The organism is Catenulispora sp. GP43, from assembly GCF_041260665.1.
Classification (GTDB): Bacteria; Actinomycetota; Actinomycetes; order Streptomycetales; family Catenulisporaceae; genus Catenulispora.
Window position 1 is genome coordinate 57672 of the sequence record NZ_JBGCCT010000020.1, and the last position, 57671, is coordinate 115342.

Genomic DNA, 57671 nt, shown 5'->3' on the forward strand with positions numbered 1-57671 from the left:
CGCACAAGTACGACCCCGGCGAGCTGAAGACCCACCCGGACGACATGTTCGACACCGGTGTGACGCACCGCTCGGAGTTCCCCGGCCCGGCCGGCAGCACCACCCAGGTCACCGTGCGGATCACCGCGGACCGGATCGACACCGACCACGTCCGTTCCCGGGACCGCGGCGCCGTCACCTTCGGCGGGCAGTCGCTGAAGCAGCACGGCTCGTCGAAGAACTCAGCGCACGACTTCTCGGTGACCGGCAAGGTCGAGGGGCAGTTCACCAAGGACGGCCACAGCGGCGGCCAGACCGACCTGGGGATCAAGTGGTCGACCGGCGTGGAGAAGTCGACCGGCACGCAGGCCGTGATCCGCGACATCCGCCGGACCGCCGCGGCGGTCCGGCCCAAGGGCGGCGACACCCCGGCGCGCGTGGACAACGAGACCGAGCAGCAGAAAAAGGACCGTGAGGACCGCACCCCGACCTCCGGCGAGGGCGAAGAATTCGCGCACAAGCTGAGCATGAAGATCGAGATCTACGTCGGCCATGAGATCCCCGAACCGCTGGCCCGCTTCCCCAACACCAGCGTCTCCCGGACCCCGCCGACGCCGGTGGTGACGTTGCGGACCGCGCCCGGCTCGCACATCACGATGCGCAACGTGGTCCCGCGCCACTTCGCCGAGACCGGCCCGCCGCCGGCCGCCGGTCCCGGCCCCGCTCCCGCGCCGCGCCGGCCCGCCGTCCGCGCCGCCGGCCCGGCGGATCGGACCAAGCCCAGCACGCTCGACCACGAACTCGCCGAGCATCTCCAGGGCCTGAGCTTCCCGGACCTGGGCCACGTCGCGGCCTGGGCGCCGGCGGTGACGCTGCCGCGCGCCAAGGCCACGCCGTACATGGACGGCTCCGGCGCCGGACTCGGCGGCACCCCGGCCCCGCCGCACCTGGGCCGCTACGCCCCGCACAACGACCTGGGAGTCCGGCTGAACACCTCGCTGGCCAACCGCAACGTCCGGGACAACTCCGGGGAGCTGTTCCGCGGCGACTTCGGGCTGCCCTCGCCACACGGCGAGCCGGCGAAGCTGGGAGTGCAGGCCGAAGGGGTGATCCGGCCGATCGGCGACCCGGCGAAGTACAACGGCATGACCTTCACCGAGCGCGCCGACGAGCCCACCTTCAGCGAGAGCAAGGGCAGCGGCTGGTCCACCGACCTGTCGATGGGCGGCAAGACCAACGACGGCGCGGGGGTCCCCGGCGGGGACGCCGACCGCCGCCGGGGGGTGGAGACCGCGGCCAACATCGGCGACTACGTCGAATACAACCGGATGTACGCGGGGAACTCGCACATCTACGGCGGCAAGGCCTCCTACGTGCTCACCGGCCCCCACGACTGGTCGATGAAGATCGACTCCACCAAGGACTTCGAAGGGCTGCTGCCCGAGGGCTGGGCCGTCGAGCTGGCCCAGAACCACCCGACCCAGGTCGTCCACCCGCACGCCAAGCCGCTGTCCGACAACCCGGCCACCCGGGCCGGGCAGATCAGGGATCTGGGCACCACCCCGCCGCCGGACGGCCAGCCGCACCGGGTCGTCGCCGACCTGAACGGCGCCGCCACGCCCGACGACCACCTGCGGGCCGCGCGCGACCTGGCCATCAGCTCCGGCCGGCCGGTGGACCTGACCCTGGTGCACTACCAGGGCGGCGACGCCCACCACCTGGAACACCACGTCTTCGACCCGGCCGACCCCGGCCACCAGGGCGCCGTCGACGCCGCCGCGCACCAGCGCACCCTGGACGCCCAGCAGCCCGCCCGGCAGCAAGCGCTGCGCGACCAGCAGCAAGCCCAGCAGGACACGCAGCTGCGCAACGCGCCGACCCTGCAGGAAGGCCGCGACGCCGACCAGGCGCTGCAAAACCACCGCACGCAGTACCCCGGTGACCTCGACCAGCACGTCACAGACCTCGACCAGGCCCATCAGCAGGCTGTGCAGGACCTGAACCGGGACACGGCGAACCGGGCGAACCAGGATCCACCCCAGCCGCCGGACCCGGCGCTGGTCCAGGCCGAACAGGACGCCCGGGGCCGGCTCGACCAGGCCCAGCGCATCGCCGACGAGCGCGCGGTACTGGAAGGCGACGTCGTCAGGATCGCCCCGGCCGTGGACGCCGCGAACCGGGAGAACCAGGCCGCCCAGGGCCGGGTCGACGCGGCCCAGACCAGCCTCGACGAGATCCCGGCGGCCGCCGCCCAGGCCGCGACCAGCCATGCCGGCTCGACCGGCGCCGCCCACACCACCGGCACCGACCAGACCGCCACCGCCGAACACCGCAACGACCTGTCCGGCAGCGCCACGCCGCAGGCCGCGGTGCAGGCGGCCTGGCAACCCACCCCCTCGGGCTTCGCGGTGCCGCACAACACCACCGACCTGGCCAACGCCATGCGACGGCCGCAGCAGCACGAGACCCTGACCGTCTCGATCGGCGCCCCGCCGAACGCGGCCGGCGACTACTCGATCCGAGGCGCCGCCGCCACGCGCGACGAGATGGCCGCGGCCGTCATCGAGCAACTGGCCGCCTCCCCGGACCCGATACCGCGCCGCATCTTCATCGAGGGCGACGACAGCGCGGCGCTGGCGCGGGCGATCAGCGCCGAGAACCAGCGCCGGACCGCCGCCAACCAGGCCCTGCCGGCCGGCGGCGCCCCGGCCGCGGTGCTGCCGCCGGTCGATGTGATCGGCGTGCGCGGCACGGTCGCGCAGCTGACCGACAGCGGCACCTGGACCGGCTGGATCACCGGCCTCGGCGACCGCTTCCTGCACCAGGGGGCGAACAACCCGGGACTGGTGGTCTACCGCGACGGGCGGCCCGTCCGGCTGGCGCCCTACCCGGACCTCGCCTCGCTGCTGGCCGCGCTCGACGCGCCGCCGAAGCTGCCGCGCCGCCCCTGGATCGGAGGACGACCGTGACCGACATCGAGGTCACCACCTTGACCGACGCCTGTCACAGCATGCTGCTGCGGTTGGCCGGACGCGTCCCGGACGGCCTGCTGAGCCAGAGCCGCGCCTGGCTCGCGGCGCTGGAACCGGAGCGGATGGCCGGCGCCGTCGCCTCGCACGCCGCCGCGTCCCGCCTGATGCTGGCCGCCGAGGACGCCGGGCTGCTCGGCTGGATCCTCACCGGCGCCGGGATGGACGCCGCCGTGGTGGCGCGGATTCCGGTCCAGACCGGGACCGACCCGGCCGAGGGGATCGTCGCCCACGTCTTCACACCCGCCGCGCCCGTGGTGATGGCGGCGCGCGGGGAGGACTTCGGGTCCTGCCTGGACCTGACCGAGGGCCCGCTGGAGAACGTGTCCGCCGACCTGGCCGACGAGCTGGACCGCGCCGCCGTCGCCGCGGCGGCCGGACTGCCTGGTGCTGCCGCCTTGTGGCGCACCTGGCGCGCGCCGTCCGACGGCTCCCCGTGGCCGCCGCCGCGCCGGGTCTTCCTGCTGGCCCTGAACCCGCAGGCAGAGCCCTTCGAAGCCGGGGCCGCACTGCACGTTGCCCTGGCTGCGCACGGAGAGGCCGACCCCCAGGTCGAGGCCTTCGCCCTGGACGAGGACCTCCCGGCCTACCAACGCTCGGCGCGCGCCCGCTCGGCTCTGCTGTGGACCCCGGGCCCGGGCCGCCCCGAGCCGGTCCGCCTCGCACCGGTCTACGACGGGGTCACCGGCGACGGCACGCCCCTGTTCGACCTGGACCGCCCGCGCCTGACCGCGCCCGACTGCGACCCGATCGCGGCGGCGCTGGACGGCGGCAGCGTGCTGATGTCCACCACGGCGCGCCTGGACGACGTCCTGGACCCGGCCGACGGCCGCGGCCGGGTGCCGGCGGGCTTCCGGACCGACGGATGGTGGGTCTGGAGCGAGGCCGTCGCGTACTACCTCCGTGCCCACGGCGTCGCGCCGGTGGCCGCACTGCTCGGCCATCTGGACCGCCGGCGGACGGAGCCGCCGGCCTCGCCGGACGCCGTCGCCTTGTTCCGCGCCACCGCCGCCTTGACCCGCCCGCCTGACAGGAGCCTGTGATGGAAGCCCAAGCCGGTACCGACACCGGGGCTGACCCCGAATCCATAGATTCTGTGTTGCGGCGCGTGGAGGAAGCCCGCGCCGCAGGACATCCGGCGCTGGTGCTGTCCGGGCTGGGCCTGCGCGACCTGCCGGACGAGCTGCGCACCCTCACCGGTCTGCGCGAGCTCGACCTGTCGGACAACGAGCTGACCGGGCTGCCGCCGTGGATCGCCACGTTCCCGGACCTGCGGGTGCTGGACCTGCGGCGCAACCACCTGGTGGAGGTGCCCTGGCAGCTCGGGACGCTGGAGCTGACCGACTTGGCTCTGGAAGGCAATCCGCACCTGCTGCTGCCCGCCCCCGAGACGGTCGCCCAGGGGACGGCGGCGGTGCTCGCGGATCTGCGGGCTTCCGCCCCGCTTCGGGAGGGCGAGAGCGCGGGTCCTGCGCCGGAGGCCGTCCTGGTGCTTCCGGGCGGTGAGGCCCCTGATGACGCCGAGCCCGCGGATCAGGGTTCGGATACCGCTCCGAGTGCCGCTCCGAGCCCCTTCTCGGGCAACGTCTCCCGCGTCGCCGCCGTCGGCGGCGCGGCAGTCCTGCTGCTGGCCGCGGTCGGTGTGGCGGCCGCGGTCGGCAGCGGGGGATCGGGCTCTCACGCCGCGGCCCAGGGGTCGCCGGCCGGGCCCGGGGGCGGTTCCACGTCGGGGGCGTCGGGGGCGGCGGCGGGTCTGGCGGCGGAGGGGCTCGCGGGCGCGTCGAGCGGGTCCACGTCCTCCGCGGTGGTCACCGTCACCACCACCAGTGGTGCGCCGGCCGCGGCCAAGCCGCCGGTGGTGGTGACCGTGACCGCCACCTCCACCGCCATGGCCGCCGCCCCGCCCGCGCCGGTGGTCGTGACGACGCGGCTGCCCGGCACTCCGAACCCCACGACCACGGCCGTGCGCGTGGTCGTCACCAAGACCGTCGCCCCGGCCGTCACCAAGAGCAAGGCCGCCCCGCCGCCGGCCACCAGCAGCGCGGTCGTCCAGGCACCGGTGAAGCCGCCGACCGGCCCGGTGGCCATCTCGCTCGCGAACGCCACCGGCCAGATGACCGGGATCGGCGGGATGTGCGTGGACGACTACGCGTCCAACACCGCGGACTACAGCGAGGTCGACCTGTGGGACTGCAACGGCACCGGCGCGCAGTCCTGGTCGTGGGTCGAGGCCGGGTCCACGTTGCACGTGCTGGGGCTGTGCCTGGACGTGCAGGGCTCCGGCAAGAGCGACGGGACGACGGTCGACCTCTACCACTGCAACGGCACCGGCGCGCAGGTGTTCATCCCGCGCTCGGACGGGAGCCTGTTCAACCCGAATTCCGGCAAGTGCCTGGACGACCCGCAGGGGTCGACGAACCGGGGGACCGCGCTGGAGATCTGGGACTGCAACGGCGGGACCAACCAGCGGTGGCAGCTGCCGTGACGCTGTGCGCCGGTCCGCAGGTCAGCCCGCGGACCGGCGGAAGCCGTTGCCGTGTCAGGTAGTCGCGGACCGGTCGCGCAGGGTCGGCCGAAGCGGCTCCTCCGGCAGGATGAGCTCCGTTGGCCGAAGCGGCTCCTCCGGCAGGGTGAACTGGGCCGGCATCAGCGGTTCCTCCGGCAGAAGCGGTTCCTCGGGCACGTCCTCCAGCTGCCGGCCGGGCAGGAATGCTTCCTCCCGGTCCAGGTGCGCGGGAAGCACTTGGGAGGAGATGAACCCTTGCGGCGTGCCTTCCACCGAGTCGCGCAGCGCCGGCAGCACCGATTCGTTCCGCAGCCGGACGACGTTCTCCTGAGCCGGCAGCACCTTGCCCTCCACCGCCATCCGCCTGGCCAGGACACCCTTCTCCGGCAGCAGCGGGGCCTCCGTGCTCCGCAACGCGACCATCGGCTCGGCCGGCAGCGACTCAAGGCCCTGCAAGCCCTGCTGGAAGGCCGTGACGACGTCCTGCGACGTCTCGTTGGCGTCACTGTAGATCCCGGTGTGGGTGGACAGGCTCTCGGTCATGACCACCAGTTCCTGCCGGATCTGGTACAGGTCGTCCAACCAGGCCTGCAGCGCCTGCCCGAACGCCGACGCCGCCATCCCGGACCAGCTCGCCGAGAGGTTGTCCGCCTCCTCGGTCATCGCACTGTAAACCGAGTTCATCTGGTCCAGCGCCTGCTGGAAGTCCTGCTGGGCCAGCTGCATGCCCTGGACGTCGACCGAGGTCGTCACACGACCCTCCGTTCCCCGGAAACTGTGTACGCCCGTCGCACCCTAGGCGCGCGCCGACGCCGGGGGCATCACGTCGGCCCGGGAAAGGGCCGCCGTGTCATCGAAGGCTGCCCGAACGACTGGTGTGCCGGGGCGCAGGCCGGTCGCCCGCGTATCTGCGGCGGCTGTCGGCGGCTGTCGGCGGACAAACGGTACGTGCGCGACGCCTACTGAGCGGGGCGCGCGGGACCAGTCGGCCACAACTCGGTTTCCCGAATGATGTGCAGCCCACCGGGCCCGATCCGCCGGCTGTGCCCAGGCCTCCACCGGGTTGGCCACAGCTCGACGCAATAGTGCGGCATAGCGGCGGCCTCGTCGAATCTCTCGACGAATTCGCGAACGAAGGCGCCCTCCCGCTCGAACGCCGGAGCGCTGCCGATCACGAACAGGGTCTCGGCGGCCGTGGTGTATCTGAGATGGTGCGGGAAGTCCGCGTGGGTCGTCGCGCTGAAGTCGGCTTCATCCAGGCCTGGGAGCTCCTGCCGGATCGTGCCCAACTCGATCCGGTGCGCGGCCCCCACGCGGGACCGCGCGCGCACCGATTTCCACTCCGACGCCCGGAACTGAGCTGACGCGTGCACGAACACGACGTCCAACGTCGGCGAGGCCGGCGCGATATCCAGCGGCGGCAGGTTCGCCCGAATCGGCAGGTGGATGAGCGAACGAGGCGAACGCTTCGCCAGGGACCAGGCGGCTGCGAGAGCGACGGCTCCACGACGGTCGGCGTGAATGTCGTAGTAGTTGTAAGAGGCCTGCGCGACGATGCGCTTCGGGGGCGACTCGACCCTGACCACGCGCAGCTCTTCGCCGTTGTACCGGACATGGCTCACGACTGTCCGCAACGCGAGCCGGTCCATGGCCGGAGATCATAGGAGCTCTGCGGGCAACACCTCAAAGCGTTAAGAGATGAGTACGCCTCAGATGAATACGCCTGAATACGCCTGAATACGCCTCAGCCGATGTCCAGCAGCTGCTCGTAGAAGCCGCCGAAGCCACCGGCCGGGTCGACCAGGTGGATCTCCAGGATCCAGTGGCAGATGTGGCCGGCGCGGTCCGTGCCCCGCATCGGGGTGGTGTTGCCCGGGGCGATGTAGGAGTGGATGCGCTCGGCGTCCATGATCTCGTGCGGGAACTCGCCGACCAGGTGCCCGGCGAACCCGGTGCCGCCCAGCTCCCAGCCGGCTTCGCGGGCCAGCCGGTCGATCTCGGCGTGCAGCTGCGCACCGGTGATCGCCGGGTGCTCGGCGAAGAAGCGGCGGCCGGCGTCGAAGATGACCGGCAGGTCGGCGGCCAGCCGCAGCTTGACCGGGTCGTCGCCCAGGACGTAGGTGCGGCCCAGGTCGGCTTCGAATTCGGCGAAGATCGGGCCGAAGTCGGCGAAGGCGATGTCGTCGCCTTGCAGGATCCGGTCCGGCGGGTTGTCGCTGTAGGGCAGCAGGGTGTTCGGGCCGGAGCGGATGATGCGCTTGTGCCAGTGGCGGGTGGTGCCGAACAGGTCGTCGGCCAGGTCCCTGATCCGGTCGCTGATCGCCCGCTCGGACTGCCCGGCGGCGATCAGGCCCCGCTCGACGACCGTGTCGAACAGCTTGACGGCGTTGGTTTGCGCCTCCAGCAGCCGCCGGACGCGGAACCCCTCGGCGGTCGCGGTGTCGACGTACACCCAGGCCTTCGCCCCCGAGCGCAGCTCGACCGGTACGCGCCGGTAGTCGACCTCGTAGGCGTCGGCGGCGGCGAGGTCCTCCGGGCTCAGGATGAACACCGTGCCCTCGACCGCGTCGCCCGGGTCGGTGCTCGGTACGGCCACCGGGTGCAGTTCGCTGCCGCTGTCGGCGATCACGGACGCGTCGGTGATCGCCACCGTCGCCAGCCGGAAGCCGACGAGCGCGTCGGGCTGCCCGGACAGTTCGTGTCCGAATCTGGCCGTCTGGACCCGCGGCAGCCTGAGGGTGCCGTAGGAGAACAGAAGTTGGTCAGCCATGGAGACTCCCGGGTGTGCTGTGCAGATACCAGCGGAATCTTCTCACCCGGGCCGCATCTACGCGTTGGGGCTCCATCGATTTGCGTATCAGTGTCTAGTGGCGGTTAACGTAAGAGCCGGCCGGGCAGATCCCGAGATATTCGGCGGGCACGCCGACCCACAGGACGATTCTCAGGGGGTAGGCGTTTGCAGCCCATGGTGCCGCGTCAGTCCACGGCTGAGGCCGACTTCTCCGCGCTGGAGGAGATCAAGGAGCTCGCCCTGTCGCGACCCGCCGCACGCGGCCAGCTGGGCCGGCTCCGCGACGAGCACGTGACCCTGATCGCCGAGCTCGACCAGGCCCACCCCGCAGCCGCCGACCTCGGCGACCGGTACGTCGACGCCGGAGCACGCGGGATCGCCATGCGCACCCCGGCATCCGGCCCGGCCCCCGACACGGTGGCCCAAATCAGTGCCCGTATCCACGCCCCACTGCTGTCCCTGGAACCGGCCGACACCAGCTACCGGCTCTGGCGCGCCCGCGCCTGCGGCGCCGACATGGTCGTGCTGCCCACCGCGACGCTGTCGGACCCGGCACTGTACTCGCTGCTGGAGCGCGCCGAGTCGATCGGGATGGCCGCGATCGTCGAGGTGTGCGGCACCGCTGACCTGGTGCGTGCCCTGCGGGCGCAGGCCAAGGCCGTCCTGCTGCGGCCGACTGCCGGCCCCGACCCGGCCTCGGCCGGGACCGACATGGACGAGCTGCTGTCGCTGGTCCCGGCCGGCGTGCTGAAGGTGGCCGAATGCGGTCCGGCCGGCCGCGCCAGCCTGATCGCCAGCGCTCGCGGCGGCGCCGACGTGGTGCTGGTCGGGGCGTCGCATCTGGCCGGGGCCGAATCGGTGTCGATCGTCGCGGGTCTGGCTGCCATGGGTGCTCATCCGGCTCTGACTGCGCGGGCGAGTCGGACTGGCTGAACTGCCGGGTCGACCAGCGCCGGCCGGGGCCGGTCTCCCTGCCCGCGCGCGAGCGGATCGCCGCCAGGGGGACCACCTTCGAGCGCTACTACACGGCCTCGGCGCAGTGCAGCTCGGCGCGGTCGGTCATCTACACCGGACAGCACCTGCCGATCACCGAGATCTACGACAACGACAACGACAACATGCCGTACAGCCGCGAACTGCTACGTCACCGCGGAGAACCCCGGACCCACCACCGACGCGCTGGAGCCCTACGGGTTCAGCGAGTTCAACGACTGGGGCGACATCGACGGCGGCGCGTGGGCCGGCCTGAAGCTCGATCCGGTGATCGCCGGGCAGGCCGTGCGCTGGCTTCACCGTCTTCGGGCCGGTCGCCGACGGCCAGCACTGGTACGACGGCCTTCTACCTCAATGCGATCCGCGACGTGGATCGCAGCGTCGAGTTCGTCCTGGACGCCCTGGAAGCCTCCGGCCACGCCGACCGCACCGTCGTGGTCTTCACCTCCGACCACGGCGAGATGGCCGGCGCCCACGGCCTGCGGCAGAAGGGCAACCTGATCTACGACGAGAACTTCCACGTCCCGCACATCATCGCCCACCCCGACGTGGCCGCTGATGCCCGTGCTCCACGGCCGGCCGGTCCGCGAGGGGGTCCTGAACGCGGTGGAGTCGATCACGACGCTGGACGCCTCGTTCTGGTTCGAGTTCGCCGACACCGAGGCGCCGGCGCGCGTCGCCGTCGGCGATCTGCGTCCTGACTGGACCAAGCACGGCTTCCTGCGCGGCTACACCGACGAGCGCTACACCTTCGGCCGCTACTTCTCCCCGCTGCAGCAGGACCCCGGCGAAACGCACGACCTCGCCGCCGACCCGGCCCACCGCGCCCTGCTCGAGCAGTACCGGGCCAAGATGGAGAGCCTCATCGACGCCGACATCGGCCCGGACACCCGGGCCTGGGTCACCGAACGCCCGCGCCTGCTCGGCTGGCCCACCTGGCACGGCGACGACACGCGGCCGGAGACGCTGGCCCGCCAGGGACGCTGACAGCCAAGGGACGCTGACAGCCAACGGGCGCCGACAGCCACGTCGCGCCGCATCCGCGTGCAGCGAGGCCGACATCGCCCTGCTCACCGAGCCCTACGCCGACGCCGACCGCCTGCGTGCCTCCTTCGCAGACTACGAAGTGGTGAAGGGCACCCGCCCGGTGTCCGGCCTTCCCGCTGGCGGTCGGGCCGTTCTGGGTGCCGGGTGCCGGGTGCCGGGTGCCGGGTGCTTCATGCCGTGGGAGAAGCCTGAGGTGGTCAACCGGGCGATCAGGTCGTTCTGCGGAGATTTTCTCGAGCGGCGCCGAGCTGCTGCCGCGCGCGAGGAGTTGAGGCCCGGTGTTCTAGTCGTCGACCAGAATGATCTTTCCGGAATGCCCGCCGGCCTCCATCAGCCGGTGTCCCTCGGCGGCCTGGGACATGGGCAGCGTCCGGTCGACGACCAGCTTCACGGCGCCGCTCTCGATCATCGGCCAGACGTGCTGCTGCACGGCGGCGACGATCTCCGCCTTCTGAGCCTTGGACCGGGTGCGCAGGGTGGTGCCGATGACGGACAGCCGTTTGAAGACCAGCTCGGCGAGGTTCAGCGGCGCCTCCAGGCCGTCCTGCAGGCCGATGACGACCAGGCGCCCGTCCGGGGCCAGGGAGCGGATGTTGCGGTCGAGGTACTTGCCGCCGATGACGTCGAGGATGACGTCGTACGGGCCGTGGTCGGCGAAGTCCTGCGTGCGGTAGTCGATCGTCTCGTCGGCGCCCAGCCGCTTCGCCAGCGCCGCCTTCTCGGGGCCGCCGACCGTGGTGACGACGCGGGCGCCCAAAGCCTTGGCGATCTGGATGGCCATGGTGCCGATGCCTCCGCCGCCGCCGTGCACGAGCAGGGTCTCCCCGGCCTTGAGCCCGGCGGCCAGGACCAGGTTGGACCAGACCGTGGCCGTCGCCTCGGGCAGTGCCGCGGCATCGGTCAGGCTGACGCCCTCGGGCACGGTGAGCAGCTGTCCGGCCGGTACCGCGACCTGCTGCGCGTAACCGCCGCCGGTGAGCAGGGCGCACACCTCCTGGCCCACCTGCCAGCCGGTCACCCCCTCGCCGACGGCGCTGATGCGGCCGGAGACCTCCAGGCCCGGGTACGGCGAGGCCCCCGGCGGCAGCGGGTACAGACCCCAGCGCTGCATGATGTCCGCGCGGTTCAGGGCGGCGGCCGCCACGTCGACGACGACCTCGCCGGCGGCCGGCTGCGGCGCCTCGACCTCGGTCCAGGTCAGGTTCTCGGGGCCGCCGAACTCCTTGATGACTACTGCCTTCATGACTGCTCCATTCCGTTGATGTTGCGGTTGCGGTTGCGGTTGCCGGTTCCGTCGACGCTGCCGAGGTCGGCGACCAATCGCCGGGCAAGATGCGTTGCGGACGCTGGGTTCTGGCCGGTGTAGAGGTTGCGATCGACCACCGTGAACGGCCGCAACGGGATGCGCCCCTTCTCATAGCGGGCACCGTCCGCGCACAGCCGGTCCTCCAGCAGCCACTTGGCCCTGCGCCCGAAGCTGTTGAGCTTCTCCTCGAAGTTCGACAGCGCCGTCATCCGGTAGCCGGCGAACGGCCACGAGCCGTCCGCGTTCTCCGCCGCGAACGTCGCGGCGGGCCCGTGGCAAAGCAGGGCCAGCGGCGTGCCGGAATGCAGCGCCCTGGTGAGCAGCGCGCCGGACACCGGGTCGACCGCCAGGTCCTCCATCGGGCCGTGGCCGCCGGGGTAGAACACGAGGTCGAACTCGTCCGGATCCATGTGCGCCAGCACCTCGGGCCGGTCCAGCTGCGCCTTGATGCCCTCCAGATACTTGGCGACCTCGCGCAGCGTGCCCGGCCAGCCGGCAGTGAAGGCCATGGACAGCTTGTCCAGCGTCGGGACCGTCCCGCCGGGGGTGGCGATCGTGATGTCCCACCCGGCCTCGGTGAAGATCTTGTGCGGCATCGCCAGCTCCTCGCCCCAGTAGCCCGAGGGGTGGACCTCGTCGTCCCGGAGCGTCCAGCGATCGGCGGCGGTCACCACCATGAGGACTTTGGTCATGTCTTTCCTCCGTTTCCTGCCCCGGTGGGAGCACGACGGTCCAGACTGCCGTCTCCAGCTTCCGGCGCCTTCGCCGCGACCGCGCGGGCACCACGTCGGCAGCGTGGTCGGCCAGACGCCGGCAGCGCGGTCTGCCAGCGGACTCCGAGCTTCTGGGCCACGGCGTCCAGGTCTGTGGCCATGCGATGGGTGACCCGGTGTCGCTTCTTCGCGGTCGACTATGATGTGTGCACCGCTCACATTAGGCGGAGCAATGTGAGCACTGCAAACATAGAAGAGGTGTCCCGTGTCACACGACGGCGTCCCCTACCACCACGGCGACCTGCGCGCCGCCTGCGTGCGGGCCGCGCGGGAGCTGCTGGAGGAGGACGGCAGCGCCGCGCTGTCGCTGCGTGCGGTGGCCCGCCGCGCCGGGGTGTCCGCGACGGCGCCGTACCGGCACTTCGCGGTGCGCGAGCAGCTGGTCTCCGCGGTCGCCGCCGAGGGCTACCGCGAACTCGCCGAGCAGCTGGCCGCCGCGAACCCGGCCCCGGCGACGCCCCAGGACCTGATCGAGCTGGCCATCGCCTACGTCCGCTTCGCACTGGAGCGCCCGGCCATGTTCCGCGTCATGTTCGCCGAGCCGTGCGACCCCGATAACGAGGAGCGGACCGCCGCGACCGCGGCGCTGTCGGCGTTCCTGCACGAGATCGTCGGGACCGTCTTCCCCGACGCCGACCCCGACCCGCTCTCGACCGCGGTGTGGGCGCTGGTGCACGGGCTGGCGTTCCTGCACCTGGACGGCAAGCTCGACGCGTCCAGCCCCGAGGCCGTCGCCGAGCAGGTGCGCGCGGCGGTCAACGCGGCGCTGGCGGTGGCGCCGCCGGCGGTGCGGGAGGCGGGGGAGCAGGCAGAGCAGGCAGCGCGATCCTGATCACTTTCCCGGGTTCGCTGGTTTGATCATGAAGGATCACGGATAATCGGCGCGTTTGGCCGGCGACGACCTTGGGAGAGCGGAATGCATGACGGGAGTGTGAGTACGGGGAGCGGTACGGAGCGAGAACTGCTCCTGCCCGCCGCGCCCCACGCCGACGTGCCGGACCTGCGCACGCGGGCGAGCCGGAGCGTGCGGCAGGTGCTGCTGCGCCGGGGGGCCTTCGCCACCGCGATCGCCCTGGTGGCGCTGGTCGTCTCCTACCACTACGGCGGCCTGCTCGGCGCGGGCCAGCATCACGTCCTGCACCATGTGCTGGCGGCCGTGGGCGCCCTGGTGTTCCTGGCCAGCGCGGTGATCGCGGTGCGCTGTGCGACGAACGACATCCTGGGGCTCGTGCACGTCCCGGGCCGGCTCAGCGACGCCCGGGCGAGCACCTTCCGCATCCTGTGCCTGCTGTGCGGCTACGTCATGGTGGTCCTGGGCGGCCTGAGCCTGTTGCGGGTGCCGGTGGGGCACCTGCTGCTGGGCGGGGTCCTGACCGGGGTGATCCTGGGCATCGCGGCGCAGCAGGTGCTGGCGAACGTCTTCGCGGGGATCACGATCCTGTTCACCAAGCCGTTCTCGGTCGGTGACGAGCTGCGCATCCGCTCCGGAGCCCTCGGCGGCCCCATCGTGGGCCGCGTGTCCGGGATGACGCTGACCTACGTGACGGTGTCGACCGTCGCCGGGCCGGTGCTGCTGCCCAACAGCGCCGTGCTCGCCGCGGCGGTGGGGCCGGCGGCGGAGTGGCTTGAGCCCTGAGCCTGCCTCCGGCTGCCTGAGAAAGCCTGCCTCAGGCTGCCTGAGAACCTGCCACAGGCAGCCGCCTCCGCCTCCGCCTAGGCCGGCGACCGCCGCGCACTGGGCCGGTCCGCCTCCCCGACCGGTCCGCCCCCGGCCATGGACTGCGACTCCCGCCGACGCGGCTCGCGCCCCTGCGGCTGGTGCAGCGGGGCGACGGGGGGAATCCTGGCGATCGGCCGGGTGACCGGGGTGTCCTCGGCGAGGGTGATGGGGGAGTCGTGGTGCAGGATCTTCAGGGACGGGCCTTCCAGCAGCCGGTAGGTGACGGTGTCCGCGGTGATCTCCACGCGCAGTCTGCTGCCGTGCAGTGCGAGGTTGACGGCCAGCCGCGTGATGCCCGAGGGCAGGCGCGGCCGGAACGCGAGCGTGTCCTCGCGCTCGCGCATTCCGGCCAGGCCCGCGACCAGAGCGATCCAGGTTCCGGCCAGTGAGGCGACGTGCAGGCCGTCGCGGGTGTTGTGCTCCAGGTCGTCCAGGTCCATGAGGGCGGCCTCGGCCAGGTAGTCCCCGGCCAGTTGCACGTGCCCGACCTCGGCGGCCATCACCGCCTGGATGCAGGCCGACAGCGAGGAGTCCCGGACGGTGAGCGCTTCGTAGTACGCGAAGTTGCGGGCCTTCTGCTCGTCGGTGAAGGCCTCGGAGCGCAGGTACATGGCCAGCACCAGGTCGGCCTGCTTGATGACCTGCTTGCGGTAGAGGTCGAAGTAGGGGAAGTGCAGCAGCAGCGGGTACTGGTCCGGTGCGGTGTCGGCGAAGTCCCAGATCTCGTGCGAGGTGAAGCCTTCGGCCTGGGGGTGGACGCCGAGCAGGTCGTCGTAGGGGATGAAGGTCGCTGCGGCCGCGTCCCGCCAGGAGGCCGCCTCCTCGGCGTCGACGCCGGCTTCCTGCGCCAGGTCGGAGTGGCGCTCGGCCAGCTCGGCGGCCGAGAGCAGATTGTGCTGCGCCATCAGGTTCGTATAGACGTTGTTGTCCGCGATCGCGCTGTACTCGTCGGGCCCGGTGACCCCGTCGATGCGGAACCGGCCTTGGGCGTCATGGTGGCCCAGCGAGCGCCACAGCCGGGCCGTCTCGATGAGCAGGTCCAGCCCGATGGTCTTCTCGAACTCCTCGTCGCCGGTGGCCGCGATGTAGCGGGTCACCGCGTCGGCGATGTCGGCGTTGACATGGAAGGCCGCGGTGCTGGCCGGCCAGTATCCCGAGCACTCGGCGCCGGCGATGGTGCGCCATGGGAAGGCGGCGCCTTTCAGGCCGAGTTGGCTGGCTCGCTCCTTGGCCATCGGCAACGTGTCGCGGCGCCAGCGCAAGGCGTCGGCGGCGGCTCCGGGAACGGTGTATGTCAGCACCGGGAGGACGAAGGTCTCGGTGTCCCAGAAGGTGTGGCCGTCGTATCCGGTGCCGGTCAGCCCCTTGGCCGGGATGGACCTGCCCTGGGCCCGGGCGCCGGCCTGCAGCAGGTGGAACAGCCCGAACCGCACCGCCTGCTGGATCTCGGCGTCGCCCTCGACCTCGACGTCGGCGCGGGCCCAGAAGTCGTCCAGGTAGGACCGCTGCTCCTCGACCAGGCCGTCCCAGCCGGTCCGTGCCGCGGCGGCCAGCGCACCCTCCACCTGGGCCCGTACCGCGGGCTCGGACCGTGCCTGGGACCAGCCGTAGGCCACGTACTTGACCAGCCGTAGACGCTCTCCCGGCTTCAGCACGGCCGTCACGGTGTATCGAGCCAGGTCTTCGAAGCACTCCACGGTCTCGTTCAGCGACGGCGGCGCCTGCACCTCATGGCCCATGGCGGCGGCGAGCCGCAGCCCGCTCACCGCGGTCCGGTGCACCAGCACCGCCCCGGCCGGACGGCTGCTGTGCTCCTCCGGCACCAGCGGCGCCTCCAGGACGGCCGCGGTCCGGGGATCGCCGGTGAAGTGCGGAAGCGTCTCGTTGGCGACGAGTTCGGACTGGACCACCACCCACATCTCGTGTTCGACGGCTTCGATCTCGTAGCTGATCGCCGCGATCGCGCGTTGGGTCAGCGACACCAGCCGCTTCGAGCGCACCTTCACCTTCTTGCCGCCCGGGGACTCCCAGGCGACCCGGCGCTCCAGCAGGCCGGCGCGGAAGTCCAGCACGCGCTCGTGCTCCAGGACACGTCCGTACCGCAGGTCGAACGGCGCGTCGTCGACCAGCAGGCGGATCACCTTGCCGTTGGTGACGTTGATGACGGTCTGGCCGGCCTCCGGGTCGCCGTATCCGGCCTCGGCGTAGGGCAGCGGGTGCGACTCGTAGACCCCGTTGAGGTACGAGCCGGGCAGGCCGTGCGGCTCGCCCTCGTCGAGGTTGCCGCGCCAGCCGATGTGGCCGTTGCCCAGGGCGAAGACCGATTCGCTCTGGCCCAGGACGTCGGGGTCGAACTCGGTCTCGCGCAGGCTCCACGGCTCGACCGCGTAGAACGAGTGGCTGATCATGCCTGGTCGCCTTTGCCGCCCTGGTCGGACCGGTCGCCCTGGTCGGACCGGTCGCCCTGGTCGGCCCGGTCGCCCTGGTCGGCCCGGCCCAGGAGATCGGCCAGGTCGGTCACGACCGTGTCGGCGCCGTGCTTGCGCAGCTCCTCGGCCTGCCCGATCCGGTCCACGCCCACCACGAACCCGAAGTGGCCGTCCCGGCCGGCCTGCACGCCGGCCAGCGCGTCCTCGAACACCGCGGCCTGATCGGGCTCCACACCCAGCTTCTTGGCCGCGGCCAGGTAGGTGTCCGGGGCGGGCTTGCCCGGCAGGTGTTCCTCGGCGACCGTCACGCCGTCGATGCGGACCTCGAACATGTCGGCGATGCCGGCGGCCTCCAGGACGTTTTTGCAGTTGGCGCTGGAGGAGACCACCGCCCGGTGCAGCCCGGCGTCGCGCACGGCCTTCAGGTAGCGGACCGAGCCCGGGTAGACGTGGACGCCGTCGGTCTTGAGCAGGCGCAGGACGATCTCGTTCTTGGCGTTGCCCAGGCCGTTGACCGTCTCGGCGCCCGGCTTGTCGTCGGGGGAGCCCTCCGGCAGCTCGATGTGCCGCGACTCCAGGAAGGAGCGGGTCCCGTCGGCCCTGGTCTTGCCGTCGACGTAGGTGTCGTAGTCCGCCACCGGATCGAAGGGGACGAACGGCCCGGGACGGGAGCGCAGGTAGGCGTCGAACATCTCTTTCCACGCCGCGGCATGGACCTTCGCGGTCTCGGTGAGGACGCCGTCGAGGTCGAACAGGCACGCCCGGATCCGCTCCGGCAGACCGGTCTTCGGGGATACCGCTCCATCGTCCGTGTGCTCTATTCGTCTGTCCATGTTCTCCATTCGTCCACAGCCGACCCGGGTGTGTCGACTCGGCGGGGCCCGGATGTACCGCGTCCGGACCAATCCCGGCCCGATCGGCCCGATCGGCCGGATCGGACCGATCGCCTCACCGCACCGGGATCGACTGCTCGTGATGGAAGACGTCCGTCGGATCCCAGCGCTGCTTCACGGCGACGAGGTTGCGCCGGTTGCGCCGGAAGTTGTCGAGGAAGTAGAGCCACAGCGCGTGGTCGGCGTCGCCCTTGGAGTGGGCGCCGAGGACGTTGTCCGGATAGTTGTAGTACGCGCCGTCGACCGTCCCGGTCGGGTCGTTGGCCGGGTCGGGGGTGCCGCCGTACTCGGCGTAGACCTCTCGGTAGAAGTCGTTGATCCAGCCCAGATGCGCGTCGGCCTGGACGTCGTAGGGCGGCTGGTTCCCCTCGCCGGGGCGCGAGGAGTTGAGCCAGTAGGTCTGATACTGAAGCTTCATGATCGCGCTGCGTTGGGGGACCGCGGTCGCGTCGGGGGCCACGCGGTTGACGGCCCCTCCGTAACTGTCGACCTGCAACAGGCTCTGGCTCATGTCCGCCTCGTCGACGCCCTTCGGGGTCGTGTGCAGCCAGCGGTAGATCGCAGCAGCCTGATTCGGCGGGAAGCCCTTGTTCATGTACGCGGACTTGTACTTGCCGAACTGGTTGGGCCCGGAGCCGTTCATCGTCTGCAACGCCTCGAGATACGTGACGTGCTGCACGCCGTCATCGCCCGGCAGCGCGGTCATCCACCCCGGATGACCGCCCAGGGGCCTGCGCAACGGCGCGGGCTCGACGATCGCCCCGAAGCGCGCCCGCGCCTGCGCGTACCGTTCCTCCACCTGGGCCCGGTGGTCCGCCAGGGTGGCGCCCTCGGAGGACACGGACTGGACGGTCATGCCGATCTGCCCGGCCGACACGTGCGTGAGCTTCAGCAGGCTGAAATCGGTCTCCGGTATGACCTGCACGAAGTCCGTGTAGGAGGCGAGGAAGTTCGTGAACGACGCCGTGTCGAACGACGACCAGTCCCAGGACAGCGTGTAGAGCGAGGCGAACTCCGGCGCGTCGGGCAGCGCGTCGAAGTAGTAGCGCAGGATGACACCGAAGTTGCCGCCCCCGCCGCCTTGCAGCGCCCAGAAGAGGTCACGCTCGTCCGGCGAGACGCTCGTCGCCGCCACATGGTGCAGCTCGGCGCTGTCCGACGCCGCGTTCCACACCACGATGTCGACCCCGGTGAGCAGGTCGACGGTCAGCCCGTGCAGCCGCGACAGGAGCCCGTATCCGCCGCCGGTGATGTGACCCCCGGCGCCGACCGAGTAGCAGCTCCCCGCCGGAAGCGTCTTGTTGTAGGCGTTCAGCAGGGTCCGGTAGACGGTCCAGTTCTCAGCCCCCGCCTCGACGAAGAACGCGCCCCGTTCCTCGTCCCAGCCGACGCGGTTCATCGCGGCCATGTCCACCATGGCCTTGGCCGTGTCGTTGTAGATGAAGTCCTCGTAGCAGTGGCGCCCCGACACGACCTTGACGTCGCGGCCGTAGCGGGAGACGGCTTCGCCGACCTGCGCGACCGCCTCGGCGTCGTTCTGCGGGACGTAGACCGCCTCGAGCTTCGGCGCGAACCAGCGCCGGTTGAAGCCTTGCCGGTCGCTGAGGACGACGGGACGTGAAGCCATGATCCGAGATTCCCACGGACCCCCGGAGCTGCAAGTCGAGGCGGCCGGTCGGGTAACCGGGTACTCGGGACGCGGGCCGGTGTTGGGCCGTCCGGATTAGTACGCTGTCCCATCAGGCTATTGAAACGGGGAGGCGCAGTGGTCTTGGAGGATTCGGCGGCCGGTCGCATGGTCGGTGGCAGGTACCGCTTGATCGCCCAGATCGGCCACGGCGGCATGGGCCGGGTGTGGGAGGCTCAGGACACCCGGCTCGGCCGGACGGTCGCGGTCAAGGAGGTGCTGCTGCCGGCGTTGCCGCCGGCGCAGCAGGAGATCCGGCTCCAGCTGGCGATGCGCGAGGGCCGCAACGCTGCGGCCTTCGCCGACCATCCGCACGTGGTCTCGGTGTACGACGTGATCGAGGAAGACGGCGCACCGTGGATCGTCATGCAGCTGGTCCGGGGGCGATCGCTGCGGCACGTGCTGCGCGATCCGGCCGGTGTCGGCGTGGCCGAAGACCAAGACGTGTCGCCGACCGCGCTGGACGTGTCGCGGGTGAGTCGCATCGCCGCCGCGATGCTCGACGCGCTTCGCGCCATGCACGAGGCCGGGCTGATCCACCGCGACCTCAAGCCGCACAACATCATGCTCGCCGACGACGGCCAGATCCTGCTCACCGACTTCGGGATCGCCAAGTCCGATTCCGACGTCACCGTGACCGTGTCCGGCTCGGTGATGGGCACGATGGCCTACCTCGCGCCCGAACGCGCCGAAGGAGAACCGGGCGGCCCCGCCTCTGACTTGTTCTCCCTCGGGGTGACGCTGTTCGAGGCGGTGGAAGGCTACTCACCCTTCGAGCGCAGGAACAGCAGGACCGGCACTCTCACCGCCCTGCTGACCAAACCGCTTCCGCCGATGGTCAAGGCGGGCCCGCTGGCCCCGCTCATCCAGGCGCTGACTCTGAAGGACCCCGCGCATCGCCCCGACCACGCCCAGGCCCTGGCGCTGCTGGCGGGCGGCGACGCCGACGGCCGGCAGCCACCGGCGCAGGACGATCGGGCCACTGCGGTCCTGCCACCGTCAGGGGCGCCAGGAGGAACACCGCCGATCGGCTCGGGGCAGCGGATGGCGGCGCCCGGGGAATCGGTGACCCTGACCGCCAGCAGCGGTCTGCCCCGGCCGCCGGTGGTCGCCACACCGCAACCCGCACCCGATTCGGGACAGCCCGGAAAACGGAATCGCATGTCGGCCGCGGCCAACGCCTTCGTGGTAGTGGTCGGCATCGGTCTCGCCGCCGGCGGCTATTTCATCAGCGGGTGGTTCGATTCCCATCCGAACGGCAGGGCCTGCACCACGTGGAGCAACGGCGTGCGGGAGGGCCAGGACGCGGTACAGACCCACCAGCAGTACTCCAAGGACCAGGACCTGGCATCGACCGAGCAGGCCATGGCACAGCAGGAGGATCTCCTGGTGACGGCCGGCGCCGGGGCCGCCGCGCAGACCAGCGACAAGACGCTGAAGGCGGACTTCCAGAAATCCGCCTCGGACCACAGCTCGCTTGCCGCGGCCTACCGCGCGATCGCGGCGGGATCCCGCGACTACACCGCCTACACCACCTACATGGGCGCGACCAGTCATGACGACATTCAGATCCAGGCGATCTGCGCCAAGGCCTGACCCCCGTCGCTGGGCCGAGCCCCGGAAGGGACCGAAGATGCGCGTCACGTTCGATACCACGGTAGGTATGGCCTACATCTACATAGACGACGCCACCGCTCCCGGAGCAGCGGTGCGGCAGGTCACCGTCGACGATGACACCGGTGCTGTGCTCGACTTCGACGCCGATGGGCGGTTGCTGGGTATTGAGCTGCCCATCGAGCGGGTGCACCCCGATCTGTCGGCCATGGCCGAGCAGATCGGATAAGCCCCCAGACCGCGTCTCGCGATCCGCTACACCCGCCGCAGATGCATCACCGTACTGGCGTAATCCCCCTCCGGCAGATCGAGTCCGAGCCCGGCGCGCGCCGTCGCACCGCTTATGCGTACGCCCCGATCGACGTCGTGGTACTCCCCGGCGGCGTCGAGCGCCGTCAGGCGCACCGTGGGGCGCGGTAGCCCGGCTCCGGTCTGCGGGCGCCAGGCGATGAGCACGTGCTCATCGCCGTCGGCCGATGCGTAGTGCACCGCCGTCGTGTGACCTTCGGTCGCAGGCCTGTACAGCGAGCCGTGTTGCACGATGCCGCGGATGCGTTTGTACACCGCGACCAGGTCGGCGGCCTCGGTCAGCTCCTCCTTGCTCCACTCGGTCAGTTTGCCGCCGATGCCGAGGGCGCCGGCCATGGAGACGTGGAACCGGAACCGCAGGGGGGTGCTGCGGCCGGTCGCGATGTTCGGGCTGTCGGTGATCCAGGCGGCCATGACCTGCGCGGGGAAGAACTGGCTGAAGCCGTTCTGGATGGCCAGGCGGTCCACCGGGTCGGTGTTGTCCGAGGTCCAGATCTGGTCGGTGCGGGCCAGGACGCCGGCGTCGGCGCGGCCGCCGCCGCCGGCGCATGCCTCGATGCGCAGGTGCGGGTGGTCGGCGCGCAGGCGGTCCATGATGCGGTAGACGGCGCGGGTGTGGTCGATCCACAGCCGGTCGGGGTCGGGGTCGCCCGGCCGGCCGGCGTCGGTGACGGCCCGGTTGGCGTCCCATTTCAGGAAGTCGATGCCGTTGTCGCGGACGAGCCGGTCCAGCCAGTCGTGGGCCCACCGTTCGACCTCGGGCCGGCCGTAGTCGAGCATCAGCTGCTGGCGCAGTTCGGTCGCGTCGCGGTGCGGCGTGTGCACCACCCAGCCGGGGTGCTCGCGGAACAGGTCGCTGTCGGCGTTGACCATCTCGGGTTCGACCCAGAGGCCGAACCGCATGCCGAGCTGGTGCACCTTCTCCACGAGCGGCCCGAGGCCCTGGGGGAACGCGCCGGGGTGGGGCCGCCAGTCGCCCAGGCCCGCGGTGTCGTCGCGGCGGCCGCCGAACCAGCCGTCGTCGAGTACGAACAACTCGACGCCCAGCTGTGCGGCGGCTTCGGCCAGCCGCAGCTGTCCGGCCTCGTCGACGGCGAAGCCGGTCGCCTCCCAGGAGTTGTAGATCACCGGCCGGTCCTCGGCCGGCGTCGGGATGACGTACCGGCGCAGGTAGTCGTGCCAGGCCCGGGCGGCGCCGCCGAACCCGCCGGTGGTGTGCAGCCCGGCGAAGACCGGGGTGTCAAGGCTCTGACCCGGCCCCAGAGTCCAGGTCAGTCCCTCGTGGCCGAGCCCGCCGGTGAAGGCGACCCGGTCGGTGGGGTCGCGGTGCAGGGCGATCCGCCAGCTGCCGCTCCAGGCCAGCGCCGCGCTCCAGACCGGGCCGTGCTCCTGCCCGGCGGTGCCGTCGTCGACGGCCAGCCAGGGGTTGGCGTGGTGGCTGGTGAGTCCGCGGCGGCTGGTGAACACGGTCTCGGCGACCGGCACCGGGGTCCGGCGCAGCTGGAACTCCTGGTTCCAGGTGCCGACCAGGTGGCTCACCCGGTAGTCGGGAAGCTGCGGGAGGGTCCAGGCCGCGGAGTCCAGGCGGCCGACGGTGACCGGTTCGCCGCCGTCGTTGGTCAGGACGGTCCAGCGCTCGATGACGTCGGTGTCCGGACGCACCCGGTAGTGCAGCTCGGCGCGCAGCGGATAACGGCGGTCGCGCAGCCGGATCACCAGATGCCCGCCGTCGATCTCGTGGCCGGCGGTGCCCCACTGCGCGCCGCGGGTGCCGTCGGCGAACCGGACCTGCAGGCCCGCCGGGCCGAAGCGGGCGCCGGTCTCGATGCCGAGCTCGTCGGCCGCGCCGTCGCCGTCGAAGCTGTTGGTGAGCGCGGGCCGCGGGGTGGCCTCGACGGCCTCGTGGGTGCCCCATGCGACGTGCCGGGGGCTGCCGTCGGGATCCTCGCGGATCATGTAGCGGGTGTGGGGTGTGGTCAGCAGCCAGCTGCCGCGTGCGGGGTCGTAGGTCACGGATTGCTGGGGAACACGCACAGGTCAACCTCATCAGGCAGGCCGAAGGCAGAACGAAGGGCGGAGCGACAGGGTGATCATCGACAGGGCGATGGATCACAACGATGGGGCCGCGGGCTGTGAGCGTAGGGCGGCCCGGAGCCGGAAATCAATACTTGACGAAAGAAATTAATCGGCGTTACGTTTCCGCCGTGCTTCCGAACAGATCACCCCAGCCGCTGGCCGCCACTCCGGCCGCGACCGCCGTGCTGGCCATGGTCCTGACCGAGGGCCCGCTCAGCCGGGTCGATCTGGCCCGGCGGCTCGGCATCTCCTCGGCCGCCGTCACCAAGGCCGCCCGGCCCTTCCTCGACGACGGCTACCTGCACGAACTGGACTCCGAACGGACCGCGCCCGGCGCCGGCCGTCCGGTGAGCCCGCTGGCGATCACCCCCGACCGGGAGTTCGTCCTCGGGGTCAAGGTCACCGCCGACGAGGTGATCGGCGTGGTCTGCGATCTGAAGGCGCGGATCCGGACCTCGGCGCACCGCGCGCTGCCGGACTGCGAGCCGGCGACCGTCCTGGACACCCTCACCGTCCTGGCCGGCGAACTGCTGGACTCCGATCCGGAGGTGCGGGCCAAGACGCGCCGCATGGGCCTGGCCGTCTCCGGCGACGTGGACCAGGCCGAAGGGCTGGTCCGGCTGTCCCCGCTGCTCGGCTGGGAGAACGTGGACCTGGCCGGCCCGGTGGGCGAGGCCACCGGGCTGGCCGTGATGGTCCAGAACGATGTCAAAGCGCTCACAGTCGCCGAGCACTGGTTCGGCGACGGCGTGGGCACCGACGACTTCACCCTGGTCACCGTGGGCGCCGGCATCGGCTGCGGCATCGTCACCGGCGGCCGTCTGCTCTCCGGCGCGTACGGGGTGGCCGGCGAGGTCGGCCACATCTGCGTCGACGCCTCGGGACCGGTCTGCCACTGCGGCGCCCGGGGCTGTGTGGAGGCGATCGCCGCCACCGAGGCGATCGTCGGCCGGGCCCGGGCGCTGACCGGGCGCGACGGCCTCACCTTCACTGAGGCCGCCGAGCTCGCCCGGTCCGGCTCGGCCGAGGTGCGCGCCCTGTTCTCCGAGGCGGGCACCGCGATCGGCCTGGGCATCACCGCCGTGGTCAACCTGATCGGCCCGGAGCGGATCGTGGTCTCCGGGGAGGGCCTGGACGCCTACGACCTGTTCGAGACCGAGATCCGCGAGGCGTACGCCACCCACGCCTTCGGCGCCGCGGCCCGGTGCCAGCTCACTATCAGGCCGCTGCCCTTCGAGGAATGGGCCCGCGGCGCCGCCGCGGTCGGCATCCAGTCGCTGTTCGCACCGGCTCACCGCTAGCCGTATCGGCACGGGCGGCCCGGCACGGCACGGGCGAAAACCACACATCACACACGCACCACGGGGACCCGCTCGCCGAGCGGGTGACCTCTCGTACCCGCATTCCCTCATTCAGGAGGACGTCATGTCCCGTGGATCAAGCGCTTCACCCACCGGTCGCGCAGACGGCATAGGCCGCCGTAGCCTGCTGCGCGGCGCGATAGGCGGCGCGGGCCTGCTGCTGGCCGCCCCCGCCCTCGACGCCTGTGCCAAGAGCACCGCCTCGGCCTCCTCCGGCAGCGGCGGTGGCGCCGGCAACCAGGTGACGTTCGGCTCCGACGGCTCCGACCCCACGCCGCGCAAGGCGTACGGTGCCCTCACCAGCGCGTTCACCACCGCCAGCGGCATGCAGGTCCGCACCAACGTCCTGGACCACAACAGCTTCGCCCAGCAGATCACCGCCTACCTCCAGGGCACCCCGGAGGACGTGGTCACCTGGTTCGCCGGCTACCGGATGCAGTTCTTCGCGCAGAAGAACCTGCTGCGCCCCATCGACGACGTCTGGGACACCATCGGTGCCAACTTCTCCGACGCGGCGAAGAAGCTGAGCCTGGGCCTGGATGGCAAGGCCTACTTCGTCCCGCTCTACAACTACCCGTGGGGCGTCTTCTACCGAAAGAGCCTGTTCCAGGCCAAGGGCTACCAGCCGGCGGCCGACTGGGACAGTTTCGTCGCGCTGTGCGGCCAGATGCAGAAGGACGGCCTGTCCCCGCTGGCGGCCGGCTTCGGCGGCGGCGACTCCTGGACGAACCTGGGCACCTTCGACTATCTCAACCTGCGTATCAACGGCTACGACTTCCACATGCAGCTGATGGGCGGCAAGGTCTCCTGGTCCGACCCCCGCCTGAACGCCGTGATGGACCACTGGCGGCAGATCGCGGCGTTCAACCAGGCCGGCGCCTCGGGCCGCAAGTGGCAGGACGCGGCGCAGTCGGTGTTCGACAAGAAGTCCGGGATGACGGTCACCGGCCTGTTCATGGGCCAGGCCATCACCGACGAGACGCTGCGCGACGACATGGACTTCTTCCCCTTCCCGGCCATCGACCCGACCCACGGCCAGGACGCCGTCGAGGCGCCCACCGACGGGTTCGTCCTGAGCGCCAAGGCCAAGCACGCCGACGCCGCCAAGAAGATGCTCGAGTGGATCGGCACCCCGGCCGCTGAAACGGTTTACGCCGGCGTCGACCCGAGCAACGTCGGGGCCAGTACGAAGGCTGATGCCGGCAAGTACAACGCGCTCCAGCAGAAGTCGGCGCAGCTGATCGCCTCGGCGAAGTACATCACCCAGTTCGGCGACCGGGACAGCGACCCCGGCTTCATCTCCGCCGTGGTCGAGCCCGGATTCGCGCAGTGGCTCGCCTCGCCGGACGACGGCGCCTCGACGCTGAAGAAGATCGAGTCGCAGCGCTCGCAGTACTTCACGTCCTGATGGTGCTCCGGCGAGCGGACTGAGATGGAAAGGGGAGTGGCATGGCCCTCACAGCTGATGTGACCGGCAAGAACGCCAAGGCCAAGGCACCACGGCGCGGCTCGCGCATGCGGGTGTTCTCGCTCGGGGACAAGGCGTTCCTCGCGGTGCTGATCGGGGTGCCGCTGCTCGCGCTGCTCGCCTTCGTCTGGCTTCCGGCGCTGGCCTCGGTGGGGATCTCCTTCACCCAGTGGGACGGCATCGGGTTGTCCTCGATCCACTGGGTCGGCCTGCAGAACTACAAGAACATCTTCACGAACTACCCGCCGTTCTGGCCGGCCGTGGAGCACAACATCATCTGGATGGTGTTCACCGCGCTGGTGCCGACCCCGGCCGGCATCTTCCTGGCCTACCAGCTCGATCGCAAGATCCGGTTCAGCCGGGTCTACCAGATGGCCATCTTCGCGCCGGTGGTGCTGTCCACGGCCGTCGTCGGGTTCATCTGGGAGATCATCTACGACCCGGACCACGGGCTGCTCAACAGCGCGCTGGGGACCAACAACCCCAGCGGCAAGCACTACATCGACTGGCTCGGCGATCCGCACCTGAACCTGTGGGCGGTGCTGGTGGCCTCCGCCTGGCGGCACACCGGCTATGTGATGATCATGTACCTGGCCGGGCTGAAGAGCGTGGACCCCTCGTTGCGCGAGGCCGCCGCGATCGACGGCGCCAACGGCCGGCAGACCTTCCTGCGGGTGATCGTGCCGGCGATGAAGCCGATCAACGTGACGATCATCGTGATCACGGTGATGGAGTCGCTGCGCGCCTTCGACATGGTCTACGTGCTCTCCGGCAACAACGGCAGCAAACAGGGCATGGAGCTGCTGTCCCTGCTGATCACCAACAACACCGTCGGCGAGTCGCCCCGTCCCGGGTACGGCTCGGCGCTGGCCACCGTGCTGCTGGTGGTGTCGCTGGCCGCGATCGTCACCTTCCTCGTGCAGAACTTCCGGAAGGAGCGCCAGGCATGAGCACCACCACCGCGACCGACCTGCCGAGGACGGCGGCCCCGGCGCGCCGGGCGCCGGCCGGCAGCCGCAAGCCGCGCGGGATCGGGCGGCACGTGTTCCTGGCCGCCGTCTCCATCGGCTGGCTCATCCCGCTGCTGTGGGCGCTGTTCACCTCGCTGCGGTCCTACTCCGACACCGCCGAACACGGCTATCTGAGCTGGCCGCACGGGTTGAGCTTCGACAACTTCAGCACGGCCTTCGACTCCTCCGGGATGCCGCACTTCTTCTGGAACAGTCTGCTGATCACCGTCCCGGCGGTGCTGCTGACGCTGCTGTTCGCCTCGGCCGTGGCGTTCTTCGTCTCCCGGTTCGACTTCCGGTTCAACATCGCGCTGCTGATGCTGTTCACCGCCGGGAACCTGCTGCCGGCCCAGGTGATCATCACCCCGCTGTACAAGCTCTACCTCCAGCTGCCGCTGCCGGGCTTCCTGAGCGGATCAGGGTACTTCTACGACTCGGCGTTCGGCGTCATCACCATTCACGTCGCCTACCAGTGCGGGTTCTGCGTCTTCGTGCTCAGCAACTACATGCGCACGATCCCGAAGGAGATCAGCGAGGCGGCGCTGGTGGACGGCGCGCCGGTGTGGCGGCAGTACTTCCAGATCATCCTGCCGCTGTGCCGGCCGGCGTTCGCCGCGCTGGCCACGCTGGAATCCATCTGGATCTACAACGACTTCTTCTGGTCGCTGATCCTCATGGAGACCGGGGACAAGCGTCCGGTCACCTCGGCCCTGGCCGGGTTGTCCGGCGAGTACTTCACCAATCCCAACCTCATCGCCGCCGGGGCCTTGATGACCTGCGTCCCGACGCTGGCCGTCTACCTGGTCCTGCAGCGCCACTTCGTGGGCGGCCTGACCATCGGGGCGAGCAAGACCTGAGCTGTTCCGTTTCGTCGTACGCGGGGGTCACCGGAGGGAATCAGTATGCTTACACGTATCAGACGGCCGCGTCGCGCGGCCGTGCTCGCGGCCCTGCTCGGCACGCTGCCGGCGCTCGGCCTGATCCAGCTCCCGGCCGCCGCGGGCGCGTCCAAGGGGGCCGGGGACGGCGGCATCACCGCCGCCAAGCCCTACCTGGGCTGGAGCAGTTGGAGCCTGGAGTCCACCACCGCTCCCGGCGTCAACGCCGCCGGCCAGGGCGGCTCGCTCACCGAGGCCGAGGTCCTGGCCAACGCCGACGTCATGGCCGCCAAGCTGAAGTCGCACGGCTACACCTACGTCAACATCGACGCCGGCTGGTGGATGGACGACAAGTGGAAGACCGAGTACGACGGCAACGGCATCCCGAAGCCGGACCCGACGCGCTTCCCCGACGGCATGAAGGCGGTCGGCGACCACGTCCACAAGGAGGGCCTCAAGCTCGGCCTCTACCTGCCGGTCGGGCTGGAGATCGCCGACTACCAGGCCGGGAACTTCCCGATCGCCGGCGCGCCGCAGTGCCACACCCATGACATCGTCTACCCCGACCTGCGCACCACCAACGGCTGGGACAGCGCCTACAAGATCGACTTCTCCAACCCCTGCGCGCAGAAGTTCGTCGACTCCGAAGCCAACCGCATGGCCTCCTGGGGCATGGACTTCCTGAAGATGGACGGCGTCGGGCCGGGTTCCTGGAAGAGCGGCAACAATTACGACAACACCGCGGACGTCGCCGCCTGGTCCCAGGCTCTGAAGAAGACCGGCCGGAACATCCAGTACGTCCTGTCCTGGTCGCTGGACCACGCGCATGTGGCGACCTGGCAGCAGTACTCCAACGGCTGGCGGATCGACACCGACGTCGAGTGCTACTGCAACACCCTGGTGACGTGGCAGAACTCGGTGGTGGGCCGCTGGAACGACGTCATCCCGTGGATCGCCGACGCCGGTCCCGGCGGCTGGAACAACCTGGACTCCCTGGACGTCGGCGTCGGCTCGATGGACGGCCTCACCGACGACGAGCGCCAGAGCTACATGACGTTCTGGGCGATGCAGTCCGCGCCGCTGTACACCGGCGACGACCTGACCAAGCTCGACGACTACGGCCTTTCGCTGCTCGGCAACGACGAGGTGATCGCCGTCGACCAGGCCGGACACCCGGCGCGGCCGCTGACGCAGGACAGCGACCAGCAGGTCTGGTACAGCCGCAACTCCGACGGCTCGCTGAACGTGGCGCTGTTCAACCTCGGCACCGCGCCGGCGACCATCAGCGCCCCGTTCGCCTCGCTGGGCATCGGTGCCGGCGGTTCGGCGACGGTGCGGGACCTGTGGGCGCACCAGAGCCTGGGCACCATGTCCGGCCAGTTCTCCGCGACCCTGCCGGCGCACGGCTCGCGGCTGCTGAAGCTCGTCCCGGCCGGCGGCAGCCTGGTCTCCTATGAGGCCGAGTCGCCGGCCAACGTCCTGTCCGGCGGCGCGGCCGTCTCCGGCTGCACCGGCTGCTCCGGATCGCAGAAGGTCGGCAGCCTCGGGCACGAGGGCGCCCTGACGTTCACCGGCGTGCAGGCGGCGAAGGCGGGCACCCGCACCGTCACCGTGGTCTACGACGACGGCGACACCAACGGCCGCCCGTTCACCTACAGCGTCAACGGCGGAGCGCAGACCACGATCCAGGCCCCCGGCACCGGCGGCTGGAACACCGTCGGGACCCTGACGATCTCGGTGCCGCTGCGCGCCGGATCCAACATCATCACCTTCACCGGCCCCGACGCGAACACCTACTCGCCCGACATCGACCGGATCATGCTGTGACGTCAACCGATCTGGTGCTGGCGTGGCCTCGACCGGCGAACAGCCGGTTCGAGGCCGCGCCGGTCGGGAACGGCCGGCTGGCCGCCGCGGTCTTCGGCGGCCTGCGGCTCGGCCACTGGCAGATCAACGACTCCACGGTCTGGTCCGGCACCCCTTCGACGCCGGCCGAGGGGCTGGCCGAGGTTCTGGGCGCCGGCGCCGGGCCGGACCGGCTTCAGGAAGTACGTTCGGCGATCCGGGCGCAGGACTACCGGCGCGCCGAACAGCTGCTGATGTCCTTCGAAGGCCGGTACAGCCAGGAGTACCTGCCGTTCGTCGACCTGTGGATGTCGCTGGACGGCGAGGGCGAATACCTGGGCCGGACGCTCAACCTCGACGACGGCGTCGTCGCCGAGGAGATGGTCCTGGACGACGGCCGGCGGATCATTCGGCGGACCTGGGCGAGCCGGCCGGCCGGTGCGCTGTGCGTCCTGCTCGAAGTCGAAGACGGCACCGTCGACATCGACCTCGAACTCACGTCCGAGCTGCGCATCGTGCAGCGCACCGGTCTGAGCCTCGCCGTCGAGATCCCCGTCGATGGCGCCCCGACCCACGAACCCAGCGCCGAACCGCACCGCTACGCCGACGGCCCCGTCGGCAGCTACGACCCCTACGCCGTGGCCGCGATGGCCATCGACACCGACGGCGATGTGCACGTGGCCGACGGCGTCGCGCGCGTGACCGGGCTGTCCCGGCTGCTGCTCGTGCTGACCAGCTCGACCAGCGGCGCCGACTTCTGGTCGGGCAACGGACCGGTGTCCCGCGAAGGACACCGCGACCGCGCGGCACGCAACGCCCAGGCGGCACTGCGGCTCGGGGCCGACCATCTGCTGCACGAGCACGAACGCGACCTGCGTGCCCTGCTCGGCGGCATGGAACTGACGATCGGCGCGCGCCGGGCCGGGACGTTCGACGTGGCCGAGGAGGTGTTGTCCGGCAAGGACGAGCACCTGACGGCGACCGTGATCGTCCAGCTCGGGCGCTACCTGCTGGCCTCGGCGTCCCGGCCCGGCGGCGGACCCCCGCCGACCTTGCAGGGCATCTGGAACTCCGAGCTCAGCCCGCCGTGGTCGTCGAACTACACCCTGAACATCAACATCGAGATGAACTACTGGGGCGCCGAGCCGGCCGGGCTCGGCGCGTGCCACGACCCCCTGTTCCGGCTGATCGAACGGCTGTCGGAGACCGGGGCGCCGGTCGCGCGGCAGCTTTATGACGCGCGCGGCTGGCTGGCCCACCACAACACCGACATGTGGGGCTGGGCGCTGCCGGTCGGGATGGGCCACGGCAGCCCGTCGTGGGCGATCTGGATGATGGGCGGCGTCTGGCTGACCCAGCATCTGTGGGAGCACTTCGAGTTCAATCAGGACATTGAGTTCCTGCGCCAGCGCGCCTGGCCGCTGATGCGCGGCTGTGCGCAGTTCTGCCTGGACTGGCTGGTGGAGGGCCCGGACGGGCTGCTCGACACGATCCCGTCCACCTCGCCGGAGAACCTGTTCCTCTCGCGCGAGGGCACGACCGAATCCCTGTCGGTCTCCACGGCGATGGACACGGCCCTGATCCGGGCGCTGTTCGTCCGCTCTCTGGCGGCGGCGGAGCTGATCGGCATCGAGGATCCGGTGTGCGCCGAGATCAGGGCCGCGCTGCACCGGCTGCGCCCGCCGCGCCTGACCGCCGACGGCCGGCTGCTGGAGTGGGGCGAGGACCACGTCGAGCAGGACCCGCACCACCGGCACGTCTCGCACCTGGTCGGCGTCTACCCGCTGGACCAGACCGATCCGGACCGGACGCCGGAGCTGGCCGAGGCGGCGCGGGCCACGCTGGAGCGCCGCGGGCCCGGAGCGATGGGCTGGTCCTGGTCCTGGAAGATCGCGCTGCGGGCCCGGCTGCGCGACGCATCCGTCGCCCGCGAGCTGCTGCTGGAGGCCACCCGGCCGTTCTCCGGTGATCCGCACCTGCCGGGCCCGGTCACCGGCACGGAGTGGGGCGGGCTGCTGCCCAACCTGTTCAGCACCCACCCGCCGTTCCAGATGGACGGGAACTACGGCCTGATGGCGGCGGTGGTGGAGATGCTGGTGCAGAGCCACGGCGGGGTCATCAGGGTCCTGCCGGCGCTGCCGGACCAGTGGCCCGACGGCATGTGCCGCGGCGTCCGCTGTCGGGGCGGACTGGCTGTGGACCTCGCGTGGAGCGACGGTCGGCTCACCGCGTTGACGGTGCACCGGCTGCACGGCGCCGACGGTCCGGTTCAGCTCGAATACCGAGGCCGGCGAAGCGAAATCCAGCTGGCCCGTGGTTCCTCGGTGGATCTCGGTGCCTTGATGGACCTCGGTGCAGGCCACGTCGGTCGACTGCCTCAGCACACAGATTCTTGAGATTGGACAAACGACTGTCATGGCAGGACCGGCGAATCAGCCCCTTCATTCCTCGCGGCGCAGCATTCTGGCAGCCGGATCGACGCTGCTGGCCAGCATCGCCGCGGACCTCACCTTCCCCGGCGTCGGCTTCGCCGCCGAGCCGGCGGGTGCGGCCGGCCGGCCCTCGACGCCGGGCGAACTGGCGTTGTACCGGCCGGTCGAGGTCTCCTCGACGGACTACGCCGCCACCCCCGCGGAGTTCGCGGTCGACAAGGTGACCCGGGCCGGGGTCAGGGGCACCGGATGGCGGGCCGCCGACGGCGATCCGCAGTGGATATCGGTGGACCTGCAGGCGGTGTGCCAGGTGACTGCCGTCCACCTGACGTTCGAGGCGGCGGCCGGCGATCCGGTGTTCGTCAAGCCGACCTCGGGCAACCCGTGGGACGGGACCACCGGGCAGGAGATCCTGTCCAGCTACGCGGTGGCCTTCACCGTCGAGGTCTCCACGGACAAGAGCTCGTGGACGAGCGTGTATCAGGCCACGTCGGGTACCGGCGGCGCGGTGGCGATCGACCTCGCGGCCCCGGTCGCGGCGCGCTGGGTGCGCCTGACCTCGACCCGGCGCTCCGACGCGAATCCGGTCGGGCTCAACGGTTTCGAGGTGTACGGCACCGCGCCGGGCCCGCGTCCGGCCGTCACCGGATGGACGGACTGGGGCACGCACGACCACCGGCCGCCCGCGCTCACCGTGGCCGCCGACGGCACCGTGCCGCTGGAATCCGGTTGGGTGCTGACGCTGGACGACTGGGCGCCGGCCGGCGGCGACGGGACCGCGTTGTCCCGGCCGACCGTGGACACCGGCGCGTGGCTGCCGGCCACCGTGCCCGGCACCGTCCTGGCCTCCCTGGTCGACCAGGGGCACCTCCCGGACCCTGTCGCAGGGTTCGACAACCTGCACATCCCCGAGGCGCTGTCCCGGCATTCCTGGTGGTACAAGCGCGATTTCGCCCTGCCCCGCGCGCTGGCCGCCGGCCCCGGACGCCGGATCTGGCTGGAGTTCGACGGCGTCAACCACCACGCCGACGTGTTCCTCAACGGGGCGCAGGTCGGCAGCCTCACCTATCCGTTCGCGCGTGCCGCGATCGACGTGACCTCGCACCTGGTTCCCGGTGAGCAGTCGGTCGCGGTGAAGATCACGCCGATGCCGTTCCCCGGCAGCCCCGGCGACAAGGGCCCGGCGGGGCAGTCGTGGGTGGACGCCGGCGCGCCGATGATGAATCAGAACTCGCCGACGTACCTGGCGGCCTCCGGCTGGGACTGGATGCCCGCGGTGCGCGACCGGGTCAGCGGTATCTGGAACCATGTGCGGCTGCGCTCGACCGGGGATGTGGTGATCGGCGACCCGCGCGTCGATACGGCGTTGCCGAAGCTGCCCGATACTTCTGCCGCCGCGGTGACCATTGTGGTGCCGGTCCGCAACGCTGCGTCGAGCGCTGTGAGCGCGACCGTGACAGCGTCCTTCGATGCCGTCAAAGTCACCCAGACCGTCACCGTACCCGCTGGTCAGAGCCTTGATGTGGTCTTCGCGCCGGCGCAGTTCGCGCAGCTGAACCTGAGCAGTCCCAAGCTGTGGTGGCCGAACGGCTACGGCGAGGCGCACCTGAACCACCTGAGTCTGGCCGTCACCGTCGGCGGCCAGACCAGCGACCAGCGCACCACCCGCTTCGGCATCCGGCAGTTCGACTACGAGTACAAGACGCCGCTGGAGTTCGTCGCGACCGGCGATGCCTACACCCAGAGCGTGAACCTCGGCGCACAGCAGGCGCGGTACGTCCGGATCAACTGCCGGACGCGGGCCACCGGATGGGGCTTCTCCATCTGGACGCTGGCCGTCACCGACAGCGCCGCGCCCGGCACCGACCTGGCGCTGCACCAGCCGGTCACGGCCTCGACGCAGGACCCTTCAAACCCGGCGGCGAACGTCACCGACGGCAACGCCGGCACACGCTGGTCCTCGGACTACGCGGACGACCAGTGGATCCAGGTCGACCTCGGTGCCTCGGTGTCCTTCGACCACGTCGCGATCACCTGGGAGCAGGCCTACGCGAGCACGTACTCCGTACAGATCTCCGCCGACGGCTCGACGTGGACCGACGCGGGCAGCGTGGACAACACGGTGATCCCGCTGCCGTTCAACGGGGGAGACGCGAGCCTGGACGTCGAGACGTTCGCCGCGGCTTCCGGCCGCTTCGTGCGGATCAGCTGCGGCGTGCGCCAGACCAGCTGGGGCAACTCGCTGTGGACCCTGTCGGTCATCGACAGCGCCACCCCCGGCACCGATTTGGCGCTGCACCAGCCGGTCACCGCCTCGACGCAGGACCCTTCCAATCCCGCCGCCAATGCCACCGACGGCAACAGCGGCAGCCGCTGGTCCTCGGACTACGCCGACGACCAGTGGATCCAGGTCGACCTCGGAGCCACGCGCGGCTTCGACAAGGTGGCGATCCTGTGGGAGCAGGCGTATCCGAAGACGTACGTGATCCAGGTCTCCGACGACGGCTCGGCCTGGACGGACGTGAAGACGGTCGGCCTGGCCCCGGAGTCGCTGAAGATCAGCGTCAACGGTGTCCGGGTCCTGTGCCGCGGCGGGAACTGGGGCTGGGACGAACTGCTGCGCCGCATGCCCGCCGAGCGCATGGACGCGGCACTGCGCATGCACCGCGACATGAACTTCACGATGGTCCGCAACTGGGTCGCCGCCAGCAACCGTGAGGAGTTCTACGAGGCCTGCGACGCCTTCGGGCTGCTGGTCTGGAACGACTTCCCCAACGCCTGGGGGATGGACCCGCCGGGCCACGGCGCGTTCAACACGCTCGCCGCGGACACCGTCTTGCGCTACCGCATCCACCCGAGCGTGGCCGTCTGGTGCGGCGCCAACGAGGGCAACCCGCCCCAGGCCGTCGACGACGGCATGCGCGCCGCCGTGACCACCGGCGCACCCGGCATCCTGTACCAGAGCAACTCGGCCGGCGGGAACATCACCGGCGGCGGCCCGTACTACTGGGTCGACCCCGCGAGCTACTTCGACCCGGCCACCTACGGCAGCCACAGCTTCGGTTTCCACACCGAAATCGGCATGCCGGTGGTCCCCACCGCCCAGAGCCTGAAGGCCATGGCCGGCGACCAGCCCGCCTGGCCCATCGGCGGACCCTGGTACTACCACGACTGGAGCGAGCACGGGAACCAGGCGCCTTCGGTGTACCAGGGCGCCATCGAGGCCCGGTTGCAGGCCTCCGACACCCTGGAGGACTTCGCCCGCAAAGCCCAGTTCGTCAACTACGAGAACGCCCGCGCGATGTTCGAGGCCTGGAACGCGAACCTGTGGGCGGACGCCAGCGGCCTGATGCTGTGGATGTCGCACCCGGCCTGGCACAGCACGGTGTGGCAGACGTACGACTACGACTTCGACGTCAACGGCATGTACTACGGCGCGCGCACCGGCTGCGAACCGGTCCACGTCCAGGCCGACCCGGTGAACTGGCAGGTCATCGCACTCAACCACACGCCGGGCGCGCTGACCGGGGCAACGGTCTCGGCGCGGCTGTTCACCTTGTCGGGCAGTCAGATCGGGCCGGTGCAGACCAGTACGGTCAACGTCGCCGCGGCGAGCAGTGCGAAGGCCTTCGCCCTGCCGTGGACCGACGCGCTGCCCGACCTGCACCTGCTGCGCCTGACACTGCGAACCGCCTCCGGCGGCACACTGTCGGAGAACACGTACTGGCGCTACCGTGCGCCCTCGGCCATGCAGGCCCTGAACACGATGCCGCGCACGCGCATCACGGCGTCCCTCGGCCGCATCACCGCCACCCCCGATGGCCGCCGCCACGCCACGGCGACCATCGGCAACCACGGCTCGGCTGTCGCGGCCATGGTCCGGCTGTCGCTGCTGAACCGCGCCACTGGCGACCGGATCCTTCCCACGCTCTACGACGACAACTACATATGGCTGCTGCCCGGCGAGACCCGCACGCTCGGCGTCTCCTTCCCGGCCGACGCCCTGCCCTCAGGCGCGCCGGAACTGCATGTGGAGGGGTACAACACGGCTGCGGTCACCGCAGGCTGATGATGGGCAGGTGGCCGCCAGCCGCTAGGGGTGTGGCGGCCACCTGTCGGCGCGGGTCCTGCCGCCACGCCGGAAAATCACTCGCGCTTCAGGACGCTCCGGGTTCGAATCCCGGTGAGTCCACCGAAGTAGTCTCATTCACACCACCGACCAGACGGATGTCCGTCTGGTCGGTGGTTTTCAGCTGAGCTCGACGCGTCCTCAGGACTGCCAGCTTTTTGCCAGCGGGCACTGCGAGGTTGGTTCGGTCGCTGAACTCAAGATGTCCTTCAGTAAGGAGCACCACCGATGAACAGGCTCAGAGTGTTCGCCGCTATCGCCGCCGTGAGCGCCGCCGCCTCGGCGGTCGCCGTCACCGACACCGCCTCCGCCTCCGCGTCCGCCGCCGTCGTCAAGCCGGCCGCGGTCCATGCGAACGGCTGGCTCGGCACCTGCTACCCGTGGCACGACAACAACACCTTCGGAGGCTGGTGCGATGGGAACGGCCCCAGTTCGTATTACGCGTTCGCGGAGTGCCGTGACGGTGCACAGGTCTCCGGCGTGATCCGGTGGGACGGAAACCGGTACGGCTCCTATGCGTACTGCTCGGGGCACGGCGGTCTGTACGACCCGAACAGCTCGTACACCTTCATCTTCCTGCCCAACGGCTGAGGGTCGGGCCGGGGTTCGTTAGCGTCCGGCGGCTCTGATCTTGGACGCCGCGGTTTCGTAGGATCAGCGCCATGCCGCACGAATCGAACGACCAGCTGCTCGGGCGGCATGGCGAGCTCGAGACCCTGGACCGCCTCCTGCGCGAGGTCCGCGAGGGACACAGCCGGGTCCTGACGCTCCGGGGCGAAGCCGGGATCGGCAAGTCCGCCCTACTCGACCACCTGGCCGCCCAGGCGGCGCGCATGCAGGTCGTGCGGGCGTCCGGCATCGAGGCCGAAGCCGGTCGGGTGAGCCCGGCCACGGATCCCCAGCCCCCGCCGTCCCCGCTCAAGCCCGGTACACAGCCGCCAGATGCTCGCTGAACCACTCGGCAGCCAACTCCGCCACCTGCTCCAACGCCCCCGTCTCAGCGAACAGATGCGTGGCGCCGGGGACGACCGCCACCTCGCTGGGCCCGCCCAGCAGCGACGCGGCCTGCCGGTTGAGCGCCAGCACCTGCTCGTCGGCGCCGCCGACGATGAGCAGCGTCGGCGCGGTGACGGCCGCCAGGCGCCGCATGGCCAGGTCCGGGCGGCCGCCGCGGGACACCACGGCCGCGATCGGCGAGTCGGGTTCGGACGCCGCCCACAGGGCCGCGGCCGCGCCGGTGCTCGCGCCGAAGCAGCCGATGCGCAGGTCGCGTGCTTCTGAGCGTTCCTGCAGCCATCCCACGGCCGCGCTCAGGCGGCGGGCCAGCAGCAGGATGTCGAAGACGGTGCGCCGGTAGTGTTCCTCGTCCGGGGTGAGCAGGTCGAACAGCAGGGTGGCGAGTCCGGCGCGGTTGAGCGCGTCGGCGACGAGGCGGTTGCGGGGGCTGTGCCGGCTGCTGCCGCTGCCGTGGGCGAACACCACGACTCCGGTGGGGTCCTCGGGGACGGCCAGCGATCCCGCCAGCGGGACCTGTCCGGCTTGGACCCAGACCTCCGGGTCCGCCACGCGCGGTGCGTCTGCCTTCGTGGCCGCGACGGTGGATCCTCGCGCCGGCCGACGTCCTCCGGTCCTGGCCGCCGCCTCGTTCAGGCAGTCGACGACTTCCTGGTCGGTGGTCTGGGCGAAGTCCTGATACCACTGCCCGATGGCCTGGAACCCGAACGGGGTCGCCACGCACACCAGCTCGTCGGCCGCATCGGCCACCCGCTTGGTCCAGCCGCGCGGGGCGACGGGCACCGCGAGCACGATCCGCTCGGCGCCGTGGGCGCGCGCGACCCGGCACGCGGCGCGCGCCGTGGAGCCGGTGGCCAGGCCGTCGTCGACCACGATCGCGGTGCGTCCGTGCAGGTCGATCCGATCGCGTCCGCGGCGGTAGCGGCGGGCCCGGCGGTGCAGCTCGGCGGATTCGGCGGCCTGGACGACCGCCAGCTCCTGCTGGGTGACCCCGGTGTTGTTCAGCACCTCGTGGTTCAGGACGCGGACACCGTCCTCGCCGATGGCGCCCATGCCGAGCTCGGGCTGGAAGGGCACGCCGAGCTTGCGCACCATGATCACGTCCAGCGGCGCGTCGAGGGCCTCGGCGACCCGGGCGGCCACCGGTACGCCGCCGCGGGGCAGGCCCAGGACCACGACACCGGTGCCGGCCAGCGGCTTCAGGGCGTGGGCCAGCTGCCTTCCGGCGTCGTCACGGTCGGCGAAGTTCATGATCCGGCCTTCTTCCCTGCATTCCTAGACCTTCCCTGCATTCCTAGACGCTCGTCAGCTGGTCGCCGCCGGCGAGTCCGGCGAGCCCGGCCAGCCGGTCGGCCTCGTGCGCGGTGACGAGCGCGTCGTAGCCGTCGGCCTCGGTGACCCGGCGCGGGTGGTCGTGGTCCCGGATCCAGGCCGTCTGGTCGGTGAACATCGCCCGAAGCAGCTCGGCGTATCGGCGCGTCTTGACGACCGCGCCGCCGGCCGTGTCGGGGATGTGATCCGCGTCCTGCTCTTCTCGTCTGCTCCAGTATTCGCGGTGCGGGGCGGCATAGGTTTCGACCAGGTCGAGCTGCGCGCCCGGGAACATATCGGCCACGGCCCGGGCCTGGCTTTCCGAGACCAGCGCGTGCATCCGCACTCTGGTGGGGGTCCAGTTCAGCAGGGTCACGTCGCCGAGCTCGAAGAAGAGCTTCAGGGTCTGCCGGTCGGTGTGCGAGCCCTGACGGAACCCGTGATAGAAGCTGACCCAGCCCCCGCCGTCGTAGCGGACGGCGCAGTCGACCTGCTCTTCTATGGACGATCCGGACCGCACCCCGATCCGCGCCGCCTGCACGCGGCCGGTGCCCAGCCATCCGGCGAACAGGTCGAAGAATTCCACGCCGTGCTCCACGAAGATGCCGCCGCTCAGGGCCCGGTCCCAGAACCAGTGGTCCGGCGGCAGGTCCTCGGCCGAGCCCAGGTTCTCGAAGGAGCCGTGCAGGAACTGCCCCAGCGCCCCGGCGGGCAGCAGGCTCGCGATCGCGGCGAACAGCGGGTCGTAGCGCCGCAGGAAGTCGGTGACCAGCAGCCGGTCGCGGCGGCGGGCCTCGGTGAGCAGCTGTTCGCCGTCCCCGACGGTGACCGCCGGCGGTGGCTCGCAGATCACGTGCTTGCCCGCGGCCAGGGCGCGCATGGCCTGGTCGTGGTGCAGGTAGGGCGGCGTGGCGATGTACACCGCGTCGACGTCGTCGCGCGCCAGCAGGGCGTCGAGGTCCGGGGCCGCGTCGGCCCCGAACTCGTCGCGGGCCCTGGCCATGGCCTGGCCGGACACGTCCGTCACCGCGACCAGGTCCAGGCCCGGCACCTGGACCAGCTGGTGGAGCGCGAACAAGCCGAAACCGCCGCACCCGACCGCTCCGAAGCCGATCTCGCCGCCGTTCCTGCCCGATGCCACCGGGTGGCCGATCGTTCTGTGTCTCATGGTGTTCTCCGCGGGGCCCGAAAAAGAGGCCACACCACCAGTTTCTCTCACTGAGCGGCGGCCGCAGAACGGTATTTGGTCCCGGGGGCGGTACGGCCATTGGACCCGGCGGGTGCCAGAACGGGACCATCGGCCCTGGCCATCCGTCGGCGCCGGACGTGTCCTGGACCTATGGACACACCCCACTACGTCGATGACGTGATGACCTACCCCGTCATCGCCGTGAAGCCCGGGGCCGCCGTGGAGAAGGTCACCGCGCAGCTGACACGCCGGCGGATCGGGGCCGTGCCGGTCGTCGACGCGGCGTTGCGGGTGGTCGGGATCGTCACCGAGTCGGACCTGCTGCGCGCCGGGGAGAACGGGTGGGACACCGCCGGCGACGCCATGTCCTCACCCGCTCTCATCGTCGCGACCGGCACGACCCTGGGCGAGGTGCGCTCGGTACTGGCCGGGAACCACATCGGGCGGCTGCCCGTCGTCGACGGCCGGGGCCGGCTCGTCGGGATCGTCAGCCGCCGGGACCTGCCGGCCGCGGTCCCGGCCGACGACGGCCCGATCCGGCGCGAGGTGATCGACCGGGCCGTCGACATCGGCGCCGAGATCGCTTCGCTGTCCGTGGAGTCGGGGGTGGTGCGGATCCGGGTCCGGCTCACGGACAGCGCCGACCGCGTCGTGCTGGAACACCTGCTGGAGCACGTCGCCGGCGTGACCCGGGTGGAGGTGGGCCTCGACCGCGCCGTCAACGGCTTCGCGCAGGCACCTCGTTCGCGATGGTGAGCGCGTCCGGAGCGATGGGACGATGCGGCACCACCGAGGCTTCCCCGGCCCCGGAACTGGTTGCCATGGTCCTGGTCAGCCACAGACCGGTGAGCACGGCGGTGGCCACGGTGATCCCGCCGGCCACCAGGAACGCGCTGTTGAGGCCGGTCTCGAACGAGCCGCCGCCGGACTGCCGGGCCCGGACGACGGCCCCCAGCACCGCCACGCCGAGTACCGCGCCGATCTGCCGGGTGGTGCTGCTGATGCCTGAGGCGAGGCCGCCTTCCTGCGGGCTGACCGCTTGGATGGCGGCTCCCGTCAGCGGGGACAGGGTCAGGCCGAAGCCGACGCCGACCATCCCCAGCCGCCACCACACGTTCCCGTAGCCGGTGTCGGCATGAACCATGCCGAGCGCCAGCAGCCCCAGGCCCGCCAGGGCCAGGCCGACGGTGACCACGACGCGGAAGCTGTACCGGGCGGCGAGCCGGCCCGCGACCGGGCTGACGATCACCATGGCCAGGGAGACCGGCAGGGTCTGCAAACCCGCGCGCAGGATCGAGCTGCCCTGGACGTTCACGAAGAACTGGGAGAAGAAGAACGACGAGCCCATGAGCGCGAAGCCCACGACGACCATCGCCGTGTTGGACACCGTGAACAGCCGCTGCCGGAACAGCCGCAGCGGCAGGATCGGCGCCGAACGTCGTGCTTCGACGGCGATGAAGGCGGCGAGCAGGATGACCGCGGCGGCGAAGCTGCCCAGGATGACCGGGGACGTCCAGCCGCGCGAGCCGCCCTCGATCAGCCCATAGGTCAGCGTCCCCACGCCCAGAACGGACAGCACCGTGCCGGGGACGTCGATCGCGGGGGCGTTCGGATTGCGGGTCTCTTCAAGGCTGCGCAGGCCGACCAGCAGCAGGACCACGCCGATGGGCACGTTGACCAGGAAGATGGCCGGCCAGCCGAAGGCGTCGATCAGCACGCCGCCGGCCACCGGGCCGGCGGCCAGCCCGATTCCGCTGAACCCGGCCCACAGCCCGATCGCCTTGACGCGCTCCTTCGGCACCGGATAGGCGGCGGCGAGCAGGGCCAGCGAGGCGGGGCTCAGCGCCGCGGCGCCGATGCCCTGCAGGACCCGGCCGCCGATCAACCAGCCGACCGAGGACGCGAGGCTGCACAGCGCCGACGCGGCCGTGAACACCGCCACGCCGGCCAGGTACACGCGCTTGCGGCCGAACCGGTCGGCGAAGACGCCGCCGGACAGCAGCAGCATGGCGACCAGCAGTACGTACGCGTCGACGATCCACTGCAGGCCGGTCAGCTGGGTGTGCAGCCGGCGCTGCATGTCGGGCAGCGCGGCCCCGACGATCGTGTTGTCGAGCAGCACCATGAACTGGCCCAGGCAGGCCACCGTGAGCAGCACGGCCCGGTTCGATCGGCTGCCTGGGACCGGGGGCGGTGAGGCCATGGGGGTTCCTCTCGATCGATGATCACGCACACTGAACGCACTAACGCAGTCTCCGACTGCGTTAGTGACTGTAAGGGCGGCCTCCTGCAAACGCAAGTCCCGACTGCGTTAAGGTGAGCGCATGGAGGAACCCCAGCGAGCCCGGCGCCCCGGCGGACGCGGCGCACGAGTCGGCGCGGCGGTGCACCAGGCCGTCACCGAGCTGATCAGCGAGCGCGGCTACGGCACGTTCTCGGTCGGCGACGTCGCCGCCCGCGCGGGCGTGGCGGACAGCAGCGTCTACCGCCGGTGGGGGAGCCTGGAGGCCCTGCTCGCCGACGTGATGCTGACCTATCTCAACGCGCGCTCGCCGATGCCCGACACCGGCAGCGTGGCCGGCGACCTGCGCGCCTACGCGGCCGCCGTGGCCCGCGAGATCACCGGGCCCGACGGCCTGGCGCTGCTGCGCCTGGCCGTCGCCCTGTCCACCACCGGCGAGCAGGGCCTGCAGGCGCGCGACGCCCTGCGCGACGAGCGCACCCGGCAGTTGCAGGTGATGCTCGATCGCGCCACCGAACGCGACGAGGACGCGCCCGACGCGCTCGGCGTGCTGGACCATGTGCTGGCGCCGATGTACATCCGGGTGCTGTTCGGCATCGGCCCGCTGACCCCGGAGTACGTCGACGGGTTGGTCGATCGATTGTTGTCGGCTCTGTAACTTTCGTACTCTGCGACGCTCCGGCACGGGTCACCGCGTCGAACGCACATCCCCGCCTTGACCGTCTCCTGGGCTGTACCGAGCATCACACGGTGATGCGAGACCAGCTCGACGACCCCCCAGTCCAGGAGAGCCCGATGCGAATACGAGAAAGCCGGTTCCCCCGCTCCCGGACGGTGGCCGCCGCGGCGGCGCTGTTCCTGGGCCTGGCCGCCGGGCCGCTGGCGGCCGGCGCCGGGCCGGCCGCTGCCGCCGGTGCTGGTGCCGGCGCTGCCCCTGCCGCTGCTGCCGCGACCTCGACCGCCACGGTCAGCGTGAGTGCCGGCCAGACCCTCGCCACCGTCCCGTCGACCGCCATCGGCACCAACGGTTCCGTCTACGACGCCGCCCTCACCGATGCCGCGGTTCCGGGACTGCTGAAGAACGCCGGCACCGGCCTGATCCGCTTCCCCGGCGGGACGTCCTCGGACACGTACAACTGGAAGACCAACACCGATGTGAAGTCGGGCCTGGCCCAGTCCGTCGACTTCGACCAGTACGCGACCCTGCTCGGCCAGACCGGCGCCCAGGGCATGATCACTGTCAACTACGGCACCGGCGACGCCGCCGGGGCGACGCAGAGCCCTGCCGAGACCGGCGCGCAGTTCGCCGCGGACTGGGTCCGGTACGCCAACGTGACCCACCACTACGGCATCAAGTACTGGGAGATCGGCAACGAGGTCTACGGCAACGGGACCTACGGCGCCGACTGGGAGCCGGACAACCACTGCGCCGCCGGTTCGACCCCGACCGACTGCGGGCCGGCCGTCTACGCCCAGAACGTCAAGGCCTACATCGCCGCGATGAAGGCCGTCGACCCGACGATCGTCGTCGGCGTGGTGCTGACCGCCCCGGGCAACTGGCCCGACGGCGTCACCAACGGCGGCAGCCCCCAGACCTGGAACCAGACCGTCATGTCGGCGCTGAACGGCCAGATCGGCTTCGCCGACGTGCACTGGTACCCGCAGAACCCGGGCAACGAGAGTGACAGCACCCTGCTGTCCGCAGCGTCGCAGATCCCGACGATGCTCTCCACCCTGCGCTCGGAGCTCGGCCAGTGGGAGGGCTCCTCGACGCTGCCGATCATGGTCACCGAGACCAACTCGGTGAGCTCCAACCCGGGCAAGCAGATCCTGAGCGTCGTCAACGCGCTGTACGTGACGCAGGACTACTTGGGCTGGATCCAGAACGGCGTCTCCAGCGTCGACTGGTGGCAGATCCACAACGGCATCGTGACCGGCACCAACAACAGCTCCTCGCTGTACGGCACCGCCACCTACGGCGACTACGGCATCCTGTCCGACGCCAGCTGCGGCCTGGTCAACGGCTCCCAGGTCTGCGAGCCCGCGGCCGACACGCCGTTCCCGGCCTACTACGGCATGCAGCTGCTGAGCCAGTTCATCCACCCCGGCGACGCCCTGGTCGCGGCCTCCTCCAGCCAGAGCCTGCTCAAGGCCTACTCGGTCAAGGCCGCCGACGGCTCGCTGCGGGTGCTGCTGGTGAACGACGACCCGAGTAACAGCTACACCGTCGGTCTGAACTACAGCGGCTTCACCCCGGCTTCCGGCGCCCCCTCGGTCGCGACCTTGGCCCCGCCCGGCACCGGCATCACCACCGCCGTCGCCGGCTCGGCGTCCTCGCAGACCATCGCGCCCTACAGTGCCGAGGTAGTCACGCTGCAAGCGGGCACCGCGGTCACCCCGCCCACCACCCCGGGCGCCCCGACCGCCTCGAACGTGACGTCCACCGGGGTGACGCTGGGCTGGACCGCCTCCACCAGCGGCACCGGCCTGGCCGGGTACGACGTGGTGTCGGTCAACGGCGGCACCGAGGCCGTGGTCGCCTCTCCGACCACGAACTCCGCGACGCTCACCGGCCTGACGCCGTCCACCGCCTACACCTTCGCGGTGTACGCCCGCGACACCGCGGGGAACCGCTCGGCGCGCTCCGGCACGGTCGCGGTCACCACGAGTGCCGGTTCCACCGGCGGCGGGTCCTGCAAGGTGGCCTATACGCCGAACGTCTGGGGCGGCGGGTTCACCGGCAACGTGACGGTCACGAACACCGGCACGGCGGCCTGGACGTCTTGGACCGTCGGCTTCGCCTTCCCCGGCGACGAGAAGATCACCAGCGCCTGGAACGCCACCGTCACCCAGTCCGGCGCCGCCGTCACGGCGACGAGCATGAGTTACAACGGCGGCGTCGCCCCGGGGGCGAACACCTCCTTCGGGGTCCAGGGCACCTGGAACGCCGGCAGCGCCTCGCCGACGGCGTTCACCGTCAACGGCAGCGCCTGCACGACCGGCTGATCTCGCCACGCTTTCCGCGCCCATGCCGTGAGCACGCGGCATGGGCGCGGTCGCGCCCCCTCTTCCGCTCTGGCTTGCTAACTCCATAGCCAGCCAGTACCCTCCTGGCTATGCAAACCCATAGTCAGCAGCGGACCAGGCTCGCGGTGGCGATCCTGACCGGCTCGGCGTTCCTGGCCAGCCTCGATCTGTTCATCGTGAACGTCGCCTTCGGCGAGATCGGGAAGGACTTCGGAACCTCCTCACTCGGCTCGCTGAGCTGGATCCTCAACGGCTACGCGGTCGTCTACGCCGCGCTGCTGGTCCCCATGGGCCGCCTCACCGACCGCTACGGCCGCAAGGCCGGTTTCGTGGCCGGCATGCTGGTCTTCACGCTGGCCAGCCTGGCCTGCGGACTCGCGCCGGGCCTGTGGTGGCTGGTGGCTTTCCGCATCGTGCAGGCCGCGGGGGCGTCGCTGATGACGCCGGCCTCGCTCGGCCTGCTCCTGGCCACCCTCCCGGCGGAGCGGCGCGCCGCCGGCGCGCGCCTGTGGGCGATGACCGGTGCGGTCGCGGCCGCCTTCGGGCCGGCGGTGGGCGGCGGGCTGGTGCAGATCTCCTGGCAGACCGCGTTCTGGATCAACGTCCCGATCGGCCTGGCGCTGACCTTCGCCGCGGTCCGGGTCGTGCCCGACGTCCGCCACAACGCCGACGCGCCCCGGCCGGACCTGCTCGGCGGGGCGGTCATCGCCGTGGCCATGGGCGCGCTCGTCCTCGGTCTGGTCCAGGGCAACGACTGGGGATGGGGCTCCGGTCCGGTGCTCGCCGCGTGGGCGGTGGCGGTCGTCGGCGTGGCCGCGTTCGTCTGGCTGATCACCCACCACGACGCCCCGGTGATCGATCCCGCGCTGCTGCGCATACCCTCCTTCGCCTGGGCGAACATCGCCCAACTGCTGTTCAACGCGGCGTTCGGCGTCGGTCTGCTCTCGCGCATCCTGTGGTTGCAGGAGCACTGGGGCTACTCCGCGGTCCGCACAGGGCTGGCCGTCGCGGTGGGTCCCGCGCTGGTGCCGGTCACCTCGCTGGCGGCCACCCGGCTCCTGCCGCGCGTGGCGCCGGGACGCCTCATCGCAGTGGGCTGCGTGCTCTTCGCCGCCGGCGGCATCTGGCAGGCCGCGGCCGTGGGGGAACAGCCGGCCTACGCCACTGAGATGCTGGGCCCGTGGATCATCTCCGGCATCGCGGTCGGCCTCGCCCTCCCGCAGCTCACCGCCGCCGCGACGGCGTCCCTGCCGCCGCACCAGGCGGCCACGGGCTCCGGCGTGGTCACGATGGCGCGCCAACTCGGCCTGGTGGTCGGAACCTCGATCATGGTCGGCCTGCTGGGCGACGGCGTGGCGGGACTGGGCCGCTTCCAGCACGTCTGGTACTTCCTGGCGGCCGCGTCGGCGGCTGCCGCGATCGCGGCCCTGGTCATGGACGCCGTCCGACGCACGGCGGCCCGGCCGGCGGGTGGTTCACCGGTGAGCAACGCCGCGAGTCCGATCGGCGAGGCGGCGGTGCGGTGAGGCGGGTGCGGTGAGGCGGGTGCGGTGAGCTGCGGTGCGGTGAGGCAGGGCTCGGACCCGGGGTGCGTCACTTCCGTTACGGCGCGCCGGACGCCGACGCGGCGGTAGCGGCGGCGGGTGCGGGAGCGGGAGCGGGCGCGTGGTCCGCCATGTTGAAGTACCGGACCAGGTCGGACAGCTCGAGGTGGAACGTGCCGTCGTCCTTCTTGACACCGGTGTGCGCGCCCAAGGTGAGCGGGTTCCAACTCGTCGTGTAGCCACGACCGAACACGCCCCACGGATTGCGGACCGTGACGTACTTGATCTCTTTGCCCGATGCCTTGTCCATCTCGCTGTGCACGCCCATGACGGTGTAAGCGTGCGTCGCGGCGATGCCCGGCACGACCTTGATGTCCTCGCCGGCCGAGTGGCCCTCGCCCTGGCTTCCCCAGGTCTTGCTCGACAGCACGATCGTCTCCCCGGCCAGGAACTTCGCCTGGATCTTGTTCCAGACGTGCTCCGCGGTGGCGCTGTACTTGCCCGACTTGAGCGGCTGCTCCAGGTGATCCGCGCAGTAAGTCTGGAGCTTGGTCTTCGCCGCGGCGTCGGTGGCGCACCCCAGGACCAGAGCGATGTCCGTGTAGGCATGAGGGCTCTTCTTCAGAACCGTCTTCCGGTCGGCGTATTTGCGGCTCTGTGTACGGAACGACTTCGCCTGAGCGGCGGTGAGGCCCACTCTGCTCGTCAGCGAGCCCTCGTCCAGGGAGAAGGGGTGGACGAACGCCTCGTCGGTGATCGCGAACGGATTGTGCTCGTCCTGCGTCGACGCCGCGTAGGGTCCGATCTCGTGGCTGCCGGCCTCGACGCCGAGGATGGCCTCCAACGCCTCCTTCGGCCGGCCGCCGCGGCCGATGCCCTCGTAGCCCCGGGCGCGTCCCTTGAAGACCGCGTACGCCTTCTCGATCATCGCCGGCCAGAGGCTCTTGTGCGCGGCGGCGTACACCGGCTTGGTGTCGTTGCCCTTGACGAACAGGCGCATGTCGACGTCGACCCACTCGGGGGCGAAGGTGGCCCGGGTCCCCTTCTGGCCGCCGCTCTTGCGGTGGAACCTGACGTGCACGCCGCCGGCGTCCTGGCGGATCATGCCGTCGATGAAGTGCGGCTGCTGGAGCGCGACCGCCGCGAGCGCCGCCATCAGGTAGCAGTCGCCGATCTGGCCCTGGGCGACGTCGTTCGGCCCGGCCTGGTCGGCGCCCATCGCCGTCTGGGAGAAGTCCCTGGCGGTGGGCTTGGCGTCGACCCGGACCTGGCTGGTCTTGATCCAGTAGACGCTGCCCCTCCGATCGTCGGCGAGGGACACGCCGATCCAGTCCGAATGCGGGGACGGGTCGTCGGGCACCAGGACGACCTGCTTCTCGGTGAACTCGAAGTCCCCCTCCATCGGGGGCTTGAAGGTCCCGTCGCCGATGGGGAACGGGGGCGTCATGTGCGCCTTGCATTTCTCGAGGATCTTGCCGTGCCGGGGGAACTGCGCCGGCATCTTGTGCTGATGTGCGGGCGGCGGCGTGGTCGGCCTGGACGTGGCCGGGGCGCGCTGCACGGCGGGCGCGGGCTGCACGGACGGCGTGGGCTGTAGCCCGGGATTCGCGGCGGCCGTGTCCTGTGCACCAGCGTCCTGCGTGTCCGAGACCGGCGGTGCCGACGCCATGACCCGCGTGGCGTTCGCCTCGGCCTCCCGCTCGAACCGGTCGCCGGGGTCGGAGACACTCAGCCCGGAGCCGTTGTCGGTCCCCGCGACAGACCCCCGGCGCTGCTGGATGACGTGCGTCAGCTCGTGCGCGAGCGTGTGGCTGTCCCCGCCGCCCTCGCCGATGACGATGTGGCTGCCGGAGGTGTACGCCCGGGCGCCGATCTCGGCGGCCGAACTGTGGGCGACGGAATCGGTGTGGAGGCGCACGTCGGAGAAGTCCGCGCCGAGCCGCGCTTCCATGTCGGCGCGGACCGGCGCGGCGAGCGGGGTTCCCGGGGAGCTCAGGACGCCGGGCACCAGTGAACGCTGCACCGGGGCTTCGGCAGGGCCCTGGCCGGACCCGTGGCCGCAGCCGGGCGAGTGGGTGTGTTGATCGGCACCGTTCGCACTGTTCGCACCGCTCGCACCGTTCACCAGGCGGGAGACAGCCGCGTTGCCGATGGCTCGCTGGAGCTGGAACATAGTGCCGGGCGAGTACGCGAGCTGCTTTGACGGCACGGCCTGGGCGTACTCCGCGAGCGACAGACCCAGCTGCGTGATGCCCGGCGTGCTCGCCTGCCGGGCATCGGCGGTCTTGCGACCGCGTGCGGAGTCGCCGCTGTCAGAGTTCCGCTGTCCTTGCTCTTGCGAACGCATGGAAACACTCCGCCCCGTGTGACCCTGGTGCCGGGGTCTGTCGATGGATGTCAGCCGGTTCCAGTCTGGTCGGGGCGCGGCCCCGGCGACCAGGGCGGAACGTCAGTGGCGTACCTGTGGGCGCGGTTTTTGCCCCAACGGCCGTTCGGATGGCGGCGAAAGCCTCACTTCCTGCGCAGTTCGGCGACGGCGAAACCGAGCCGTGGGCTCAGGAACGAGTCGTCGTCGTGGTCGACCCCTGTGACCCCCGCGACGAACGCCATGTCGTACCGGGCGTCGTTGGGGCCGTAGTCCCAGACGAACGGGACGGTGGTGATGTGCGAGGGGAACTGGTTGGTCAGCCAGCCATGGCCGGTGGCCCAGTCGAACTGCTCCTTGAGTACGGCGCCGCTGCCGACCTGGTAGTGGGCGAAGAACGCCGTCAGCCAGCCGTTGACATACGGACCGCCCGACATGTTGTCCACCTTGTAGATCGAGTACCAGAACAGCTCGTCGGGGGTCGCGCCGCCGGCCGTCTCGGCGATCGTCCGCAGCACCGGCAGGAGGTCGGCGAAGTAGCCGCGAAGCCCGCTGAACTCGCCGGCCAGCCGCTCGGCACGATCGTGGAGGCTGCGCCAGTCGGCCGGCGTGCCCTCCAGGCGGATGCGGGGGATGCCGCACAAGGAGTGCCATTCGAAGACGTAGTAAGGGCTGACGACGTCCATGAGCGCGATCAGCAGCGCCGTCTCGTCCTCCAACGTCGAGGTGGAGAAGCGCGGCATGAAGAGCTGCACGGTGCGCTCGGTGATCTTGGCGGCGAGCGGCTCGCGCACCAGGTTGACAGCCCACTGCCAGTCCGACGGCTCGTCGTAGCGCAGGCAGTCGTCGCGGACCACGATGGTCTGCTTCGACCCCGGCGTCTCGGTGAACAGTCCCGCGTAAAGGTCAGGGTTCTGCCGTACATGCTCCGCGACCTCGTGGACGATGAAGTACCACAGCGTGTCGGGACGCAAGCTGACCGCCACATGAGCGGAGAACGCCTGGTGGACCGCCTGGATGGCGAGGCTCACGGTGGGGACCCCATAGGCGGCGGCGTTGCGGGATCCATCGGACCTGCCGGACCCGCCGTGCGCGGGTATCGGCATGTTGACGACGTGCAGCTTGTCGCGGCTGCTGTAGTGGAGCCGGTGCGACCTGCCGAGCACCGCGCCGAGAAAGCCTTCGTTGCTGGTCAGTTCGGTCATGGCCGCGCCGTGGCCACGCACGCCGACGGGGGTATCGATGATGACGGACATGGCGCCATTGTGTTGCCGAAAATGCTTTGCCGTCGCATCGGGGCCCCCGGTACCGTCAACGACATGAGCCGCGCACGAGGCGCCGGCCATCATCCGAGCAGGAGCAGCGTCGTGAACCCCCAGACCCGCGTGTATCGACGGCCGGCGCGACGCGCCGAGGGCCGACGCTATGCCGCGGTGTCCCGACGCGTCTGACCGGCTCACCGGGCGCTCATCGCAGCGCTGTCAGCTTCTTGCTTTGCTTCTCTTCTTTCTTCGCTTGTCCCTTCTTGCCCTTGTAGCTCAGCGGATAGAGCTCCGGCCTACGAAGCCGGGTGCGGTGGTTCGAGTCCACCCTGGGGCACGACGGCACGCTGTCCGCGTGCCGTGGCGAGCGGGTGCCCCGGAGCCGGAGATCCGGGCCTGGCTGTAAACCAGGTGGCTTAGTCCTGAGCAGGTTCGACTCCTGCCACCCGCACAGATGCAGCACCAGTCCAGCGGCCAGGCTTGCCGGCGGGGTGCAGATCGAGTACGTCGAGTGGGACGCCGCGCAGTGGGAGCGTGCGGGAGGCAAGCCGGCCGGACGCTCCACGGGGCCGCCGCGATTTTGGCAACAGGAAACCACGAGCTCCGAGGAGATCTTGGCCGAATTGCCGTTGCCCGTCCCCCGTGGACCCCGATGTACTTGCCATGAGCGTGCCGGGCACCGCTTATCAGGCCAGGAATTCAGGGGGCATCACCATGACCGACATGATCGACGAGCCGCAGGGCGGCGTCCGGGATAGGCACGAGGAGCGCGACGGCCGCGAGAACCGTGAGGACCGTGAGGAGCGCGTCGACCGCGAGAACCGCGAGACCACCGAGATCCCCGCACAGCAGCAGGCCGACCAGCCTCCGCCGCTCATCCCGGCCCCGTACATCCCGCCGCACCGCCTCGGCAGCCTGCCGCCAGTCGCGCCGCCTCCGCCCACCATCGCGCCCCCGCCGACCCCCGCGCCGGCGCACCCGGGCCCGCCGGACGGGCTGATCGCCCTCCCGCAGGTCCCGCTGCAACCGGCGCCGGACTGGTGGCGCGCCGCGGCGGTGGCCCTGCTGAACCTCAGCGGCCTGGGCATCGGCTACGTCCTCATGCGCCGTTGGAGGGCGGCCGTCTGGAGCTGGATCGCCACCGCGATCTTCCTGCTGATCGCCCTGCCGGCCACGGCAGGCGGCGTCCCGATCGCCATCACGGTCATCTACCTCGCGATCCTCGCCGTCACCGCCATCCACGGCGCCGTACGCGGCCTGCGCACGCCGCTGAGCTGGCCGCCGCGCTCGCAGCTCGCGTTCGGCCTGGCCGTCGTGCTCCTCGCGGTGCCCGTCGGCGGCACGGTGCTCTACGACAACGCGCACCAAGAGGCCATCCAGCAGATGCTGCTCAAGCGCCTGACCACCGCCGACGCCGGTCTCGCCACCGCCGAGACCGAGCCCATCGCCACCGCCGAGACGGACTTCGGCCCGGGCCTGGCCGCGTACCGGGACCTGCTCGACAACCACCGCACCTCACGCGCCGGCAAGCTCGTTCCCGGACGCCTCGCCGCGTTCTACCAGAGCGTCAGCGCTCCCTACACCAAGCACGACTACTGCGACGCGATCGAGCCCCTGACCTACCTGCGCAGCCTCCCCTCGGGGACGTTCAGCACCCAAGACCTCGGGAGCCTGGCCGCCTTCCCCGACGACCCGCTCGCGACCTCCCTGTTGCAGTGCGGCACCGGCTACCTCAGCGGCGCCGGCGCCAACCTGACCACCGCGACCCAGGACCTCAACCTGCTGATGTCCACCTTCCCCAACTCCGCGCAGGCCGGGCAGGTCGAACCCGCCGTCTCCAACGCCCTCGGCGCGGCCGCCGGCGGCATCACCGGATCCGACCCGTGCACCGCCACCGACAGCCTCACCCAGCTCAGCACCCAGATCAAGGACCTCACCAGCCCCGTCTCCGGCATCTCCACCGCCCTGCAGAAGGACGCCACCACAGCCCTCGCCGACGTCGAATCCGGCAGCTACAGCTGCGCGGTGTCCAAGTACAAGGGCGGCGACTTCGCCGGCGCCCAGACCGCGATGGACAGCTTCGTCAGCACCTACCCGAACGATCCCAACAAGGCGCTGGCCCAGAAGTACAGCATCGCCGCCCAGATCGCCCAGCAGGACGCCGACGCCGGCAAGGTGACACCCACCCTCACCAACAGCGGAAGCGTCAGCCTCACGGTCTCCAACGACAGCCCCGACCCGATGCAGATCCTCTACACCGGCCCGGCCACCGGCACGATCAACATCGCCGCGTGCTCCGGCTGCAAGACCTACGCCAACGCGACCGACGGACAACAGAACGCCTGTGGCAACAGCAGCATCGACTACCCCAAGACGTCGCTCACGCTGCCGCCCGGCACCACCTTCTTCCTGCAGAAGAGCACCGGCACGAACGTCCAGTCCTACGCCCACAGCGAGAGCTACGACGCCGGCAGCGAATACGACGTCTGCGCCTACGAGACGAGCCTGTTCAGCCTCCCGCCGTATACGTCCCCGATCGCCCCCATAGTCCCCGCCCCGGGGGCCTGAGCGTACGTTCGTCAGCCGGGCACGGTGTACGTGTATCGATCAGCCGTGCTGATCGCGCTGGTGTCGACGTCGGTGGAGACCCGGACGTCGACCGTGAACGCCAGGTTCGGCCGGAGCATCGCACCGCCCGCCGGTGACATTCCCGCTGGTGACGTACCCGCCGGTGACATATAGGAACTCACCGGCGGTGCGATGGCAGTGATCTGCGTGGGGGAGTCCAGCGTGTACGACGCCGCCACGCCGCCGAACGACACGCGGAACGCGCCGGTGAACCGGATGCCGGTGATCGTGACGGCGGTGCCGCCGAGGTAGAGGCCCACGGACGGGCTCACCGAGGTGATCACCGGCACGGGGGAGAAGAACGTGAACCTGTCGGCCGCGGTGGCCGGGCTGGTGCCCGCGGAGTTCGTGACCGTCACGTCGACGGTCCCGTTGGTCTGCGCCCGGGTCACCGCCGTGACCTGGGTGTCGGAGTCCACGGTGAACGAGGAGGCCGCCGTCCCGCCGAAGTAGACCGCGCTGGTGGTGCCCAGGTCGGTGCCGGTGATCGTGACCGAGGTGCCGCCGCTGGACACGCCGCCGGACGGACTCAGGCCGGTGACGGTCGGCGCGGACTCGGCGTAGGTGAACTTGTCGCCCGCTCCGGTGGCGCTGGTGCCGTTGTCATCGGTGACGGTGACGTCGAACGTGCCGTCGGTGTGCGCCGGGGCCACGGCGGTGATCTGCGTGCCGGAGTCGACGGTGAACGAGGCGGCCGGGGTCCCGCCGAAGTCCACGCCGGTGGCGCCGGTGAACAGGCCGCCGGTGATGGTGACCGTCGTGCCGCCGGCCTCAGGGCCCTGCGCGGGACTGACCGCGGACACCGACGCGGCGGGCGCGACCCGGACGAACCCGACCGCGCCCGGGACCCCGAGCCCGGTCGTGAGTGTGGAGGTGACCGCCCCGGTGGCGATATCGATCACGGACAGGCCGTGCCCGCCGTTGGCGGAGTACAGCGTGGTCCCGTCGGGGGTGAACGCCATTTCGCCGCACTCGTCCGGCAAAGTGGCGGTGATGGACCGGCTTGCCAGGTCGATGACGGCGACGTCCTTTCCGGTGATGCAGTTGTAGGCGGTGGTGCCGGCCGGGTTCAGGACGCCGTCGTCGGCGACGCCCCCGACGGGGAGCGTGGCCGAGACGGTGCCGCCGGCGGTGTCGATCACGTCGAGGGCGTCGGTGTCCCACCGGGCGATGTAGAGCGTCGACCCGTCCGGGCTGACGGTCAGCCCCTCGGGATTGCCCGACAGGGGGATGGTGCGGGTCACCGCGCCGGTCGCGCTGTCGATCGCGTCGACGCCGGGGGGCGGCCCGTCGTCGTTGTACAGGGCGTAGACCGTGGAGCCGTCGCCGGTGAACGCGATGCTGCCCAGGCCCGGGGCCGTGCCGGCCGTCATCGTGACCGTCGCCGAGGCGGTGTCGATCACCGAGATGCCGCCGCCGTAGCAGCCGACCCACACCTGGGTGCCGTCCGGCTTCATCGCCTCGGAAAAGGGGCTGGCGCAGACCGGGACGGTGTGTGTGACCGTGCTGCTCGCCGCGTCGATCACCGAGACGGTGTCGCTGTTGTAGTTCAGGACGTAGGCCGTGCCCCCGTCCGGGCTAACGACGATTTTGTACGGATAGGCTCCTACCGGGATCGTGCCGACGACGGTCTTGGCGGCCGGGTCCATCACGCGCACCGAGTCGCCCGCGGAGTCCACCACGTACGCCAGGGTGCGCACTGTGGCCGCGTGTGCGGGCGGTGCCGCTGCCGCACCGGCCACCCCGGCGAAGGCCAGGGCGAAGGCGGCGAAAGTGGTGAAGGCGGCGACGCCGGACGCCGATCGCCGCCGGACCTTCCTGAGCTCGGGTAGCACTGGGTGTTCCCCTCCCGAAAGCCACTGAATCAGAGCACGAATACACTCGATCACACTCCAGGTGTACCGCGGCCGAGGCTGCCTGTCGTGGCGGGGGAACACGTAACGCGACGAGACCCGAACTACCCGTGCCGTGCCATCGCGTCCTGCACCGCCGCCTTGGCGGCCGGCACCGAACTCGTCAAGCGGCGGTCCAACGCCGGGAACCAGGCATCGTCCTCGTCGGGCCCCGGGCCCGGCCCCAGCCGCGGCACCACGAACTCCAACGCGCGGTAGGCCTGCAGGAAATCCGGTATATGAGCCTCGCTCCGGCACGCCAGCCGGCTCCATATGTCCAGCGCCGTCATCGCCGGCCGCAGAGCCTCCTCCCAGCGTCCCGCCTCCACCAGGATCAATACCGCCTCATTGAGCGGACCACCCGCGCGCCACTCCGTATCCGGATCCAGCGGATCGAGCCGGTTCCACATCTTCAAAGCACCGCCCAGCTCGGCCATGAACGCCGGCCACGCGCCAAGCCGGTGCTGCCAGACCGCGAGCCGGAGCTTGTACCCCATCAGGCGGCCCTCGATGCCGCCCGTGTCATTCCCGGCATCGAACCCCATCCGATGCCGGTGCTCGCCGATGGCGATGGTCTGCTCCATCGTCTGGCACGCCTCAGCGGTACGCCCCAGATCCTCCAGGATGCCGGCCATGTTCAACAGGGAACTCATCAACATCGGCTCATAAGCGCGCGGATCGCGCCGAGCCAGTCGGCGCTGGGCCTCTACGGAGGCCTCGATCACGTGCAGCGCCTCATCGAGCCGGCCGGTGGCTTGCAGCAGCAGCGCGAGATTGGAGCGCCATACGCCGAGCGGCAACTCCTGATCCGCCAACGGACCGCTCATCTGTTCCCAGGCCGCCACCGCCCGGCCCATGAGGCGCACGGCCTCGTCCAGGCGGTTCATGTCCCACAAAGTCTGAGCCAGACTCTCCAGGTTCAGGGCGAGCGACGGCGGCATGTGCAGTTCTGAGGCGCCGACTCGCTCCACCACCGCCAGGGCCTGCCCGAGATACCGCAACGCCTCCTCGTGCATCCCCAGATCCATCTGGTCACGCATCAGCAGACACAGCGCGCTCGCCAGCCGGTGGTCGTCACCGAGATCGGTCCCGTCCACCTCCTGCCAGGTTTCCACCAGCTCCTGCGCTGCCGCCAAAGACTCCTGCGGACGGCCCGCAGCGTGCAGCGAGGACATCAGCAAAGACAGCGCGACGTCGAGCATGCCGCGGGCAGAACTGAACAAGGGGTTGGTGGGCATTGTATTGGGCATCGCACCGGGCATCGCAGTGCCTTGCAGCGACCGCCGGGCGATCGCCACCGAGTCCTGAGCAAGCCGCACCGCGACATCACTCAAACCGCCGGCCGCTTCGCGAAGGGCATCACTCAGCGCGATCAGTACCGGAAAATCGAAACTGGTCTCCGCCAGTGCGTCGCCGAGGGCATCCCGGATGCCGGCGGCTCGAGCCGTCAGGCCCGTCTGATGATGCGCGGCGACGGCGCGGGCGAGCACCGTCACCAGGCGTACCTGCTGATCGGCGGCACCCTGCGCCAACAAGGCCGCCAACGGAAACGACACCCCGAGATCAAGGACAGCGAGCGAAGCAAGATACTCACCCACTCGATCAGGTTGGAGAGGTCCCCAAAACTGATCGGGACCAGGCGGATAGAGGGCGCGCAGCCACACCGCGACAGCCGGCCCCTGGGCAGCGGCCAGCTCCGGAAGCACGCTGATGGCCGCGAGAGCCTCAGTCTCGTTCGCCGCGCCACACAACGTCGCAACCGCCACAGCCCGCAGCACCAGCGTCGGATCCAACGCCCCCAGACGCTCCGCAGACCGCATCCAGTACCGCTGCTCATGCCGAAGCAGAGTCGCCTCCGCCGGTTCTTGGGGCGCGGCACGCACCGGCGCGGTGCCGTGCTGGAGCAGAGTATTGAGAGCGGCCATCTGCACCGCGAGTACCGACTCAAGGCCTGCGCTGGCCAGGTGCCAAGGCACGCCCAAAGAAGCAGCCAACGCCGGCCATCCGGCCGCCGGACGACCGGGAAGACCCGGCAAGCCCTCCAAGAGACCCGCAAGATCCCTTATCGCGTCCGAGAACAACGCGTCGCGAGCCTGACCCGGGCCGTCCATCGGGACCAACGGCGCGAGCGCCGTCGTCGGCACGCGGGCCAGGATCTCATCGGACTGCGACGTGCCGAAACCGCTGCTCTGCCAGGGGCCTGCGGCGCGGGCGAGAAGCAGCAGCCGGGTGCGGTGCCGGCCGTCCCGGCGCCGTCTCGATGACGTGGCCTGCGGTCAGGACCAGGCGCGGCGCGATGAGATAGCCCGATCCGAACCCGATGCCGTCATCCTCATAAACCCGGATCTGTACTCGCCGGTCGAACTCCACCCGGCACCTTCCCCCTCAGCCCGAATTTTCGCGGTACTTGGCCTGCGCGGTGTCCCGACTACGCCGTGTCCCGATCACGGACATCGATCGGGGCGAGATCGGCGCCGTGTGCTTCGAGTTGTACCGTGACTTTGTGCGTGGCTTTGTTCGCCTCCTCGGCCTTGCCGCCCACGCTGACCACCGCGAACCGCAGCCCCGCGTCCCCGCCGTGGGTGCGGGTCAGTTCGAGGCCTAGCTCCAGCGTGATCCCGCCGAGCGTGAAGTGCACACCGCTGTCTCCCTCAACCGCGACCCGCCGCTGTGCCTCGGCCACCTGCCTGCGCAGAAGCGTGATCGCATCGGCCAGATCGAGCCAGTCTTCCCCGCCGCCGTCGCCCACGGACCCTCCAAGATCGTCTTCCCCCGGCCGACCCGCGACCGTTCGCAGCATGCTACCGATCGGACACGGCGGCTCAGTCGGCCCGCTTCAGCCACGGTGCGAGCCACTGCTTCATCCACGACGGGGCGCGCATGTGGTCGTGGGCGCACTGCTCGGCCCACAGCGCGGCGTGC

General features: G+C 70.7%; 41 protein-coding genes, 2 tRNA genes and 2 pseudogenes (2 of these 45 cut by a window edge). 26 read left to right on the forward strand and 19 right to left on the reverse strand.

Annotation, left to right across the window (positions count from 1 at the left end):
• The 3 genes in view from ABH926_RS33665 to ABH926_RS33675 are tightly spaced (each overlapping or abutting the next) and all read left to right on the forward strand, a layout consistent with a single transcriptional unit that may run on beyond the window.
• Window positions 1–2948, forward strand: partial view of a hypothetical protein gene (locus ABH926_RS33665; protein ID WP_370369982.1) — the 3' portion only. The gene continues 7489 nt to the left of window position 1, outside the view; only the last 2948 of its 10437 coding nucleotides appear in the window; its start codon lies beyond the left edge, outside the window; its stop codon occupies window positions 2946–2948.
• The gene (locus tag ABH926_RS33670; RefSeq protein WP_370369984.1) at window positions 2945–4051 is read left to right on the forward strand and encodes a hypothetical protein; all 1107 of its coding nucleotides are present in this window, start codon (window positions 2945–2947) and stop codon (window positions 4049–4051) included. Before ABH926_RS33665 ends, ABH926_RS33670 begins: the two co-directional genes overlap by 4 nt.
• Window positions 4051–5493 carry a ricin-type beta-trefoil lectin domain protein gene (locus ABH926_RS33675; protein WP_370369985.1) on the forward strand — a complete coding sequence of 481 codons (1443 nt, stop codon included), beginning with the start codon at window positions 4051–4053 and terminating at the stop codon, window positions 5491–5493. Before ABH926_RS33670 ends, ABH926_RS33675 begins: the two co-directional genes overlap by 1 nt.
• Window positions 5494–5547: 54 nt before the next feature.
• Here ABH926_RS33675 and ABH926_RS33680 read toward each other — a convergent pair whose 3' ends face one another.
• From ABH926_RS33680 to ABH926_RS33695, 4 genes and pseudogenes are all read right to left on the reverse strand, one after another.
• Window positions 5548–6267, reverse strand: a complete 720-nt coding sequence (locus ABH926_RS33680; RefSeq protein ID WP_370369986.1) for a WXG100 family type VII secretion target — start codon at window positions 6265–6267, stop codon at window positions 5548–5550.
• A 206-nt stretch (window positions 6268–6473) separates the two neighbouring features.
• Window positions 6474–7163, reverse strand: coding sequence for a hypothetical protein (locus ABH926_RS33685; RefSeq protein WP_370369988.1), 690 nt, complete (start codon window positions 7161–7163; stop codon window positions 6474–6476).
• Between the two features lie 95 nt (window positions 7164–7258).
• Window positions 7259–7966 carry a M24 family metallopeptidase gene (locus ABH926_RS33690; protein ID WP_370370147.1) on the reverse strand — a complete coding sequence of 236 codons (708 nt, stop codon included), beginning with the start codon at window positions 7964–7966 and terminating at the stop codon, window positions 7259–7261.
• Window positions 7967–8284: pseudogene (locus ABH926_RS33695) on the reverse strand (gamma-glutamylcyclotransferase family protein); the annotation flags it as partial.
• Window positions 8285–8479: 195 nt separating this feature from the next.
• Between ABH926_RS33695 and ABH926_RS33700 the strand changes: the two are divergent.
• From ABH926_RS33700 to ABH926_RS33710, 3 genes and pseudogenes are all read left to right on the forward strand, one after another.
• A complete protein-coding gene (locus ABH926_RS33700) occupies window positions 8480–9238 on the forward strand; it encodes a hypothetical protein (RefSeq protein WP_370369989.1) in 759 nt (252 codons plus the stop codon).
• Between the two features lie 185 nt (window positions 9239–9423).
• Window positions 9424–9798 (forward strand): annotated as a pseudogene (locus ABH926_RS33705) (sulfatase-like hydrolase/transferase); the annotation flags it as partial.
• 58 nt (window positions 9799–9856) lie between these two features.
• Window positions 9857–10285, forward strand: coding sequence for a hypothetical protein (locus ABH926_RS33710; RefSeq protein ID WP_370370155.1), 429 nt, complete (start codon window positions 9857–9859; stop codon window positions 10283–10285).
• Between the two features lie 343 nt (window positions 10286–10628).
• Here ABH926_RS33710 and ABH926_RS33715 read toward each other — a convergent pair whose 3' ends face one another.
• Both ABH926_RS33715 and ABH926_RS33720 read right to left on the reverse strand, forming a co-directional pair.
• Entirely contained in the window at window positions 10629–11588 is a 960-nt protein-coding gene (locus ABH926_RS33715; protein WP_370369990.1) for an NAD(P)H-quinone oxidoreductase, read from the reverse strand.
• Window positions 11585–12343, reverse strand: coding sequence for a type 1 glutamine amidotransferase domain-containing protein (locus ABH926_RS33720; RefSeq protein WP_370369991.1), 759 nt, complete (start codon window positions 12341–12343; stop codon window positions 11585–11587). Before ABH926_RS33720 ends, ABH926_RS33715 begins: the two co-directional genes overlap by 4 nt.
• A 286-nt stretch (window positions 12344–12629) precedes the next feature.
• On the opposite strand from ABH926_RS33720, the gene ABH926_RS33725 reads away from it, so the two are divergent.
• Window positions 12630–13256 carry a TetR/AcrR family transcriptional regulator gene (locus ABH926_RS33725; protein ID WP_370369992.1) on the forward strand — a complete coding sequence of 209 codons (627 nt, stop codon included), beginning with the start codon at window positions 12630–12632 and terminating at the stop codon, window positions 13254–13256.
• 84 nt (window positions 13257–13340) lie between these two features.
• Window positions 13341–14060 carry a mechanosensitive ion channel domain-containing protein gene (locus ABH926_RS33730; protein ID WP_370369993.1) on the forward strand — a complete coding sequence of 240 codons (720 nt, stop codon included), beginning with the start codon at window positions 13341–13343 and terminating at the stop codon, window positions 14058–14060.
• A 77-nt stretch (window positions 14061–14137) separates the two neighbouring features.
• Here the strand turns inward: ABH926_RS33730 and ABH926_RS33735 are convergent, their stop codons facing one another.
• The 3 genes from ABH926_RS33735 to ABH926_RS33745 all read right to left on the reverse strand — a co-directional run bounded on the left by ABH926_RS33735 (window position 14138) and on the right by ABH926_RS33745 (window position 19093).
• On the reverse strand, window positions 14138–16552 hold the full coding sequence (locus ABH926_RS33735) for a glycoside hydrolase family 65 protein (protein ID WP_370369994.1): 2415 nt from the start codon (window positions 16550–16552) through the stop codon (window positions 14138–14140).
• Window positions 16549–17406, reverse strand: coding sequence for an HAD family hydrolase (locus ABH926_RS33740; protein ID WP_370369995.1), 858 nt, complete (start codon window positions 17404–17406; stop codon window positions 16549–16551). Before ABH926_RS33740 ends, ABH926_RS33735 begins: the two co-directional genes overlap by 4 nt.
• 115 nt (window positions 17407–17521) lie before the next feature.
• Window positions 17522–19093: an FAD-binding protein gene (locus tag ABH926_RS33745; RefSeq protein WP_370369996.1), complete on the reverse strand. Its 1572-nt coding sequence runs from the start codon at window positions 19091–19093 to the stop codon at window positions 17522–17524.
• Window positions 19094–19282: 189 nt separating this feature from the next.
• On the opposite strand from ABH926_RS33745, the gene ABH926_RS33750 reads away from it, so the two are divergent.
• Both ABH926_RS33750 and ABH926_RS33755 read left to right on the forward strand, forming a co-directional pair.
• Entirely contained in the window at window positions 19283–20749 is a 1467-nt protein-coding gene (locus ABH926_RS33750) for a serine/threonine-protein kinase (protein ID WP_370369997.1), read from the forward strand.
• 37 nt (window positions 20750–20786) lie between these two features.
• Window positions 20787–20996, forward strand: coding sequence for a DUF2283 domain-containing protein (locus tag ABH926_RS33755; RefSeq protein ID WP_370369998.1), 210 nt, complete (start codon window positions 20787–20789; stop codon window positions 20994–20996).
• Window positions 20997–21022: 26 nt separating this feature from the next.
• Here ABH926_RS33755 and ABH926_RS33760 read toward each other — a convergent pair whose 3' ends face one another.
• A complete protein-coding gene (locus ABH926_RS33760; protein ID WP_370369999.1) occupies window positions 21023–23110 on the reverse strand; it encodes an alpha-galactosidase in 2088 nt (695 codons plus the stop codon).
• Window positions 23111–23280: 170 nt separating this feature from the next.
• Between ABH926_RS33760 and ABH926_RS33765 the strand changes: the two genes are divergently transcribed.
• From ABH926_RS33765 to ABH926_RS33805, 9 genes are all read left to right on the forward strand, one after another.
• Window positions 23281–24453 carry an ROK family protein gene (locus ABH926_RS33765; protein ID WP_370370000.1) on the forward strand — a complete coding sequence of 391 codons (1173 nt, stop codon included), beginning with the start codon at window positions 23281–23283 and terminating at the stop codon, window positions 24451–24453.
• Window positions 24454–24577: 124 nt separating this feature from the next.
• A complete protein-coding gene (locus tag ABH926_RS33770; RefSeq protein ID WP_370370001.1) occupies window positions 24578–25921 on the forward strand; it encodes an ABC transporter substrate-binding protein in 1344 nt (447 codons plus the stop codon).
• Between the two features lie 41 nt (window positions 25922–25962).
• Window positions 25963–26931, forward strand: coding sequence for a carbohydrate ABC transporter permease (locus ABH926_RS33775; RefSeq protein ID WP_370370002.1), 969 nt, complete (start codon window positions 25963–25965; stop codon window positions 26929–26931).
• Window positions 26928–27848 carry a carbohydrate ABC transporter permease gene (locus ABH926_RS33780; RefSeq protein ID WP_370370003.1) on the forward strand — a complete coding sequence of 307 codons (921 nt, stop codon included), beginning with the start codon at window positions 26928–26930 and terminating at the stop codon, window positions 27846–27848. The genes ABH926_RS33775 and ABH926_RS33780 overlap by 4 nt, the downstream gene beginning before the upstream one ends.
• 45 nt (window positions 27849–27893) lie before the next feature.
• Window positions 27894–29696 carry a carbohydrate-binding protein gene (locus ABH926_RS33785; protein ID WP_370370004.1) on the forward strand — a complete coding sequence of 601 codons (1803 nt, stop codon included), beginning with the start codon at window positions 27894–27896 and terminating at the stop codon, window positions 29694–29696.
• Window positions 29693–32110, forward strand: coding sequence for a glycoside hydrolase N-terminal domain-containing protein (locus ABH926_RS33790; protein WP_370370005.1), 2418 nt, complete (start codon window positions 29693–29695; stop codon window positions 32108–32110). The genes ABH926_RS33785 and ABH926_RS33790 overlap by 4 nt, the downstream gene beginning before the upstream one ends.
• Before the next feature lie 19 nt (window positions 32111–32129).
• A complete protein-coding gene (locus ABH926_RS33795; RefSeq protein ID WP_370370006.1) occupies window positions 32130–36215 on the forward strand; it encodes a discoidin domain-containing protein in 4086 nt (1361 codons plus the stop codon).
• 288 nt (window positions 36216–36503) lie between these two features.
• Complete coding sequence (locus ABH926_RS33800) at window positions 36504–36866, forward strand: hypothetical protein (protein WP_370370007.1); 363 nt, start codon at window positions 36504–36506, stop codon at window positions 36864–36866.
• A gap of 71 nt (window positions 36867–36937) precedes the next feature.
• The gene (locus ABH926_RS33805; RefSeq protein WP_370370008.1) at window positions 36938–37228 is read left to right on the forward strand and encodes an ATP-binding protein; all 291 of its coding nucleotides are present in this window, start codon (window positions 36938–36940) and stop codon (window positions 37226–37228) included.
• Here the strand turns inward: ABH926_RS33805 and ABH926_RS33810 are convergent.
• Both ABH926_RS33810 and ABH926_RS33815 read right to left on the reverse strand, forming a co-directional pair.
• Window positions 37194–38540 (reverse strand): phosphoribosyltransferase family protein, encoded by a 1347-nt coding sequence (locus ABH926_RS33810; RefSeq protein ID WP_370370009.1) that lies wholly within the window; start codon window positions 38538–38540, stop codon window positions 37194–37196. The two genes, ABH926_RS33805 and ABH926_RS33810, sit on opposite strands and share 35 nt — an antisense overlap.
• Before the next feature lie 43 nt (window positions 38541–38583).
• Window positions 38584–39768, reverse strand: a complete 1185-nt coding sequence (locus tag ABH926_RS33815) for a Gfo/Idh/MocA family protein (RefSeq protein ID WP_370370010.1) — start codon at window positions 39766–39768, stop codon at window positions 38584–38586.
• 171 nt (window positions 39769–39939) lie between these two features.
• Here ABH926_RS33815 and ABH926_RS33820 point away from each other — a divergent pair, with 171 nt between their 5' ends.
• The gene (locus ABH926_RS33820) at window positions 39940–40545 is read left to right on the forward strand and encodes an HPP family protein (RefSeq protein WP_370370011.1); all 606 of its coding nucleotides are present in this window, start codon (window positions 39940–39942) and stop codon (window positions 40543–40545) included.
• On the opposite strand, the gene ABH926_RS33825 is transcribed toward ABH926_RS33820, so the two are convergent.
• Window positions 40508–41992, reverse strand: a complete 1485-nt coding sequence (locus tag ABH926_RS33825) for an MFS transporter (RefSeq protein ID WP_370370012.1) — start codon at window positions 41990–41992, stop codon at window positions 40508–40510. The two genes, ABH926_RS33820 and ABH926_RS33825, sit on opposite strands and share 38 nt — an antisense overlap.
• Window positions 41993–42113: 121 nt before the next feature.
• Between ABH926_RS33825 and ABH926_RS33830 the strand changes: the two genes are divergently transcribed.
• From ABH926_RS33830 to ABH926_RS33840, 3 genes are all read left to right on the forward strand, one after another.
• Window positions 42114–42689, forward strand: coding sequence for a TetR/AcrR family transcriptional regulator (locus ABH926_RS33830; RefSeq protein WP_370370013.1), 576 nt, complete (start codon window positions 42114–42116; stop codon window positions 42687–42689).
• A 137-nt stretch (window positions 42690–42826) separates the two neighbouring features.
• Window positions 42827–45037 carry a cellulose binding domain-containing protein gene (locus tag ABH926_RS33835; protein ID WP_370370014.1) on the forward strand — a complete coding sequence of 737 codons (2211 nt, stop codon included), beginning with the start codon at window positions 42827–42829 and terminating at the stop codon, window positions 45035–45037.
• Window positions 45038–45147: 110 nt separating this feature from the next.
• Window positions 45148–46584, forward strand: coding sequence for an MFS transporter (locus tag ABH926_RS33840; protein ID WP_370370015.1), 1437 nt, complete (start codon window positions 45148–45150; stop codon window positions 46582–46584).
• Window positions 46585–46660: 76 nt separating this feature from the next.
• Here ABH926_RS33840 and ABH926_RS33845 read toward each other — a convergent pair whose 3' ends face one another.
• The gene (locus tag ABH926_RS33845; RefSeq protein WP_370370017.1) at window positions 46661–48949 is read right to left on the reverse strand and encodes a DUF4157 domain-containing protein; all 2289 of its coding nucleotides are present in this window, start codon (window positions 48947–48949) and stop codon (window positions 46661–46663) included.
• A 164-nt stretch (window positions 48950–49113) separates the two neighbouring features.
• Window positions 49114–50223 (reverse strand): DUF4419 domain-containing protein, encoded by a 1110-nt coding sequence (locus tag ABH926_RS33850; RefSeq protein ID WP_370370018.1) that lies wholly within the window; start codon window positions 50221–50223, stop codon window positions 49114–49116.
• A gap of 271 nt (window positions 50224–50494) precedes the next feature.
• Here ABH926_RS33850 and ABH926_RS33855 point away from each other — a divergent pair.
• The 3 genes from ABH926_RS33855 (at window position 50495) to ABH926_RS33865 (ending at window position 52797) form a co-directional block, all read left to right on the forward strand.
• Window positions 50495–50566 (forward strand) — tRNA-Arg (locus ABH926_RS33855).
• Between the two features lie 30 nt (window positions 50567–50596).
• A tRNA-Tyr gene (locus ABH926_RS33860) sits at window positions 50597–50680 on the forward strand.
• Window positions 50681–50943: 263 nt separating this feature from the next.
• Window positions 50944–52797, forward strand: a complete 1854-nt coding sequence (locus ABH926_RS33865) for a hypothetical protein (RefSeq protein WP_370370019.1) — start codon at window positions 50944–50946, stop codon at window positions 52795–52797.
• Between the two features lie 11 nt (window positions 52798–52808).
• Here the strand turns inward: ABH926_RS33865 and ABH926_RS33870 are convergent, their stop codons facing one another.
• The 4 genes from ABH926_RS33870 to ABH926_RS33885 all read right to left on the reverse strand — a co-directional run.
• Window positions 52809–54692, reverse strand: coding sequence for an IPT/TIG domain-containing protein (locus tag ABH926_RS33870; protein WP_370370021.1), 1884 nt, complete (start codon window positions 54690–54692; stop codon window positions 52809–52811).
• 122 nt (window positions 54693–54814) lie between these two features.
• Window positions 54815–56893: a tetratricopeptide repeat protein gene (locus tag ABH926_RS33875; RefSeq protein WP_370370023.1), complete on the reverse strand. Its 2079-nt coding sequence runs from the start codon at window positions 56891–56893 to the stop codon at window positions 54815–54817.
• Between the two features lie 284 nt (window positions 56894–57177).
• A complete protein-coding gene (locus ABH926_RS33880; RefSeq protein ID WP_370370024.1) occupies window positions 57178–57498 on the reverse strand; it encodes a trypco2 family protein in 321 nt (106 codons plus the stop codon).
• A gap of 73 nt (window positions 57499–57571) precedes the next feature.
• On the reverse strand, window positions 57572–57671 hold the 3' portion of the coding sequence (locus ABH926_RS33885; protein WP_370370025.1) for a hypothetical protein. It continues 299 nt past the right edge of the window; only the last 100 of its 399 coding nucleotides appear in the window; the start codon falls outside the window, past its right edge — the gene reads right to left on this strand; the stop codon is at window positions 57572–57574.

What these genes read in the sequence shown, in the direction of transcription:
- ABH926_RS33675 (WP_370369985.1), top strand. Translation starts at nt 4,051, where the DNA reads ATGGAAGCCCAAGCCGGTACCGACACCGGGGCTGACCCCGAATCCATA.
- ABH926_RS33685 (WP_370369988.1), bottom strand. Translation starts at nt 7,163, where the DNA reads ATGGACCGGCTCGCGTTGCGGACAGTCGTGAGCCATGTCCGGTACAAC.
- ABH926_RS33700 (WP_370369989.1), top strand. Translation starts at nt 8,480, where the DNA reads ATGGTGCCGCGTCAGTCCACGGCTGAGGCCGACTTCTCCGCGCTGGAG.
- ABH926_RS33710 (WP_370370155.1), top strand. Translation starts at nt 9,857, where the DNA reads ATGCCCGTGCTCCACGGCCGGCCGGTCCGCGAGGGGGTCCTGAACGCG.
- ABH926_RS33715 (WP_370369990.1), bottom strand. Translation starts at nt 11,588, where the DNA reads ATGAAGGCAGTAGTCATCAAGGAGTTCGGCGGCCCCGAGAACCTGACC.
- ABH926_RS33720 (WP_370369991.1), bottom strand. Translation starts at nt 12,343, where the DNA reads ATGACCAAAGTCCTCATGGTGGTGACCGCCGCCGATCGCTGGACGCTC.
- ABH926_RS33730 (WP_370369993.1), top strand. Translation starts at nt 13,341, where the DNA reads ATGCATGACGGGAGTGTGAGTACGGGGAGCGGTACGGAGCGAGAACTG.
- ABH926_RS33735 (WP_370369994.1), bottom strand. Translation starts at nt 16,552, where the DNA reads ATGATCAGCCACTCGTTCTACGCGGTCGAGCCGTGGAGCCTGCGCGAG.
- ABH926_RS33740 (WP_370369995.1), bottom strand. Translation starts at nt 17,406, where the DNA reads ATGGACAGACGAATAGAGCACACGGACGATGGAGCGGTATCCCCGAAG.
- ABH926_RS33745 (WP_370369996.1), bottom strand. Translation starts at nt 19,093, where the DNA reads ATGGCTTCACGTCCCGTCGTCCTCAGCGACCGGCAAGGCTTCAACCGG.
- ABH926_RS33755 (WP_370369998.1), top strand. Translation starts at nt 20,787, where the DNA reads ATGCGCGTCACGTTCGATACCACGGTAGGTATGGCCTACATCTACATA.
- ABH926_RS33770 (WP_370370001.1), top strand. Translation starts at nt 24,578, where the DNA reads ATGTCCCGTGGATCAAGCGCTTCACCCACCGGTCGCGCAGACGGCATA.
- ABH926_RS33775 (WP_370370002.1), top strand. Translation starts at nt 25,963, where the DNA reads ATGGCCCTCACAGCTGATGTGACCGGCAAGAACGCCAAGGCCAAGGCA.
- ABH926_RS33780 (WP_370370003.1), top strand. Translation starts at nt 26,928, where the DNA reads ATGAGCACCACCACCGCGACCGACCTGCCGAGGACGGCGGCCCCGGCG.
- ABH926_RS33785 (WP_370370004.1), top strand. Translation starts at nt 27,894, where the DNA reads ATGCTTACACGTATCAGACGGCCGCGTCGCGCGGCCGTGCTCGCGGCC.
- ABH926_RS33795 (WP_370370006.1), top strand. Translation starts at nt 32,130, where the DNA reads ATGGCAGGACCGGCGAATCAGCCCCTTCATTCCTCGCGGCGCAGCATT.
- ABH926_RS33800 (WP_370370007.1), top strand. Translation starts at nt 36,504, where the DNA reads ATGAACAGGCTCAGAGTGTTCGCCGCTATCGCCGCCGTGAGCGCCGCC.
- ABH926_RS33805 (WP_370370008.1), top strand. Translation starts at nt 36,938, where the DNA reads ATGCCGCACGAATCGAACGACCAGCTGCTCGGGCGGCATGGCGAGCTC.
- ABH926_RS33810 (WP_370370009.1), bottom strand. Translation starts at nt 38,540, where the DNA reads ATGAACTTCGCCGACCGTGACGACGCCGGAAGGCAGCTGGCCCACGCC.
- ABH926_RS33815 (WP_370370010.1), bottom strand. Translation starts at nt 39,768, where the DNA reads ATGAGACACAGAACGATCGGCCACCCGGTGGCATCGGGCAGGAACGGC.
- ABH926_RS33820 (WP_370370011.1), top strand. Translation starts at nt 39,940, where the DNA reads ATGGACACACCCCACTACGTCGATGACGTGATGACCTACCCCGTCATC.
- ABH926_RS33825 (WP_370370012.1), bottom strand. Translation starts at nt 41,992, where the DNA reads ATGGCCTCACCGCCCCCGGTCCCAGGCAGCCGATCGAACCGGGCCGTG.
- ABH926_RS33830 (WP_370370013.1), top strand. Translation starts at nt 42,114, where the DNA reads ATGGAGGAACCCCAGCGAGCCCGGCGCCCCGGCGGACGCGGCGCACGA.
- ABH926_RS33835 (WP_370370014.1), top strand. Translation starts at nt 42,827, where the DNA reads ATGCGAATACGAGAAAGCCGGTTCCCCCGCTCCCGGACGGTGGCCGCC.
- ABH926_RS33840 (WP_370370015.1), top strand. Translation starts at nt 45,148, where the DNA reads ATGCAAACCCATAGTCAGCAGCGGACCAGGCTCGCGGTGGCGATCCTG.
- ABH926_RS33845 (WP_370370017.1), bottom strand. Translation starts at nt 48,949, where the DNA reads ATGCGTTCGCAAGAGCAAGGACAGCGGAACTCTGACAGCGGCGACTCC.
- ABH926_RS33850 (WP_370370018.1), bottom strand. Translation starts at nt 50,223, where the DNA reads ATGTCCGTCATCATCGATACCCCCGTCGGCGTGCGTGGCCACGGCGCG.
- ABH926_RS33865 (WP_370370019.1), top strand. Translation starts at nt 50,944, where the DNA reads ATGACCGACATGATCGACGAGCCGCAGGGCGGCGTCCGGGATAGGCAC.